51 protein-coding genes, 3 tRNA genes and 1 pseudogene (1 of these 55 running past the window's edge) are annotated in these 57,671 nt (G+C 42.7%); 34 read left to right on the forward strand and 21 right to left on the reverse strand.

From position 1 onward, the window contains the following. On the forward strand, positions 1 to 524 hold a 524-nt coding region (locus L8106_RS07890; protein WP_009783723.1), incomplete at its 5' end, for an ArsA-related P-loop ATPase. A gap of 19 nt (positions 525 to 543) precedes the next feature. On the opposite strand, the gene L8106_RS07895 is transcribed toward L8106_RS07890, so the two are convergent. Further along, a complete protein-coding gene (locus L8106_RS07895) occupies positions 544 to 1,347 on the reverse strand; it encodes an inositol monophosphatase family protein (RefSeq protein WP_009783724.1) in 804 nt (267 codons plus the stop codon). An 87-nt stretch (positions 1,348 to 1,434) separates the two neighbouring features. Between L8106_RS07895 and L8106_RS07900 the strand changes: the two genes are divergently transcribed. From L8106_RS07900 to L8106_RS07920, 5 genes are all read left to right on the forward strand, one after another. Beyond that, the gene (locus L8106_RS07900; protein WP_009783725.1) at positions 1,435 to 1,770 is read left to right on the forward strand and encodes an NAD(P)H-quinone oxidoreductase subunit M; all 336 of its coding nucleotides are present in this window, start codon (positions 1,435 to 1,437) and stop codon (positions 1,768 to 1,770) included. A gap of 388 nt (positions 1,771 to 2,158) precedes the next feature. Further along, the gene (locus tag L8106_RS07905; protein WP_009783726.1) at positions 2,159 to 4,459 is read left to right on the forward strand and encodes a PP2C family serine/threonine-protein phosphatase; all 2,301 of its coding nucleotides are present in this window, start codon (positions 2,159 to 2,161) and stop codon (positions 4,457 to 4,459) included. Positions 4,460 to 4,553: 94 nt separating this feature from the next. Continuing rightward, positions 4,554 to 5,075, forward strand: a complete 522-nt coding sequence (locus tag L8106_RS07910) for a hypothetical protein (protein ID WP_039895750.1) — start codon at positions 4,554 to 4,556, stop codon at positions 5,073 to 5,075. A gap of 91 nt (positions 5,076 to 5,166) precedes the next feature. Next, on the forward strand, positions 5,167 to 6,063 hold the full coding sequence (locus L8106_RS07915) for a GUN4 domain-containing protein (protein WP_009783728.1): 897 nt from the start codon (positions 5,167 to 5,169) through the stop codon (positions 6,061 to 6,063). Positions 6,064 to 6,294: 231 nt separating this feature from the next. Next, a complete protein-coding gene (locus L8106_RS07920; RefSeq protein ID WP_009783729.1) occupies positions 6,295 to 7,716 on the forward strand; it encodes an NAD(P)/FAD-dependent oxidoreductase in 1,422 nt (473 codons plus the stop codon). Positions 7,717 to 7,739: 23 nt separating this feature from the next. Here the strand turns inward: L8106_RS07920 and L8106_RS07925 are convergent, their stop codons facing one another. From L8106_RS07925 to psbA, 4 genes are all read right to left on the reverse strand, one after another. Continuing rightward, entirely contained in the window at positions 7,740 to 8,339 is a 600-nt protein-coding gene (locus L8106_RS07925; protein WP_009783730.1) for a DUF2059 domain-containing protein, read from the reverse strand. Then, a complete protein-coding gene (locus L8106_RS32840; protein WP_198012912.1) occupies positions 8,333 to 8,545 on the reverse strand; it encodes a hypothetical protein in 213 nt (70 codons plus the stop codon). The genes L8106_RS07925 and L8106_RS32840 overlap by 7 nt, the downstream gene beginning before the upstream one ends. Positions 8,546 to 8,707: 162 nt before the next feature. Continuing rightward, positions 8,708 to 8,935 (reverse strand): hypothetical protein, encoded by a 228-nt coding sequence (locus L8106_RS32845; RefSeq protein WP_009783732.1) that lies wholly within the window; start codon positions 8,933 to 8,935, stop codon positions 8,708 to 8,710. 165 nt (positions 8,936 to 9,100) lie between these two features. Further along, on the reverse strand, positions 9,101 to 10,165 hold the full coding sequence (gene psbA, locus L8106_RS07940; protein ID WP_009783733.1) for a photosystem II q(b) protein: 1,065 nt from the start codon (positions 10,163 to 10,165) through the stop codon (positions 9,101 to 9,103). A gap of 218 nt (positions 10,166 to 10,383) precedes the next feature. Here psbA and cofG point away from each other — a divergent pair, with 218 nt between their 5' ends. Beyond that, on the forward strand, positions 10,384 to 11,355 hold the full coding sequence (gene cofG / locus L8106_RS07945) for a 7,8-didemethyl-8-hydroxy-5-deazariboflavin synthase subunit CofG (protein WP_009783734.1): 972 nt from the start codon (positions 10,384 to 10,386) through the stop codon (positions 11,353 to 11,355). Positions 11,356 to 11,369: 14 nt separating this feature from the next. Then, positions 11,370 to 11,440 (forward strand) — tRNA-Cys (locus L8106_RS07950). 178 nt (positions 11,441 to 11,618) lie between these two features. Here the strand turns inward: L8106_RS07950 and L8106_RS07955 are convergent. Further along, a complete protein-coding gene (locus tag L8106_RS07955; RefSeq protein ID WP_009783735.1) occupies positions 11,619 to 12,260 on the reverse strand; it encodes a transaldolase family protein in 642 nt (213 codons plus the stop codon). Positions 12,261 to 12,359: 99 nt separating this feature from the next. Beyond that, a complete protein-coding gene (locus tag L8106_RS07960) occupies positions 12,360 to 13,076 on the reverse strand; it encodes a vancomycin high temperature exclusion protein (protein ID WP_009783736.1) in 717 nt (238 codons plus the stop codon). 1,356 nt (positions 13,077 to 14,432) lie between these two features. Here L8106_RS07960 and L8106_RS07965 point away from each other — a divergent pair. From L8106_RS07965 to L8106_RS08015, 12 genes and pseudogenes are all read left to right on the forward strand, one after another. Continuing rightward, positions 14,433 to 15,671 carry a sedoheptulose 7-phosphate cyclase gene (locus tag L8106_RS07965; RefSeq protein ID WP_009783737.1) on the forward strand — a complete coding sequence of 413 codons (1,239 nt, stop codon included), beginning with the start codon at positions 14,433 to 14,435 and terminating at the stop codon, positions 15,669 to 15,671. Positions 15,672 to 15,857: 186 nt separating this feature from the next. Next, the gene (locus L8106_RS07970) at positions 15,858 to 16,688 is read left to right on the forward strand and encodes an O-methyltransferase (protein ID WP_009783738.1); all 831 of its coding nucleotides are present in this window, start codon (positions 15,858 to 15,860) and stop codon (positions 16,686 to 16,688) included. A gap of 64 nt (positions 16,689 to 16,752) precedes the next feature. Next, entirely contained in the window at positions 16,753 to 18,120 is a 1,368-nt protein-coding gene (locus L8106_RS07975; RefSeq protein ID WP_009783739.1) for an ATP-grasp domain-containing protein, read from the forward strand. A 32-nt stretch (positions 18,121 to 18,152) separates the two neighbouring features. After that, positions 18,153 to 19,130 carry a DMT family transporter gene (locus tag L8106_RS07980; RefSeq protein WP_009783740.1) on the forward strand — a complete coding sequence of 326 codons (978 nt, stop codon included), beginning with the start codon at positions 18,153 to 18,155 and terminating at the stop codon, positions 19,128 to 19,130. 301 nt (positions 19,131 to 19,431) lie between these two features. Beyond that, positions 19,432 to 20,859, forward strand: coding sequence for a sodium/proline symporter (locus tag L8106_RS07985; protein ID WP_009783741.1), 1,428 nt, complete (start codon positions 19,432 to 19,434; stop codon positions 20,857 to 20,859). A 262-nt stretch (positions 20,860 to 21,121) separates the two neighbouring features. Further along, positions 21,122 to 22,225, forward strand: coding sequence for a D-alanine--D-alanine ligase (locus L8106_RS07990; RefSeq protein WP_039895752.1), 1,104 nt, complete (start codon positions 21,122 to 21,124; stop codon positions 22,223 to 22,225). A 119-nt stretch (positions 22,226 to 22,344) separates the two neighbouring features. Beyond that, positions 22,345 to 23,460 (forward strand): NAD(P)-dependent oxidoreductase, encoded by a 1,116-nt coding sequence (locus L8106_RS07995; protein ID WP_009783743.1) that lies wholly within the window; start codon positions 22,345 to 22,347, stop codon positions 23,458 to 23,460. Positions 23,461 to 23,603: 143 nt separating this feature from the next. Further along, positions 23,604 to 24,786: pseudogene (locus L8106_RS08000) on the forward strand (RNA-guided endonuclease InsQ/TnpB family protein). 114 nt (positions 24,787 to 24,900) lie between these two features. Next, positions 24,901 to 25,197: a hypothetical protein gene (locus tag L8106_RS32040; protein ID WP_156803615.1), complete on the forward strand. Its 297-nt coding sequence runs from the start codon at positions 24,901 to 24,903 to the stop codon at positions 25,195 to 25,197. Positions 25,198 to 25,622: 425 nt separating this feature from the next. After that, the gene (locus L8106_RS08005) at positions 25,623 to 25,967 is read left to right on the forward strand and encodes a YtxH domain-containing protein (protein WP_009783747.1); all 345 of its coding nucleotides are present in this window, start codon (positions 25,623 to 25,625) and stop codon (positions 25,965 to 25,967) included. 241 nt (positions 25,968 to 26,208) lie between these two features. Then, on the forward strand, positions 26,209 to 27,456 hold the full coding sequence (locus L8106_RS08010; protein ID WP_255348878.1) for a transposase: 1,248 nt from the start codon (positions 26,209 to 26,211) through the stop codon (positions 27,454 to 27,456). A gap of 210 nt (positions 27,457 to 27,666) precedes the next feature. After that, complete coding sequence (locus tag L8106_RS08015; protein WP_009783749.1) at positions 27,667 to 28,230, forward strand: hypothetical protein; 564 nt, start codon at positions 27,667 to 27,669, stop codon at positions 28,228 to 28,230. A 6-nt stretch (positions 28,231 to 28,236) separates the two neighbouring features. On the opposite strand, the gene argB is transcribed toward L8106_RS08015, so the two are convergent. From argB to L8106_RS08035, 4 genes are all read right to left on the reverse strand, one after another. Then, complete coding sequence (gene argB, locus L8106_RS08020; RefSeq protein ID WP_009783750.1) at positions 28,237 to 29,130, reverse strand: acetylglutamate kinase; 894 nt, start codon at positions 29,128 to 29,130, stop codon at positions 28,237 to 28,239. 177 nt (positions 29,131 to 29,307) lie between these two features. After that, positions 29,308 to 29,847: a rod shape-determining protein MreD gene (gene mreD, locus L8106_RS08025; RefSeq protein WP_009783751.1), complete on the reverse strand. Its 540-nt coding sequence runs from the start codon at positions 29,845 to 29,847 to the stop codon at positions 29,308 to 29,310. Between the two features lie 73 nt (positions 29,848 to 29,920). Then, the gene (gene mreC, locus L8106_RS08030) at positions 29,921 to 30,700 is read right to left on the reverse strand and encodes a rod shape-determining protein MreC (protein WP_009783752.1); all 780 of its coding nucleotides are present in this window, start codon (positions 30,698 to 30,700) and stop codon (positions 29,921 to 29,923) included. A gap of 261 nt (positions 30,701 to 30,961) precedes the next feature. Further along, complete coding sequence (locus tag L8106_RS08035; RefSeq protein ID WP_009783753.1) at positions 30,962 to 31,969, reverse strand: rod shape-determining protein; 1,008 nt, start codon at positions 31,967 to 31,969, stop codon at positions 30,962 to 30,964. Positions 31,970 to 32,526: 557 nt separating this feature from the next. Between L8106_RS08035 and L8106_RS08040 the strand changes: the two genes are divergently transcribed. The 6 genes from L8106_RS08040 (at position 32,527) to L8106_RS08065 (ending at position 38,125) form a co-directional block, all read left to right on the forward strand. Then, positions 32,527 to 32,889, forward strand: coding sequence for a single-stranded DNA-binding protein (locus L8106_RS08040; RefSeq protein WP_009783754.1), 363 nt, complete (start codon positions 32,527 to 32,529; stop codon positions 32,887 to 32,889). Positions 32,890 to 32,955: 66 nt separating this feature from the next. After that, positions 32,956 to 33,483 (forward strand): tetratricopeptide repeat protein, encoded by a 528-nt coding sequence (locus tag L8106_RS08045; protein WP_039895767.1) that lies wholly within the window; start codon positions 32,956 to 32,958, stop codon positions 33,481 to 33,483. A gap of 73 nt (positions 33,484 to 33,556) precedes the next feature. Beyond that, complete coding sequence (locus L8106_RS08050) at positions 33,557 to 34,510, forward strand: response regulator (RefSeq protein ID WP_009783756.1); 954 nt, start codon at positions 33,557 to 33,559, stop codon at positions 34,508 to 34,510. A 432-nt stretch (positions 34,511 to 34,942) separates the two neighbouring features. Continuing rightward, positions 34,943 to 36,919 (forward strand): CapA family protein, encoded by a 1,977-nt coding sequence (locus tag L8106_RS08055; protein WP_009783757.1) that lies wholly within the window; start codon positions 34,943 to 34,945, stop codon positions 36,917 to 36,919. A gap of 177 nt (positions 36,920 to 37,096) precedes the next feature. After that, positions 37,097 to 37,987, forward strand: coding sequence for an aldose 1-epimerase (locus L8106_RS08060; protein ID WP_009783758.1), 891 nt, complete (start codon positions 37,097 to 37,099; stop codon positions 37,985 to 37,987). Between the two features lie 66 nt (positions 37,988 to 38,053). Then, a tRNA-Lys gene (locus tag L8106_RS08065) sits at positions 38,054 to 38,125 on the forward strand. A 367-nt stretch (positions 38,126 to 38,492) separates the two neighbouring features. Here L8106_RS08065 and L8106_RS08070 read toward each other — a convergent pair. The 5 genes from L8106_RS08070 to L8106_RS08090 form a co-directional block, all read right to left on the reverse strand. After that, positions 38,493 to 38,576 (reverse strand) — tRNA-Leu (locus L8106_RS08070). Positions 38,577 to 38,662: 86 nt separating this feature from the next. After that, a complete protein-coding gene (locus L8106_RS08075) occupies positions 38,663 to 40,087 on the reverse strand; it encodes an ABC transporter substrate-binding protein (protein WP_009783759.1) in 1,425 nt (474 codons plus the stop codon). 275 nt (positions 40,088 to 40,362) lie between these two features. After that, the gene (locus L8106_RS08080; RefSeq protein ID WP_009783760.1) at positions 40,363 to 41,799 is read right to left on the reverse strand and encodes a serine/threonine-protein kinase; all 1,437 of its coding nucleotides are present in this window, start codon (positions 41,797 to 41,799) and stop codon (positions 40,363 to 40,365) included. 221 nt (positions 41,800 to 42,020) lie between these two features. Continuing rightward, on the reverse strand, positions 42,021 to 42,983 hold the full coding sequence (locus L8106_RS08085; protein WP_009783761.1) for a LysR family transcriptional regulator: 963 nt from the start codon (positions 42,981 to 42,983) through the stop codon (positions 42,021 to 42,023). A 176-nt stretch (positions 42,984 to 43,159) separates the two neighbouring features. Then, on the reverse strand, positions 43,160 to 44,182 hold the full coding sequence (locus L8106_RS08090) for a LysR family transcriptional regulator (RefSeq protein ID WP_009783762.1): 1,023 nt from the start codon (positions 44,180 to 44,182) through the stop codon (positions 43,160 to 43,162). 123 nt (positions 44,183 to 44,305) lie between these two features. On the opposite strand from L8106_RS08090, the gene L8106_RS08095 reads away from it, so the two are divergent. Together L8106_RS08095 and L8106_RS08100 are read left to right on the forward strand one after the other, a co-directional pair. Further along, positions 44,306 to 45,019 carry an NnrU family protein gene (locus L8106_RS08095; protein WP_198012915.1) on the forward strand — a complete coding sequence of 238 codons (714 nt, stop codon included), beginning with the start codon at positions 44,306 to 44,308 and terminating at the stop codon, positions 45,017 to 45,019. A 49-nt stretch (positions 45,020 to 45,068) separates the two neighbouring features. After that, positions 45,069 to 45,452, forward strand: a complete 384-nt coding sequence (locus L8106_RS08100) for a co-chaperone YbbN (protein ID WP_009783764.1) — start codon at positions 45,069 to 45,071, stop codon at positions 45,450 to 45,452. A 260-nt stretch (positions 45,453 to 45,712) separates the two neighbouring features. On the opposite strand, the gene L8106_RS08105 is transcribed toward L8106_RS08100, so the two are convergent. The 4 genes from L8106_RS08105 to L8106_RS32850 form a co-directional block, all read right to left on the reverse strand. Next, positions 45,713 to 45,970, reverse strand: coding sequence for a TIGR03643 family protein (locus L8106_RS08105; protein ID WP_009783765.1), 258 nt, complete (start codon positions 45,968 to 45,970; stop codon positions 45,713 to 45,715). 464 nt (positions 45,971 to 46,434) lie between these two features. Then, positions 46,435 to 48,300: a mechanosensitive ion channel domain-containing protein gene (locus L8106_RS08110; protein WP_198012913.1), complete on the reverse strand. Its 1,866-nt coding sequence runs from the start codon at positions 48,298 to 48,300 to the stop codon at positions 46,435 to 46,437. Positions 48,301 to 48,569: 269 nt separating this feature from the next. After that, positions 48,570 to 48,686, reverse strand: coding sequence for a transposase (locus L8106_RS30395; RefSeq protein WP_083798385.1), 117 nt, complete (start codon positions 48,684 to 48,686; stop codon positions 48,570 to 48,572). Beyond that, a complete protein-coding gene (locus L8106_RS32850; RefSeq protein WP_009783767.1) occupies positions 48,661 to 48,813 on the reverse strand; it encodes a hypothetical protein in 153 nt (50 codons plus the stop codon). Before L8106_RS32850 ends, L8106_RS30395 begins: the two co-directional genes overlap by 26 nt. A gap of 260 nt (positions 48,814 to 49,073) precedes the next feature. On the opposite strand from L8106_RS32850, the gene L8106_RS08115 reads away from it, so the two are divergent. From L8106_RS08115 to L8106_RS29460, 4 genes are all read left to right on the forward strand, one after another. After that, a complete protein-coding gene (locus tag L8106_RS08115; RefSeq protein WP_009783768.1) occupies positions 49,074 to 51,152 on the forward strand; it encodes an NAD(P)H-quinone oxidoreductase subunit 5 in 2,079 nt (692 codons plus the stop codon). A 97-nt stretch (positions 51,153 to 51,249) separates the two neighbouring features. Next, complete coding sequence (locus L8106_RS29455) at positions 51,250 to 52,053, forward strand: GIY-YIG nuclease family protein (RefSeq protein ID WP_050779087.1); 804 nt, start codon at positions 51,250 to 51,252, stop codon at positions 52,051 to 52,053. A gap of 66 nt (positions 52,054 to 52,119) precedes the next feature. Next, a complete protein-coding gene (locus tag L8106_RS08125) occupies positions 52,120 to 53,712 on the forward strand; it encodes an NAD(P)H-quinone oxidoreductase subunit 4 (RefSeq protein ID WP_009783770.1) in 1,593 nt (530 codons plus the stop codon). A 250-nt stretch (positions 53,713 to 53,962) separates the two neighbouring features. After that, positions 53,963 to 55,486: a DUF4394 domain-containing protein gene (locus tag L8106_RS29460; protein WP_009783771.1), complete on the forward strand. Its 1,524-nt coding sequence runs from the start codon at positions 53,963 to 53,965 to the stop codon at positions 55,484 to 55,486. Positions 55,487 to 55,634: 148 nt separating this feature from the next. Here L8106_RS29460 and L8106_RS08135 read toward each other — a convergent pair whose 3' ends face one another. Then, entirely contained in the window at positions 55,635 to 56,186 is a 552-nt protein-coding gene (locus tag L8106_RS08135; protein WP_009783772.1) for a transposase, read from the reverse strand. A gap of 108 nt (positions 56,187 to 56,294) precedes the next feature. On the opposite strand from L8106_RS08135, the gene L8106_RS08140 reads away from it, so the two are divergent. Both L8106_RS08140 and L8106_RS33525 read left to right on the forward strand, forming a co-directional pair. Next, on the forward strand, positions 56,295 to 56,732 hold the full coding sequence (locus L8106_RS08140; protein ID WP_009783773.1) for a hypothetical protein: 438 nt from the start codon (positions 56,295 to 56,297) through the stop codon (positions 56,730 to 56,732). 123 nt (positions 56,733 to 56,855) lie between these two features. Further along, positions 56,856 to 57,671: the start of a tetratricopeptide repeat protein gene (locus tag L8106_RS33525; protein ID WP_083798382.1), read on the forward strand. 1,836 nt of this gene lie beyond the right edge of the window; only the first 816 of its 2,652 coding nucleotides appear in the window; its start codon is at positions 56,856 to 56,858; the stop codon falls past the right edge of the window.

Below are 57,671 nucleotides of genomic sequence, written 5' to 3' on the forward strand. Positions count from 1 at the left end.
TGGTCATCAAAGAATCTCTCCGCGCCCATGCTTATTTAAGTTTGTATAATGTCGCAACAGATTTAGTCGTTGCTAATCGGATTATTCCCGCCGAAGTGACTGATCCATTTTTCCAACGCTGGAAAGAAAATCAACAACAATATCGTCAAGAAATTCACGATAACTTCCGGCCTTTACCCGTCAAAGAAGTGCCACTCTATACAGAAGAAATGTGTGGGCTACAAGCATTAAATCGACTCAAAGATACTTTGTATAAAGACGAAGACCCAACCCAAGTTTACTATGCAGAAAGCACAATTAGAATTCGTCAGGAGAAAGATTCTTACAGCTTAGAATTGTATCTTCCCGGAATTCCTAAAGATCAAATTCAACTGAATAAAAGTGGAGATGAGTTAAATATTCGGATCGGTAATCATCGCCGGAATTTAGTTTTACCCCAAGCGTTAGCCGCGTTGCAACCAACGGGCGCGAAAATGGAAGAAGATTATCTCAAAATTCGCTTTGCAGAAGCCGCAAAAGTTTAAACTCAGAGGACAACTAAGTTCACAGTAAAGACTGGACTAACGGCTGAAACTGGGAAACCCATTGTTCTTGGCTAGCCACTAATATCGGATAGGAACGATGACCATAATCTTGTCCGGGTTGGAGGGGAAAAATCGGTTCAGGGTTTAGCGGTGTCCAAACCGCCCCCGCAGCCTTCAGAATCGGCCAGAGAGGGGCAATATCCCAAACTTTGGGTGTCGCTTCTACCCCACCAATAGCAACACCAGAAGCCACCATCAGGAAGTTGTAACCCGCCATCCCCATCAGCCGAATTTTGCAGGGAATATTCGGGATAATCGCGGTACTGCGGGTACAAACATTAAAAAAATGATCAGAACAGGGAGTCTCTAAACTCGAGTGAATCGGTTGTTGGTTACGAAAGGCACCACTCGGGCCAGTTAAACCCGTATTTTCCAGCCAGAAACCATGAAAAGACTGATTTAAGGGGGGGAGATGAACATAACCAAAGACAGGGGTTCCTCGGTACAACAAGCCCATGAGAATCCCCCAAATGGGAAGTCCCCGAGCGAAGTTGGTTGTCCCATCGATTGGGTCAATAATCCAACACCAGTCTGTGGTGGGGAAAAGATGTTCTCCTTCTTCAGAAAGAAGACCATGTTCGGGAAATGTATGATTGATCCGACGACGAATTTCTTGATCAGCCCAATGATCCGATTGAGTCACTAAACTGCCATCAGACTTTTCATCGGCTTGGACAGAACCCCAGTCAAGCCTTAAGCGCTGTCCGACTTCAGTCGTCGTGGTTTGGGCAAAATTGAAGACAGTCTTCCAAAAGTTAGTCATTGGATAAAGATTATCTATAGATTTATTGAAATTGAAACTCGTTTACAATGAGAATGCAAAGATCGAAATTTTAAGATTGCAGACGCTATGTTGCTCAAATCAACAACTCGGCATATTCAGATTTACACTGCTGAAATCAAGAATGATGAACTGGTTGACAATGACCAAGTTTTAACGATAGATGTTGATCCCGATAACGAGTTTAACTGGAATGAGGCGGCACTAAAAAAGGTTTATCAAAAATTTGATGAATTAGTAGAAGCCGCCAATGGAGAAGACCTTACTGAGTATAATATGCGTCGCATTGGTTCTGATCTTGAACATTTTGTGCGATCGCTCTTGCAAGCCGGAGAGATTAGTTACAATCTCAATAGCCGAGTTCTCAACTACAGTATGGGATTGCCTCGCGTTGCCTCCCAATAAGTTGAGATCGATACTGAGCAAGGTATCCGTCGATAATATAGGAAGCCAATGCCATAGCGAGTGTCTTGGCGTTGGCTAAATTCCCCGTCTGGCAACTCAACCGGAAACGCTACAATGATTCAGAGAAGTTTTTGCTAATTTACTGATTCTAGGAAACCCTTCGCTTCTAAATGCTTAGACTCCATGACAAATGATCTGTGCTTTTGGGATGAGTCGAATTAGAGATCAACCGTGCGATCTCGATCATTTATCCTGTAGCATGGAGAGGAAACTTCGTACCGGATAGGTGGGGAGGAACCTACCCAACTTGAAAGTTAACAAGCTTGGAGACAACAATTTTAACTCTCAACTCTAAAATTGAGTGGCAACAGAGGCGTGAGGAACCTCTATGCAAAATCATATGCCAAAACACTATTTGTTAGCGGTAGGTGAAGGGATGGATACTTTGCCTACAGGAACGCTAATTGCCGATCGCTACTTAGTCAGACAAAATTGCATTGTGGTCGATACTCGACCCGAACAGTTTCCTGAAATGCCTGAAGGCATTCCAGAGGTAATTGCTGCCTATCTACGGCTATTTCCCTATCGACTGCATCTTCCCCTCGTTTACGGATTTATCCCCCCCGATCACAATCCCCTTCAAACCTCGATTTGGCTCTTAGAACAGGGGCCAGTTGATGAGACAAGGGAAACTTTAATGCCCAGTCTCTTAGAGTTGTGGGCGGGGACATCGGCTCTACGCCAGTTAAACTGGTTATGGCAAATTGCTCAACTGTGGCAACCTTTCCAACATCAACAGGTTGCTTCTAGTTTGCTCAATCCCCAATTCTTACGCATTGAAGGGCCACTGGTGCGATTGTCTCAGTTAGAGCCTGACTGGAAAGCAGCAACTCTGGCTCAACTCGGTCAACTTTGGCAATCTTGGATCGAGAATGCTCACCCCAAAATTCATTCATTTCTAGATCAGCTAACCCAGCAAATGATCGCCAAAGAAATTCGCCAGCCAGAACACTTGATCTATCAACTCGATCAAGCGATGGCAATTTGTGGGCGATCGCTGACTCGTCGGATTGAAATTATTACCGCAACGGATACCGGACCGACTCGCTCTCAAAATGAAGATGCTTGTTATCCTGAACAAGATACTCTCGTGAAAGTTCAAGCTAATTCTCAGGCTTTGAGTATTGTTTGTGATGGTATTGGGGGACAAGAAGGCGGAGAAGTCGCCTCAAACTTAGCCATTCGGGTTTTGCGCGAAGACTTGGAAAATATTCGATCTCATCCGGCGAATTGGAATTCAACTTCCCTGATGAATCAGTTAAAACGGGCGACGAATATTGCTAACGATGTGATCTGTCAACGCAACGACAGCGAAAATCGCCAGGGACGTGAACGCATGGGAACAACCTTGGTGATGGCATTGACTCGTGAACATGAAGTTTATATTACTCATGTCGGAGACAGTCGCGCCTACTGGATTACTCGCACAGGTTGTCATCAGGTGACGCTCGATGATGACGTTGCTTCCCGAGAAGTTCGTCTGGGTTATGCGTTGTATCGAGATGCGATTCAACCCCGATCTTCAGGCGCCCTGATTCAAGCTTTGGGAATTACTTCCTCCGCGACGCTTTACCCGACAGTCCAACGTTTCCCGATTGATGAAGATTGCATCTTTCTATTATGTTCTGATGGCCTCAGTGATAAAGATCGGATTGAGTCTTATTGGAAAAGTGAAATATTACCAATTATCAACGCAGAAACTGATCTGATCTCAGCTAAAAATCGATTAATTGAAATTGCCAATACTCTCAATGGTCACGATAATGTAACAATTTCTCTCCTTCACTTTCGAGTCTCGACAAAATCGGGGATTTACTCTCTACCTGATATTAAAGTTTCACCGTTTGTTCCAAATTTAGAGGTAGATTATGGGGAGGATTCCGATATTTCTCAAGCGGATGATTCTGATCTACCCAACACAGAGTTTGTCGATGTACCATCCTCAGCCAAGCTTCCTCAAATTTGGCTATTATCCCTGGGAATTGCCTTTTTATTAGGTTTAGGAGGAGTATTAGTTTATATTTTTTATCCCGAGAGATCTACTCAGTCTCAAGTTCCTGTTGTTCCCCCGACAAACACAACTCCCCCGACCCAGCCTCCTGAATTTCCTATCTCTCGCAATCCAACCGTAGGTTTAAAATCAATCATTCAACTCGGGGAAAATACCACTGCTTTAGGTGAAATTCCGGTCTCTTCTATTCAATTATTAAAAGAGTTTGGGAAACCTTGGATTAAAGGTAAAGTTCCTGAAGGAACAGTTTTTCAAGTGATGGAAAAACAATCCACTCCTCAATCCGGGACTTGGTTAGAATTAAAGGTTTGTTATTTGCCGAATCAAAAAGAGAACTTAACCTGGAAAAAGCGTTCTAAAGAGGAACAGTTAATTATTGAAAATCCGGACTTTATCCCTTCATCAGAATCCGTCGAAATACCCGATCAGATTGAAGCATCAGAAAACCCATATCAGCCCACTGAACCCTCAGAAAACTTAGAAGCAAGCAGTCAACTTATCCCACCTCTACAAGCGGGTGATATGGGATGGATACGGGCGACAGATGTTTTCGCCTTGATGGTTGATACTCCACTGTTTAGATCTCAACAAAAAGGAGTTTGTCAAGATGTCCCCTGATTGGTGTAAAAGACACAGATATTAACGTTTTTTTCCTTTAAAATTGGGTGTTAATCTGCTACGATCACGTCAATATTTGAGGAATGTGGGGATAATGATGAAGAAATATTGTCAAGCTTGGGCTGTGGCTTTCTCGATCACGGCGATCGCATCAGGGGTTTTTCCCAATCAGGCGAAGGCGGATGGTTATCCCGGTGGTAAAATTCCTCATCAACCTCCTCATCAATCTTCCTGCGAAGTCGATGACTGCAACTCCCCTCGCCGTGGATCTTTATATGATGAAATTTATTCCAAACATAAACCCTATTGTGGCTACTTAAAGAAAAATCGTCATCACTCTCATCATTGGAGTGAAAATTACAACCGAATTGGAACTTCAGAAGAATCCTCATCGGAAAAAACTTCATTCGAGCGAGAACCCGAAATCAGGGAAGATTTAATTGCTTCGACAGAGGGTTACTCTCATTTCAGCGCCTCTGAACCCACAAGTTCTCGGAACCGATATTCTCAAAGTAGTACAATGACGGGAGAGAATACGCTGGTATTATTTATTGTGATTTTATTATGGTTTCTACTCCGTCCTGTATTCTCACCTAAAGATTCCAAAAAATCCTAATCTATATCGAAACTTTTCTCGGAATTTTTGGGAAATTTTCAGTAAATTGTCAGTCCAAAGAATGCCAAAATTTCAATGGCTGTGATTGCTTATGTTTAAATGCCCAGTCTGTCAACAGGAATATCTACAATCACTTCCTGAGTTTTGTTCAGTTTGTCACTGGAATTTACAATCAGGATTATCAGAGCCAATAAAAATTGATCAAGAATCTGTTAGACTCGAATGGGCAAAACAACAGTGGCAACAGTTCCAACTCCTGAAACAAAAGCTTAAAGAAAAGCATTCAAATGAAGAAAATTATCCCTTAAATTCTGCTTCAAATTTATCTAATTTAGCAAATTTAACCCGACGCTTAGATAGAATTGAAACCCAACTGCAAAACGCAACCGTTGAACGAACAAACTTACATCATCAACTCGAATGGGTTTTGTATTATCTCGAATTACTCAACCCTGAACGTGTTTCTAATACTATCTCTCGTCTAGAAAGTTGGCTAGAGGGAAGTGTTGAAGAAACATCTTTAATGTCTGAAGTTGGGATGGATTATCAGCCCCTCAGTGAGTTACTCGCCGCAGGAGATTGGAAAAGTTCCGATCAATATACATGGCAAATTTTGCTCTATTTAGCGAGACAAGAACCCGACAGTTGGCTAAGAGTAGAAGATATTGAAACCTTTCCCTGTGTTGATTTGAAAACAATAGATTATCTCTGGAATTATTATAGTAACGGGTTATTTGGTTTAGGCGTTCAGCAGCAAATTTTTAACAGTTTAGCCGGGGATTATCCAGCATTCTGTGACGCGGTGGGATGGCGAGAAGGAGAAAATTGGAAATATTACGATGAACTAACATTTAACCCCAATGCACCCGTCGGACATCTGCCAGTCATTGTTTGGCGAAAACGCGCTTGTTATGGAATAGGTTCAGGCACCGCAGCCGAAAATCTTTCTTTATTTCTAAGTCGATTCGTTGATTGTCAGAATTGTTGATAAAATCACAACAGATCAATCAATCTACCGGGATAAATTTATTGAGCATAAATCGAGCAATTCTAGCCCAAAATGACGAGAAAAAATAGGTTAATTGATCAGATCTCCTTAGCTCCAGTTTTTCCAACTCAACAAATCTTAACCCCTACCCAGTGATTTCTCAGAGAGAATTCAGTTTGTTGGGATGAAATAATAAAGTATCAATCAAAATAATAAACTGGGACTAAAATTATGGCTGTTGAATACGATTTAGTCATTATTGGTGGAGGTTCAGGAGGGTTAGTTGTAGCGAGTGCAGCCGCCCAATTAAAAGCAAAAGTTGCACTCATTGAACGCGATCGCTTAGGAGGGGATTGTTTGTGGTTTGGTTGCGTTCCCAGTAAATCTTTAATTCACGCTTCCCGAGTCGCCTATGAAGTCAAAAACGCCGCTCGTTTTGGCATTCATACCGAACACCCAAAAATTGATTTTGCTCAAGCTGCTCGTCACGTTCAAACCGTGATTAAAACCATTGAACCTCACGACTCACCAGAACGGTTTCGGAGTTTAGGGGTTGAGGTCATATTTGGGGAAGGAAAATTTTGCGATCGCCAAACTTTTGAAGTCAACGGACGCCAACTTAAAGCCAGAGCATTTGTGATTTCTACAGGTTCTCGACCTGCTATTCCATCAATTCCAGGTTTAACAGAAGCAGGTTTTTTAACCAATGAAAAAGTCTTTTCTCTCCAAGAACGTCCTGATCATTTTGCAATTATAGGTGGAGGGCCTATTGGGTGTGAATTAGGACAAGCTTTTTCTCGGTTGGGATCAAATGTCACAATCATTGAAAGTGGTAATCATCTCTTACAAAAAGAAGATCCAGAAGCCGCTCAAGTTGTACAAGATCAACTCATGTCAGAAGGGATTAAAATATTAACTCAAACTCGCGCCGAACACGTCGAATTACGGGACGGAAAAAAACAAATTAAAGCCGGAGAAAATACTATTATTGCTGATGAAATCTTACTCGCCGTCGGACGAGTTCCCAATGTAGAATCCTTGAATTTGTCAGCAGCAGGTGTTGAGGTTGGTAAGCGAGGAATTCAAGTCAATGCTAAACTCCAAACCACCAACCCCCGAATTTATGCTTGTGGAGATGTAATTGGTGGGTATCAATTCACTCATGTTGCGGGTTATGAAGCAGTTGTGGTCTTAACAAATGCTTTGTTTTTTCCAGTTAGTAAAGCCAACTATCGAGTCATTCCTTGGGCGACATTTACTGACCCTGAGTTAGCGCGAGTTGGGTTAACTGAAAAACAAGCGATAGAACGCTACGATAAAGATGTTTATGTGTTAAAACAACCTTTTTCGGGTGTAGATCGCGCTCAAGCGGAAGGGAAAACATTAGGGTTTGCGAAGATTATTACCCGGGGAAATGGTGAGATTTTAGGCGCTCATTTAGTTGGGCCGTCAGCCGGAGAATTAATCCATGAAATTGTGTTAGCTATGTCGAATAATTTAAAGGTTTCTGCTTTAACCGGAATTCATATTTATCCGACATTATCAGAGGTTAATAGTAAAGCCGGATTACTCTTGAAAAAACAGAAGTTTGCTCAAAATCAATGGCAACAGAATTTCTTAGAAAAGTTCTTCAACTGGCGGCGATCACTTTAAGCTTTAGCTTTAATTGGATTTTGTTATCGGTTTAAACGTTTTAATTCTTCGGCGATAATCTCTTGCATAATGCTAGTAATAGTCGGCCCGATGACTTGAGTTGTCCGTTGAATCGATTCTTGTAGGAGTTGAGGCATGACTTCAATTGTTTTTTGTCCAGTCGGACTCTGATAAAAGTCAATTAATACCTGTAAATCTTCTTTTGAAAAGTATTTATCATAGAGAGGATAATAAACTTGTTCAACAATTTTCTGATAGTCAATTCTTTCGAGAAAAAGTCGATTATATTTCTGAGTAATACGGTTCATTTCTCGACTTAGATTAGCTGCCATTTGTTGACGTTCTTGGGGTGAGAGTTGTTGGCTTCCTAAGTCTGAATTTAACATCGCTCCAAATTGTTGTTCCATCTGAGATAACATGGCTTGACTCACTTGTTGAAACGTTCTTTCCCCTCCGGTGAGTTCCAGGAATTCTTCAATCAGTTGTCGTTTATCTTCTGGAATTTGTTGTGATACTTTTACACCAACTTCCGAAGAAACCAGGGAAGTTTGAGCATTGGAAACATCAGGACACAGAAAAAACAAAGATGAGGTTAATCCGATGAATAAAATTCGCTTTAACATGATAAGATGAAATAACTTTCAAATAGATTTCGCAAAAAATTCGAGTCGTCAGATTTGAGTGCTTTTTGAACGACGGGATCAAAGCTTAAAGGTTGCATCCAACCCGGGTATAAAGGAGAAGATGTAGTTAGCTCGTCGAGTTGTTCAATGTCTTGAGAAGATAATTTGAGGTTAACGGCTTCCAAGTTATCTTGAAGATGAGACATTTTATATGCCCCTAACATGATAGAGGTGACACAACGAGCGCCTTCAGGTTGAGGATCTTCGCTCGTCTATTTTCCACTTAAAAAGCCTCCCGACAAAGGACTCCAAACCAATACACCTAGCTTTGCATCCTCAACAAAAGGAACGATTTCATGTTCTAAATCTCATCCCAGCAAAGAATAGTACACCTGAGTAGTAATGAAGCCAGAAAAGCCAAGTTGTTCCTGAATGGTCAATATTATGGCAGCTTTCCAAGCGGGAAATGGGTCTGCAACAGTTTGATCAATGTTGTTTGTCACTCCTGGAACTAACTGTCCTTCTCCAAAAGTCATCGCCCCAAATGTCAGACGTGAAACAACTAAACCGCTACAACCGCCTGAAGTATACTGCATATTATTTTTTGTTCTGTCTTTCTGTTATTTTAAAATAGATGCAATCATTTGTTTTGAAGTGATGATGTGTAGCATGATTTTTTCGATTCAAATTCACCAAAAATCACCAATCAAAAACGCCCCCCCGAAGGAGAGCGTTTAAGGTTATTCAATTTAAGCTAGCAATTAGCCTTTGATGACGGGAGCAGACTCAACAGAAGCTAAGTCTAAGGGGAAGTTGTGAGCGTTGCGCTCGTGCATAACTTCCATACCCAGGTTAGCGCGGTTGATGACGTCAGCCCAAGTGTTGATAACACGTCCGCTAGAATCAATTACGGATTGGTTGAAGTTGAAACCGTTGAGGTTGAATGCCATGGTGGATACACCTAAAGCAGTAAACCAGATTCCGATTACCGGCCATGCACCTAACAAGAAGTGCAGTGCGCGAGAGTTGTTGAAGCTAGCGTATTGGAAGATTAAACGACCGAAGTAGCCGTGTGCTGCAACGATGTTGTAAGTTTCTTCTTCTTGACCGAACTTGTAACCGTAGTTTAAAGATTCAGTTTCAGTTGTTTCACGAACCAAAGAAGAAGTTACCAAAGAACCGTGCATTGCACTAAACAGTGCGCCACCGAATACACCTGCTACACCTAACATATGGAAGGGGTGCATCAAGATGTTGTGTTCAGCTTGGAAGACCAACATGAAGTTGAATGTTCCGCTGATACCCAGAGGCATACCATCAGAGAAGCTTCCTTGTCCAATCGGGTAGATTAAGAAAACTGCGCTTGCTGCTGCTACAGGTGCAGAGTATGCAACACAGATCCAAGGACGCATTCCTAAGCGGTAGGATAATTCCCACTCACGACCCATGTAGCAGAATACACCGATCAAGAAGTGGAAGATTACCAACTGGTAAGGGCCACCGTTGTACAGCCACTCATCTAAGGAAGCTGCTTCCCAGATGGGGTAGAAGTGCAGACCGATTGCGTTGGAAGAAGGAACAACTGCACCAGAGATGATGTTGTTTCCATACATTAATGAACCAGCTACGGGTTCACGGATTCCGTCGATGTCAACCGGAGGTGCTGCTACGAAGGCTACGATGTAGCAGATTGTTGCTGTCAACAAGGTCGGGATCATCAACACGCCGAACCAGCCGATATAAAGGCGGTTGTTTGTGGATGTGACCCAGTTGCAGAACTGCTGCCATAAGCTGGCGCTTTCGCGCTGCTGTAAGGTAGTTGTCATTGTATTTATAATTGCTATTTGTTTTTCGAGGTTCGTCGGTAGGTGTTTTCTACCATGACTTTAGTATTACACAGTCAATGAAGTTTTGTAAAGGGGTTTTCATAAATGATTTACTTAACTAAAGTATAAAGAAAACTAATGATTGTCTAACTAGAGCTTCCGACTCACTCTTTTCAGGTCTTGTACAGTAGATGAGGCCATGTATCTGTCATTGATTTATGTCTTTTGTGATCACCTACAGTCCCGCTTATACAGTTGTTCCAACCTATGAGTGTTTTAATCGTTGTCATTACTGTAATTTTCGAGATGAACCTGGAACCCGTCCTTGGCTGACTCTGGCGCAAGCTCAACAAATCTTAAAATCACTTTTAGATCGAGGGGTGATTGAAATTTTAATCTTAAGTGGAGAAGTTCATCCTCAGAGTTCTCAACGCCCCGCCTGGTTTGAACGAATTTATCAACTGTGTGAATTGGCATTATCGATGGGATTTTTACCCCACACCAACGTTGGCCCACTTTTATATGAAGAAATGGCACAACTAAAACAAGTTAACGTTTCAATGGGGTTGATGCTAGAACAACTGACTCCTAAATTACTGCAAACCGTTCATCGCCACGCCCCGAGTAAAGTTCCTCAACTGCGGTTACAACAGCTTGAATGGGCCGGAGAGTTGCAAATTCCCTTTACAACGGGTTTATTACTCGGAATTGGTGAACAAGAGTCAGACTGGCGAGAAACCTTAGAAGCGATCGCCACCGTTCATCAATCTTGGGGACATATTCAAGAAGTGATCTTACAACCTCACAGTCCCGGTCAACAGCAAAGTTGGGAGGGTGAAGCTTTTAATCTCCATCAACTTCCCCAAGTCGTTGCGATCGCCCGTTCTTTGCTTCCGGCAGAGATTACCTTACAAATCCCCCCAAATTTAGTCACTCATCCTGAGATCTTAATCGAATGTATCACAGCCGGAGCCAGGGATTTAGGCGGTATCAGCCCCCACGATGAAGTGAATCCTGATTATCCTCACCCGGATGCTCAAACTCTCGCAAATCTTCTTCAGCCTCAAGGTTGGGAGTTACAAAAACGCTTACCCGTCTATCCTCAGTATATTTCGGGGTTGCCTGCAAAATTAAAAACTGTAGTTGAGAATTTACAGCTTGCCACTCAAAGCACTTCTCTGGTACAATAAAGGTTCTTGTATGCGGCGGCATAGCCAAGCGGTAAGGCAGAGGTCTGCAAAATCTCCATCCCCGGTTCAAATCCGGGTGCCGCCTTCGTAGTAAAACAGCATAAAGCAATATTCGAGAGCTTGAGGTAAATCCGTTACCCAATGTTTTGCTCAGATTTCCCCCGAAAAGTCGATCTTTCTTTGATCATCGACAATGGGATAATTTTAAATTTGTCAAATCTTGAAACTAACCCAAAAATAGATATGGGATTAACCTGAGTTGATTATTCTACGTTTAAACCAATGCCCTTTTGGGTAAATTCTTCAACGGTTTTTTCCGAGAGTTCGTGAGTCGTGATCGCAGTTAAAATCTCTAACGGTAGAGTTAAATGAGTTGCTCCGGCTTTTAACGTTGCTGCGGCTTCTTCCGGGGATTTAATACTCGCGGCTAAAATGCTGGTATCCGTTCCCTTTAGTAAAGCAGACATCTCCTCTACTAATTTAATTCCATCCCCTAATAATCGAGTTGCTCGGTTAACATAAGCTATAGCATATTTTGCCCCTGCTTCCATTGCCACAACTGCTTGAGCGGGACTATAAATCGCTGTTACCGCACAGGAAATCTCTGGAGACAAACGAGCAACGGCTTGAAACCCAACGGCGGTAGCCGGAATTTTTAATACGGTTTGGGTTCCCAGAAGTGCATAAGCGGCTTTGGCTTCTGTTAGCATCCCATCTAAGTCAGAAGCAGTGAGTTGATAACAAATTTCTCCCGATGTTGTTTGTTTAAGCTGTTTGAGCGTATCTGAGGGCGAAAGGGTACTTTTGGCGAGTAACGTTGGGTTCGTGGTAATTCCTTTGACCCAACCCCATTGACTCACTTGTGTTGCTTCTTCGATAATCGCTGAATCGAGATAAAGTGCCATTGTTCGCCTTGTATAAATTCCCCTCTGATAGCATAAAGCAAATCACTGAAGTTTAGAAGTTTAGAAGTTCAGCAGTCAGAAGCCAGAAGGGAATAGAGGCTATGGGGAAGATTCATCATTCAGAATTGATCGCTCGTCACTGTTTCCCATTCCTTCAAATGGCCCCAAAAAGGTTGGTTTAGGACGTAAAATATGAAGTTCCAGCAACGCTTTGATGATGGCTAGCATCTCTCGCTGGGTATAAAATCGCATCGACTCATCTTGATATTTACCCCAGTCTGGTGTTCCATAACCCACTGCATTAATACCTAACTGATTGCAAGTGTACACCGCCCGAGACAAATGATATTGTTGCGTGATTAATACTGCTTGTTGAATTCCAAAGATTTCTCTAGCTCGATAGCAACTTTCATAGGTGCTAAACCCTGCATAGTCGAGTTTGATATCTTCTAGGGGAATTCCTTGCTCATAGGCGTAGTATTGCATGGCAATCACTTCATTGTATTCGGGTGTGGCGTTATCTCCAGTCATTAAGATTTTCCTGACTCGCCCCAGATGATAAAGGTCAATTGCACCTTGTATGCGATCGGCAAGCATCGGCATCGGTGTTCCATCCTCCCATACACCCGCTCCAAAAACAATGGCAACGGGTTTAGACGGAACTTGGTTGATATTCGTATAGCGACGAGTATAGGTACTCGCTTCAACGTAAGAACGGAGTGCTAATGGCGTTAACAACGCTCCCAACAAGATTAGAGGGAGAGAAAGAGAAATATGCCAGCGACGAGTTAACCCTTTGGGTAGCTTGGACAGCATTAACATCCCGAATGACTGTAGCAGTGGACAATTTTATCGCAAAATGCCTAGTTCAATAGTCTGTGTTGTGGCACTTCTGTGCATCTTGATTGCTTAAGCCTAACAGCTTCTTGGACTTTTACCGATTGGGGCAAGCAGATTCCGGAAATTTTAGTAGATACAAAAGAATAACTGTGTCATCGGACTTTGGGATGTTGACAAATTAATGAAGATATGGATGAAAGCAAAGGAATAGGTTTTTTCTCTATTTTGTATTGAGAAATGCCTATTTGTATCGTATTTTTTTAACCGTATTAAGACTTTATTTAAAAAAACTAATCTTTAAGAACGGAGCGCCGTTATAACTGTTATAATCGCTTTTTTTACAAAAATTAACAGTTATGACGTTAAATTATTTACAATAATTAACATTAATTTTGATTAAAAGTAATCATCAAGCGTTAAACTACTAACAAGCAAGATTAAATTCAGCAGGGGAGTAGATCCCGATCATAGGCTTGTGAGTAGAAACAAATCAGAATTGCTACTTAAGATTGCACTTGCTGGACGGCTTTTAAATCCCGATCAGCAGGTTAATCATGGGTGTAAACTGAAGTGGAAACTCGGGCAAGAGAAAAGCGAGCTGCTTTCTTCTCTAGTTCTTTTCTTAGGTCGAAGAAGTCCGAAACCGAGCTAATTATATTTACTCGGATTTAACGACCCAAGTTAGTTTACATTTCCACCAATTGCAACTTCAAGTGAGTGTTGCTAGTAGTAGCCAACAATAATATTCTTCTCAAATCTTAATTCTTGAGGTATCAAGTCGTGTCTGACAAAAGCCGAAGTAGTCGTGAGTCATCTCAGGCTACAGGCTAAAGTTTGAGATGAGGTAGAAGATGGAAAACATAATTTGATGCTTGGCGGATGAATCATTTAGAGTGGTTTGCTAATTAGCTAAACTCAGGTAATGGCTTGCCAAAACATCTATGTTAGAGTTCCACCTTCTCAATATTTTGAAGAAGAATCAAAGCTAAACTTCCACTAACATATTCAGTGGTTTCTTCAGCTTTTTAATTCTCCTGTTGTTGACAGACTAGCAATGCAAAAAAAATTCCCTAATCGAGTAGAGACTCAATTCGGGAAGGATTTAATTACTTAATTAAGCTGACAATCTTAGCACAGGTTGCTTAAATCTGACAATAGGAGGATGCTCGCGCGAGTCACTCTCCAGAAAATCTCTGCCGTTTTTTTCTGAGTCAGAAACCAACTTCTAGCAAAAGATTTAGGCGACAGAACTCATCCAACTTGAAGACGTGGCATTGGTGTGAAATGTTGCATCGTTTGACCAACCAACATATCTATATCAGGTAACATTCAATGAGTCACGTTCAAGCTAAATTTGAAGCAACCGACACTGCTTTTCACGTTGAAGGATACGAAAAAATCGAATTCAGTCTAACCTACGTTGACGGTGCCTTCGATATCAAAAACCCTCAACTCGCAGAAACCTACCAAAAATTCGGACGGTGTTTAGCCGTTGTCGATGCGAATATTAACCGTCTGTATGGCCAGCAAATGCAAGCCTACTTCCAACACTACAAAATCGATCTTCGCATCTTCCCGGTTTCCATTCCCGAACCCGCCAAAACCATACAAACCTTTGAAACCATTATCGACGCCTTTGCCGACTTTGGCTTAGTTCGTAAAGAACCCGTTTTAGTCATCGGTGGCGGTTTAACCACCGACGTTGCAGGTTTCGCCTGTTCAACTTATCGTCGGAGTACCAACTACATTCGCATCCCCACCAGCTTAATTGGCTTAATTGATGCCAGTGTCGCCATCAAAGTTGCAGTTAACCACAAAAAACTCAAAAACCGTCTGGGCGCCTACCACGCTTCCAAACAAGTTATCCTTGACTTCTCCTTCCTGCGTACCCTACCTGTCGCCCAAATTCGCAACGGAATGGCGGAACTCGTCAAAATAGCCGTGGTTTCCGAAGCCGAAGTGTTTAAAATGCTTGAAGATCACGGCGAACAACTGTTATACAGCCATTTTGGGTTTGCTGACGAGACACCCGAACTCCAAGAAGTCGGTCATCGCCTCAACTACAAAGCCATCAAGCGGATGCTAGAGTTGGAAGTTCCTAATTTACATGAACTCGATCTCGATCGCGTCATCGCCTACGGCCACACCTGGAGTCCAACACTAGAACTCTCCCCCGAAGTGCCTTTATATCATGGTCATGCCGTTAATATTGACATGGCATTCTCCGCAACCTTAGCCGCCAAACGGGGCTACATCAGTAACGCTGATCGCGATCGCATTCTCAGCCTGATGAGTCGTTTGGGACTGTCTCTCGATCATCCGTTGATGGAAGCAGACTTGATGTGGAAAGCCACCGAGTCTATCATTCAAACCCGTGACGGTAAACTGCGGGCGGCTGTACCTTGTCCCATCGGAACTTGCCACTTTATCAACGATCTCACCTACGACGAACTCGAAGATGCGATCGCCGATCATAAGCGCCTCTGTGTTGATTATCCTCGTTCGGGTGACGGTTTAGATGCTTACATTCCCGCAGAAACCGAAAAACCTGCATTAGCCGTTAGTCGTTAGTTTTTTTACACCTTTTTTTCATCCCCCCTTTTCGTAGGAGAGGGGTTGGGGAGAGGTCGAAAAACCCCCCTCAGTCCCCCCTAAAAGGAGGGAAGAATTATCCGTTTTCTGTCTCCCCTCGCCTCGTAGAAAAGGGGTTGGGGGAGAGGTTAGAACTTCTGTAAAATTTTCAAAACATCAATCAAAATGACCAGTATTATTAACCTTCCCAAAGCTAGACCCGTTACACCTCTCGGAATATTAGCGGAAAAACTGGAAAAAGCAGTTGAACTGATCGAAAAAGCAGATATTTCCCCTGAAATTGCTGAAACAATTCAACAAGCTTATCAACTCGCTTCGGGTTTAGATCCTTACTTAGAAAACTGCACAACTTCTGAGTCCGAAGCATTAGCCAAACTCGCAGAAAAAACCCAAAAAGAACCCTGGAATTTGCGGTTTTCTGATGGCGAAACTGTTCGTCACTTAGAACAGGAAATGTTATCGGGACACATCGAAGGACAAACGTTAAAACTGTTTGTTCATATGATGAATGCCAAACGCATTTTAGAAGTCGGAATGTTTACCGGATATTCGGCTTTAGCGATGGCAGAAGCCTTACCGGATGACGGAGAATTAATTGCTTGTGAAGTGGATGAATATGTGGCAAAATTTGCCCGAGATTGTTTTGATGCTTCCCCCGATGGTCAGAAAATAAAAATCGAAGTCGCCCCGGCTTTGGAAACGATGCAAAAATTGGCAGATGCGGGAAAGTCGTTTGAACTGGTTTTCATTGATGCCGATAAAAAAGAATATGTCGATTATTTTAATCTGCTTTTAGACCGAAATTTATTAGCAGAAAATGGGTTTATTTGTATTGACAACAGCTTGTTGCAAGGACAGCCTTATTTACCCGAAAATCAACGCACTGCTAACGGACAAGCCATTGCAGAGTTTAATCAAGTTGTCACCAACGATAGCCGGGTTGAACAGGTGTTGTTACCGCTGCGAGATGGTCTAACATTAATTCGACGTCGGTAAAATTTCAGTCAACATTTTTGAGTTTTGTATTAATCCCCCAGCTTCCAAAGGGGGAAGTAAAAAGATGACACAACTTTTGTTTATTCAACCCCAACGGGCATCTGCTTTGTTTCAAAATATCGGAACATTGTTGTTATTATTATTGGCTTTTCCCTTTAATTTAATACTTGTTCTCAGTGCGTGGGTTGTGAATTTATTTCGTAAACCCTTTCAGAAAAAAGTGATCGCTGAAAACCCGAAAAGGATTTTGATCACGGGTGGGAAAATGACGAAGGCTTTACAACTCGCCCGTTGTTTTCATGGGGCTGGACATACAGTTTTTTTAGTAGAAACCCAGAAATATTGGTTGTCTGGACATCGATTTTCTAACGCAGTTCAAGGGTTTTATACCGTTCCCGCCCCCAAAAAAGATCAAGAGGGTTTTTTTCATGGGTTACTAGATATTGTCAAACGGGAAAAGATTGATGTGTTTATTCCGGTGACAAGTCCAGTAGAAAGTTACTATTGTTCTCTGGCTAAACCCCTACTTTTACCCCATTGTGAGGTAATTCATTTTGAAGCCAATATTACCGAGATTTTGGATAATAAGTTTAGTTTTATTGATAAAGCTAGACAATTGGGGTTATCGGTTCCCAAGTCTTTTTTAATTACTAAACCTGAACAGGTGCTTGATTTTGACTTTGCAACCGATGGGAGTCAATATATCCTCAAAAGTATTCCCTATGATTCTGTTCATCGCTTAGATCTCACAAAATTGCCGATGAATTCTCAATCAGAATTAGAGGAGTTTGTCAAGGGATTACCCATCAGTGAAGATCAGCCCTGGATCATGCAGGAGTTTATTCGGGGACAAGAATACTGCACCCATAGCACCGTCAGAAAAGGTGAAATTAGACTGCATTGTTGTTCTCAATCTTCGCCGTTTCAGGTCAACTATGAACAAGTAGAAAACCCAGAAATATTAGCTTGGGTACAAACATTTGTTAAATCCTTAAATCTCACAGGACAAGTTTCTTTTGACTTTATTCAAGCCCCTGACGGTAAAGTTTATCCCCTAGAATGTAACCCGAGAATTCATTCAGCAATTACCATGTTTTACAATCATCCCGGTGTTGCGGATGCTTATCTAACCGATAGTCAAACCCAAGATGAACCTCCCATTACACCCTTAACCGAGAGTCGGCCGACTTATTGGCTATATCACGAACTTTGGCGGTTATCAGAGGTCAACTCTGGGGAAAAACTCCAAGCCTGGATCAAAAAAATATATCGGGGGACAGATGCCATTTTTCAAGTCACTGACCCGCTACCCTTTTTGATGGTACATCACTGGCAAATTCCCCTACTTTTGCTGGACAACTTACGCAAACTAAAAGGCTGGATTCGCATTGACTTTAATATTGGAAAATTGGTAGAATTAGGAGGAGATTAACATTTCTTCAAACAATCACCCAAACCCTTCAAATGTTTTACAGAGTTAGACTGCGCCAACAGTGGTCTGCACCAGTAGAGCTTAGAGTTATCCTCTCACTCGTTATTGGTCTAGTTGCCATATCTTTTTCTCCGATTTTCATCCGTCTCAGTGAGGGGGAAATCAGTCCCTACTCCACGATTTTTAATCGTTTTTGGATTGCCACAGTTGCTTTAGGGTTGTGGAATGGAATATCAGCCACTCGCCCTCCAAAGTCTCTCCCCTTATCCATCGAGAAGCCTGGCAATTCTATCCAAACAATCGGGTTATTATTTTTACTGGGAAGCCTGTTATCAACATCATTAATGTTGTGGGCTTGGTCTTTGACTCAAACCAGTGTCGCCAACTCAGCAATTATTCATAGTCTCACCCCGATATTTACCGCTTTATGGGGATGGTTATTCCTCAGACGGCAAATTGATCGTAAATTTATACTCGGAATGGCGATCGCAGTCGGTGGAACTTTGGTGATTGGATTCGACGATTTATCCCATTCTCAAAGCGGTTTTCAAGGTGATTTAGCGGCATTACTTTCAGCTTCATTACTGGGAGGATATCCCCTAATTATCGAACAGCTAAAAACTCGAATTTCCTCAAACGAAATTATTAAAGGTTGTTCAATTGTTGGGATGTTAGTCGCCTTACCTCTGGTGGTGATCAATGGTGATCAACTGTTTCCCCATTCACTTCATGGCTGGTTTGCTGTCATTTCCCTGGCTGTTGTTTGTCAAATTATCGGCTTGGGTTTAGAAGCAATATCCTTAAAGCGATTTTCAGCAGAATTTATCTCCACTTGCCATTTAGTCACTCCCATTTTGGGTTCAATAGCGGCTTGGGTAATTTTTGAGGAAGTCTTAACTGCGGATAACTGGATCGGCTTTACTTGTGTGTTAATCGGTATTTATGTCACCTTACAAAGTCACTCCGCAGTTAAACCGCAGGATACTATAAACTCACTCCCATTGGATTAAGAGTTTAGAGTCAGAGAAAATCCGCTTTTAACAGTGGCGATCGCTAAAAATAGGGTGCTTTATTAGAAGCGATCGCTATTCAATTATCAATATTATTGAGGTTTTAAACTGCCCAATCTACGATAAATAGGCTTAATCTTTTTTATAAGTCTATTTTTCAAAAGCCTGATTGTAGTTCTTTGATCGAATCGGTATACCCTGAGAAAGTTTGGTTAAAGTTGAACAGGCTGGTATACTCTTAAAAGCATTGGAATTAGAGTTTTTACTCAGTCCTCACAAGAATCATTAACTTTCTCAGTTTATGGCGGATCAAGTCTTAATTGCGATAACATTTGTTCTCTTCCTGTTATTCTTTACCGGGGTTGGCATCTACTCAGCCACTCAAAAACAAAGTACAACATCAGATTATTTGTTAGCGAGTCGTAGTGTTAACCCCTGGTTTACAGCACTTTCAGCGATGGCGACAGGTCAAAGCGGACTCTTATTTATCGGACAAGTCGGCTTTGCTTACACAGTCGGAATTTCTGCATTGTGGTTAACAGTGGGTTGGGCGGTAGGAGACTATATAGCTTGGTTATTCTTCTTCCGTAAACTTCGAGAAATGTCCGAGGAAAGCAACAACGAAACCGTCTCCGCATTCTTAGGTCAAAACACAAAAAATCGCGGAATTACAATTGCTTCTGCCTTAATTACTTTAGCATTTCTAGGTTCCTATGCTGCTGCCCAACTCGTCGCGGGAAGTAAAGCCCTCAACGCTGTATTTGGCTGGAATTACAACTTAGGAATTATTATCGGGGCTGTCGTTGTTGTGATCTACTGTTTTTCTGGGGGAATACGGGCTTCTATTTGGACAGACGCAGTACAAGCAACAATTATGATCGGTTCTCTGATTTTACTGTTTATCGTTGCAATTTTTACCTGTGGCGGTTTCGGTGAACTTTGGACAAAATTAGAGGCAATTGATCCGAATTTAGTCAGTTGGAGTCCATCTAATTTACAATTGGGTTTATTTCCTTTTGTATTGGGTTGGGTTGTCGCGGGATTTGGTGTTATTGGTCAGCCTCATATTCTAGTTCGGGCGATGGCTTTAAACTCCCCAAAAAACATGGGAAAAACCCGTAATATTAAGATTACTTGTGGTTTAACTAATTCTTGTTGTGCGATTGGGATTGGTTTGGCTGCAAGAGTTTTATTACCCAACTTACTCACAGAAGGTGATCCCGAATTAGCATTACCATTTTTGGCCTTGGAATTATTACCTGTTTTCTTAGTTGGGTTAATGTTAGCGGGATTATTTTCTGCAACAATTTCGACAGCAGACTCTCAAATTCTCTCTTGTTCGGCTGCATTAACCCAAGATTTGTTTCCCGCAGCAGCCAAGTCCTATCGTTGGGCAAAAGGAGGAACTTTAGCGGTAACAGCGATTATTTTAGCGATCGCATTGAGTGGAAATGATAGTGTATTTGCGTTAGTGACATTTTCTTGGTCTGCTTTAGCATCGGGTTTAGGGCCGTTATTTTTAGTGCGAATTTTCCAACGACCGATCACAACTCCCATTGCCATTACAATGATGATTGTCGGAATTCTAAGTGCTTTAATTTGGAATGTCGGACTGCAACTTTCCAGTGCGGTTTACGAAGTATTACCGGGAATGTTAGCCGGAATTTTAGTTTATCTCATTTCTCAATTTCTGATCTCAAAAGACCCAGAAAGCGACCAAAGTTTTTAAACTAATTCTCATTAATTTTGCAGAAAAATACAAACTTAATCAAAAGGTGTGTTTTAGTAAAAAATAATCAGCAATATCTTAAAATAAAACCTTGAAATAGGCAAAAAATATGATATCATTACAATGATATTCATCAATAAAGACTTCAATTTAATTTGAATTATAGGTATTTTTTTAATCCTGTTTTTCAAGTTAAGAATGGTCGCGCCCCACGCCTGCAAATTGAAGTTAAATCAGCAGATTAATACAGATCAATTCAATCATGAAATTAGAAACAATTCGACCAACTCAACCCCTATCCTCAGACACCCTACCCATATTGCGAGTCTTGCATCTAGCAGGGTCTTGTGTCTCAGATTTCTACTACAACCTATCAATCGTCTACGCCAAAGAAGTCGTGCAACCAGTTGGTGTCAGCAGCTACTATGCCGTCGTACATCCTAACGGTGATTGGCAGTTGGGGACATCCTTAGACTCCCTCTCCGAGAAAATGTCACTTCAGGAGATGATTGTTCAACTCCCTGAGATCGACGTCGTTGTTCCTCATCAGTTTTGTTTTCCAGGGATGACCAGTTTTCGGGCATTCTTCGAGGATCTCCTGGGCTTAAGCGTCGTCGGTTCGCCGTCCCATTGTACAGCCCTGGCAACCAACAAAGCCCAAACTCGAAGCGTTGTCGCCGCATCCGGGGTTCGTGTCGCCAAAGCCCAACAACTCCGCCCAGGAGACACCCTCACCATGCAACCTCCATTTATCGTCAAACCCAACTCAGAAGACAACTCTCTCGGAGTGACGTTAGTTCAGAACCCCGATCAAATCACCGAAGCATTACGAATTGGCTTTGAACTAGACGAGATATTGTTAGTCGAAGATTATATCCCCGGTCGAGAAATACGAGTCGCTGTTGTCGAACGGGAAGGAAAATTGTGTGTACTGCCGATGATAGAATACCTATTTACCGAAGAACACCCAATTAGAACAGTACAAGATAAACTGCACCTGCAATCTGATGGAATGCCCGAAAAGCAACCGGAAAAACCCGTCGCCAAGCCTGTATGTCCAGCGAATGTTGCACCAGAACTGTTTGAGAAACTGGCAAATGCGGCTAAAAATGCTCATATTGCTCTGGGCTGTCGGGATTATTCGTTGTATGATTTCAGAGTACACGCCGAAACCCACGAACCCTATATGTTAGAAGCAGGTTTGTTTTGGTCTTTTGGCAAAATTAGTATGATTTCGCGGATGCTGATCGTCGATGGACAAAATTTAGAGGATGTGGCGTTGGAGTTGTGGCGTGAGGCAGCCGGACGAACTCGGGTCGCTTGTCGATCCTTATTTAAGTATACAAAAGCAAACCAACTCGTATAGATCAATTCTCCAGCACCACCCTAATCCTGAGTATTGTCAACTTCCTAGCTATTTATCCCGTGCTACCTCAGCAGGATCATCTTTTCGGCTAGGACAGGATACCAGGAAATCAGCACTCTATGTTACTAAACAACAGCACTTCACAAACTGAATCTCCCCTCAATTATCCCACCCTTGGTATTATCGGTTGTGGCAATATTGGCAAACGACAAGCCGCTAATTTTCTCGCCCACGGCTACTCAGTATATGTCTACGATATCAATCCAGCGCGAATGGCTCAGTTGCAGTCTTTAGGCGCCCACATCACCCACAGTTGTGCTGAACTGGCGACCCACTGTGAAGTGATCTTTACCGCCCTACCCACTCCCTCTGACACGATCAAAGCGGTACTAGAAGGTGAACAAAACCTCAGTCAAGGATTGCGATCCGGCAGTATTTACATCGATATTACCACCAACTCTCCAGAAACCATACATAGACTTCATCAAGCGATCAGTCCTCTAGGCGTTGAGATGTTAGATGTCCCCTTTAATGATTGCTCTGAAGGGGCGACAAGCGAGGGCGGAATGGGTTTAGCCGTTTTAGCGAGCGGTTCGAGGGCAACTTTTGAGCGAGTTGAACCCCTTCTCCAACTCATGGCGGATCAGGTTCTCTACTGTGGTGAAATTGGCAGTGGAACTCGATGCAAACTGATCCATAATGCGGTGAATGCTGTTGCCGTGCAAGCAGTGAGTGAAGGAATTACCTTGGGTTTGGCTCAGGGAATTTCTCTAGAAACCATCTGGGATACTCTCCGTTTCGGATCATTTGGTCAAAATCCTGGGGACATTCACGGCTTGCCCTACTATTGGTTTTCACGACGCTGTGATCACCTCTCTAAACCCCCCGCTTTTACCGTCAAACTCTTACACAAAGATTTGCGGATCGCCTTGGATATGGCTATTAAGAACGATATTTCCGTTTCTCACCTCAACTTGACCATCAAAGACTACGAAGAAGCAGAGCGACGAGGTTGGTCTCCCTATGCCACCACCAAAGTTCGCTGTCTGCAAGAGGAACGAGCGGGAGTTATTGCTAAAGTGGATCAACCCATCCTCTCTACTCCATCCCCAACAAAAGCTTCTGGGACTAGCAAAAATAGATTCTCTCTGTACAGTGTGTTGATGCTCGTGTTAGTCAGCAACCTTTTTCAGTTAGGATTACAGTGGCTATTCCACAGCCATAATTTATTTTGAGATTTTTTGAGATCTTCTGAGTTGTTGTCCTCATTAACAACAAGCTCATCTGAAATTTCGGCGTGGAGCAGATCGGCTATGCCGACGAGAGGAAACGCCGTCTCCGTGAATTGGTTTACAAAAAGTGTGATAAAATGTAAGGTATGACAGAGAAAGCCTACCGTTACCGATTCTATCCAACTTCTGAACAGGAAAACTTGTTGAGGAGAACATTGGGGTGCGTGAGACTGGTGTACAACAAGGCACTAGCGGAACGCACTCAAGCGTGGTACGAACATCAAGAACGAGTAGGCTATTCTCAAACTTCTTCAATGTTGACGGAATGGAAGAAAGAGGAGGAATTAGACTTCTTGAACGAGGTCAGTTCAGTTCCACTTCAACAAGGATTGAGGCACTTACAAACCGCTTTTGCGAACTTCTTTGCGGGTCGAACAAAATACCCAAACTTCAAGAAAAAACGCAACGGTGGCAGTGCTGAATTCACGAGCGTCAGCATTTAAGTTTAAAGAGGGTCAAATCTATTTGGCTAAGAGCAAAGAACCTTTGCCGATCCGATGGAGTCGTCAACTTCCAACTGGTTGTACACCCTCAACAATAATGGTCAAGTTAGATCCCAGTGGTAGATGGTTTGTATCCCTTAAAATCAACGACCCAATCGACCACAAGCTGAAACCTCTCGATAAAAAGGTGGGGATAGATCTTGGCATCAGTAGTCTGTTTACTACATCTGATGGTGTTAAAGTTTCAAATCCCAGACACTTTAACAAAGTGTACAAAAAACTCAGACTTGCTCAAAAGTCTTTAAGCCGGAAAACTAAAGGTTCAAAGAACACAGAGAAAGCCAGAGTTAAAGTTGCTAAAATTCAAGCCAAAATTGCTGATTGCAGGCGCGACCATACCCACAAGCTAACCACTCAACTCATTCGTGAAAATCAAACAATCGTGGTTGAGGACTTAGCTGTAAAAAACATGGTCAAGAATCACCCTTACGGGTTAGCCAGAGCAATCAGCGACACCAATTGGGGAGAACTTGTCCAACAACTGACTTATAAAGCCGAGTGGTACGGGCGAGAATTAATCAAGATAGATAGATGGTTTCCCAGTTCAAAGCGATGCTCCAATTGTGGATATATCGCAGATAAAATGCCGTTGAACATTCGGGAATGGGATTGCCCTAAATGCAACTCTCACCATGACCGAGATCTCAACGCCAGTATAAACATTTTGGCGGCAGGGCTTGCCGTGTCAGTCTGTGGAGCGACCGTAAGACCGGAAGGGAGTAAATCTCTGAAGGCAGGTGCTAAGAAGCAGAAACCTAAATCGTGAGGTTTGGGAATCCCTCGCTTTTAGCGATGGGAGGATGTCAACTTAATCAATAAAAGCGACTCACTCCCAGATTATGAGTTGAACAAGGAAACGAACGTTTTAGGGTTGTTTTTTATGGTTGTTACCGTTATATGTATTAATGTATTAATCTCGCTTGTTTGTCTATATGTTGCTCGTCGAGTCTGGAAACTGCGTAGAGGATTAGCCCGAATAGACCGAGTTTTCGTCCGTCTCGAACATCGTGCTAATATGCTACTATGTCGAACACGAAACTTCGTCGAGCGGGGAAACTCAACCAGTTCTCAACTCAAACAGAAATATGATTCGCTGCAACAAAAATTGCAACATCTTGAGAAAATAGCCGCGATTGTCCGCTTGACTCAACTGTTACTGTTGCGAAAAAGATATTGAAAGAGAAATTGACCGAGAAATTGGGATACAAGCCCCGTTCTTTTAGGACGGCTTGTGCGATAATTTAAGTGGTTGAAATCCCCACCTAAGAGTGCAGCGATATATACTCATCAGATCAGAGTTGAAACCGGGACTGCTCCAGTAATAGGGAAAGACCTAAGGGCAATGGTTAAAAATCCAACCTGGAAGCAAAGCGAAAAGTATTGTTAATATTTCAAAAAAAAACGATACATATTAGTCGCCATAGGGCATTGGGAGACTCTAAACGGACATAGAGGGACTGTAAGACTACCTTGGTAGCAGGACTCGTTGAAGTGTCAAGAATCCCCGCTCGTTTACGACGGGGAGTATGTCAATCCAGATTTCAGGAAACGGTAAGTCCAAAGCTGTCTACAATTATTGTAAGGGATATTCGGTTCTAGTCTATGTCAAATAATCGATCTGGATCGTTTTTTGGGGGTTTGATACTCGGATCTGCTGTAGGAACAGTGGTGGGTTTATTAGTCGCACCCCGATCAGGAAAGGAAACGAGACAAGTCTTGAAAAAGTCTGCTCAAGCCCTTCCTGAGTTGGTCGATGATCTTTCAACCAGTGTACAACTGCAAGCAGATCGGCTCTCTGAGTCGGCTTTGCGAAACTGGGAAGATACTTTACTTCGACTCAAAGAAGCAGTAGCCGCTGGTATGGAAGCCAGTCAACAAGAACGTCAAGTTCTCTCTGATCAGGTACAGAATACAGACTCATCTTATCCCCTTCGCGATCGCAATTAGTTGATGGTTTGGGCAGGTGCGTCAGCAAAACTCATCTGAGAACTTGCCCTTTCCCTATCTCTCTCCTCAGAGTGAAGCAATCAAGGCTTGAAATTAACTTGTGGGGGGTTTGGGTGTCCATGTATCCCCAGCCAATTTAGACGAGCGACCCCGCGCTTCGGAGGGTTCGATGCCCCCAGAATTGGCATTTAAGTAATCGCATAGCTTCACTTAAGTATGATAGAATCAAGCTATGTTTACGATGAATTATCAGTACCGCGTTTACCCGTCGAAAAACCAAGAAGTCCGGATGATATCTTGGCTTGAGATGTGTCGTGGCGTATATAACTACGCTTTAAGAGAACGTAAGGACTGGATAAAATCTCGTAAATGTGACATCAATTGCTGCTCTCTTGAATCTGAATATATAATTCCGGCAGATGCAACTTATCCAGGTTATTACCAACAGCAAAATGCTCTGACAGCAATCAAGAATTCGTTGCCTCACCTCAAAGATGTTCAGTCTCAAGTTATTCAAGAACCGATTCGCCGGGTAGAGACTGCATTTGTCGCCATGAAACAAAGAGGGCATGGTTTTCCACGCTTCAAAAAGTTTGGGCAATACCGCTCTTTTTTGTTTCCACAATTCAAGACAAGCCCAATTAAAGGGAACAAAATTAAGCTTCCAAAAATTGGAGAGATACCGATTGTTTTGCATCGACCTATCCCAGATGGATTTGCGGTAAAGACAGTGCGGGTTACTCGCAAACATTCGGGTTGGTATATAACGCTTTGTCTTCAGATTGATGTCAATATTCCTGATGTAATGCCTCATGGTAATGCAATCGGAATTGATGTTGGGCTAAGTTATTTTCTGTCTACCAGTGAAGGCGAACAAGTTGCTAGACCTCGTTTCTTTGATAAACTTCAACGCCAGCTTAAATTGCTGCAACGGTGTTTAAAGCGGAAACAAAAACGGTCTAATGCTCGTGCCAAACTGATTCAAAAAATAGGTAGAATTCACGAACAAATTGCAGCATCTCGACTTGATTGGCAGTTCAAATTGGCTCATCATTTGTGTGACCAGTCTAAGATGATTTTTGTCGAAGACTTAGATTTCCGAATCATGGCAAAAGGGATGTTAGGTAAACATACTCTTGATGCGGGTTTGGGACAATTTATCAATCAAGTCTTGCCTTGGGTTTGCTTCAAGCGTGGGGTTTACTACGGCAAGGTTGACCCCAGTGGCACATCTCAAACTTGTCCTGACTGTGGAACTCGGGTAAAGAAAGATTTGAGTGTCAGAATTCATAAATGTCCTGAGTGTGGGTGTGTAAAGCCTAGAGACGTTGCTAGTGGTCAAGTCATAAAAGCCCGTGGTCTATCGGGTGTTGAAACTGCGTCTGGATGGGAACTGTCGGGGTGTCAGGGAACTGGTGCTAGACAAGACCGTGTGAAGGACGAAATACTCAAGAGCGATCTTGGGAAGCCCACGCTATATTGCTCTTAGCTATTAGCGTTGGGAGGAAGTCACGCATGATAGAATAATAACCGCCATCTGTGTTGCATTTTTGGCTTTTATTCTTGATTCTGGGGGTTCGCGATCGCAACCCGGAAAAGTGTAACAAATAACAGATTCGCCCGATGAACGCAGAGTTAGGTTGTTCTCAACCGCTCAACTCCGCTAGATTAACCTCTTTGCATCCTGGATGTTATTCCCGTGACCGACCCCGTTTTTTGGCTTGGCTTATCTATCCTACTGGTTGCTGCCAGTCTGAGTGCTGTGTTAATTGCGGCTTTGCCTGCCTTCCAAGCCCTAGCCCGAGCCGCTCGTAGTCTCGAAAAGCTCACCGATACATTGTCTCGAGAATTTCCGCCCACTCTAGAAGCCATTCGGATGACTGGATTAGAAATTAGCGAACTGACCGATGATGTCAGCGAAGGCGTTCAAAGTGCAGGTCAAGTGGTTAAACAAGTTGATCGCAGTATTGATAGTGCCAAAAAACAAGCTCAGAAGGTACAAAGCACAACAGGCAATGTTTTCACAGGGTTTAAAGTGGCGTGGAACACATTTCGCCGACCAAACCGTCGCCCCGTTGAGCGCCTTTCCCCCTCGACTCCCCCCATTTCTCCGATCAAAAAACATTCTAATCCAGACTTAGAAGCACCTTACAGTTATAGTAACCCAGAAGATTTTTATGAAGAATCGGGTAGGGAACCGGAAACACCACCCTACCCCAAATCTGAATATAAAACCCTCAACTCTAACCGTAATGAAGGGTAGAAAATTTTAGGATAAAAATTCCGAAGCCACTAACATTGTCCCAATACCCGCATCGGTAAAAATTTCTTGAAGTAGAGCATGAGGTGTACGACCATCAATAATATGAGCCGCCCGTACCCCTTGCGCTAAACTGCGAACACAACAGTTTACTTTGGGAATCATTCCGCCACCGACAATTCCCTTGTCAATCAAATCTCGGGCTTCTTGAATATCGAGTTTTGCAATCAATGTCTCTGGCCGATGATAATCTTCTAAAATACCCGGAGTATCCGTCATTAAAATCAGTTTTTCAGCCCCCAAAGCTGCCGCAATTTCCCCGGCTGCGGTATCTGCATTAATATTATAAGCCTGTCCGCTATCATCAGTCGCCACACTAGAAATCACCGGAATATAGCGATTATCGACTAACAATTCTATCAGCTTAGTATTAACACTGTTGACCTCTCCAACAAAACCAATTCCTTCTTCACCTTGAGGTCTAGCCACAACTAAGTTAGCATCCTTTCCACATAGCCCCACCCCTAAACCACCTGCTTGGTTAATCAAAGAAACAATCTCTTTGTTTACCCGTCCTACCAAAACCATTTCCACGACATCCATCGTCGCCGCATCTGTCACCCTTAAACCATTTTTAAATTGGGGTTCAATTCCCAATTTTCCTAACCAAGTATTAATCTCCGGGCCACCGCCATGCACCACAATAGGACGAATACCGACACAGGAAAGCAACACAATATCTCGGACCACCTGCTGCTTTAAGTGACTTTCCTTCATCGCTGCCCCGCCATACTTGACGACTATCGTCCGGTTGGCAAACTTTTGGATGTAAGGAAGGGCTTCACTAAGAACTTTTACCCGGCTCATTTCATCGGTGCTGTCAAAATCACTCTGTTTGAGCATAACTCTCTATTGTCTAAGCTTAAAGATCAAATTTTAGCAATGTCTGTCAACATTGACCGATTTTAAAGGGTATTTTAACGTCCACCGTTGGGGGTGAAGTTTCGCGGGCAATTTTCAGTGTTTTAAATTCACCTAAAAATCTTCCTTGGGCTTCCTGTCATTTATCTTCTGCCTTATTTAAGAGAAGTAATTCATAGAATCTGAAGGTTTCATTAATTCCCACCAACGATTGAGCGGAAAGTAAATAACTGGCGCCCACAAACTACTCAAAATGGCTGAACTCAGAGCCACCTGTTGTTGATATAACCATAAATCCACCAAAGTATGATCACCCATTTGACTAAATTGTAAAGCTCTAATAGTCTCCACTAAAATTGCCATTCCAAACACAATTAAAGCAACTGAAATAAAATCTTCCTGCATTTTCTTCATCAGATGCTTATAAATCAAAACAGTCAAAACTCCAACCAGCATAAACGAAAAAATATGACTCGGATCAGAAGCCGTCATTCCATCTAAAATCAATCCTAAAACCAACCCGGCAATTGCCGCAGAAAATAGCGATCGCTTCAAACTCCAAGCGACTAGCCAAATTAATAGCCAGTTCGGTTTAATCCCCAACAATTCCATACCCGGTATGGGAGCTAATACCGCCAAAACACAAAGAATTATAGAAAGAACAGTGACAGCATAATTAATAATTTGACGAGCCAACACAAGCACTACTCCAATACAATCAAGAATTAGACAATCTCTATAAAAAAGTTGAGAACAAATTTTTTAACAACTTTTAATTCCCCACTTTTTGAGTCGATTTCGGATTCGGATAAACAACAACCCATTCCAACGAACCCAAAGGCACAAAAAACTCAATCACCGCTTCCGGTGCAGGAGCTTTATTAATATCAACCGAAACCACCTTACCCACTGGCCAACCTGCCGGGAAAATTTGGCTAAACGCAGAAGTTACAACGACATCATCCGGCTTCACCTTCGGAACATTGTCAAAGAACTCCATCACCCCTTCGTTGCTCCCTTGACCTTTGAGATAACCCATTTGACGAGTGCGACTCACCGCCACCCCGACTCGGCTAGTGGGATCACTCAACAATAATACCTGACTGGTATGGGGCGTAACGCTGACAATTCGACCCACAAATCCTCCTGGCCCCATGACCAAATCATCAGCTTTGATGCCACTTTTGCTCCCTCGTCCCAAGGTCACTTGCTGCCACCAATGTTCAGCACTACGGGCAATAACTGGAGCGACAACTCCTTTATCATTAGGTTTAGACGAAACATAGCCCAATAATTTTTGCAGATTTTGATTTTGACTGTCTAGATCCTTAACTTTGGCTTCTAACTCCTCAATACGGGCATTTAACACCTTCGCCTGTTCCTGAACCGTCACGAGCTGTTCTGATGACTGCTGAAACGGGCGACTCACCCAATAATAGATTTCAAACAATGCCGCCCCCTGAGTTTGCCGTACCAGCCACGCTGTTGCCACCGCTAAACCCAAAAGTGTCAATTGCGATCCATGTCGATTCCACCAACTCCTTGTATTCATCAAACTTTCTCCTAAATCTGAGCCAGCATTCTCCAATATTAGAATTAGAAATCCATCTCTTTGAGGAAGAACATCTTCACCGTCAATAGTTTAGGTCTTAGGAATCGGATCTGGGGGGTTGAGGGTTTGTGACTCATTCCTCATTCCTAATCCCTAAAAAACGGGTCATGGGTTAGGGTTAACTGATGTTCATCCGTCACACTCATCGCTTGTTTGTCGGAGAGACACGACCTTGCGTATCTCAACCTCAGTCTTTATGAACTACACATTACGAGATCGCGCGGCAAACACCCGTTCAAGTTGCTTCGGATTTTCCAAAACCCGTCCCGTTCCCAAAACAACACAGGAAAGCGGATCAGCCGCAATATGAGTCACAATTCCCGTTTCGTGACTAATTAAAGTATCAATCCCTTTCATCAAAGCCCCCCCTCCAGCTAACATAATGCCTCGATCGACGATATCAGCAGCGAGTTCAGGGGGAGTTCGTTCGAGAGTGCGTTTAACCGCATCTAGAATAATAGACAGCGGTTCTGTCATACTTTCACGAACTTCCGGGGCTTTAATCGTTACAGTCCGAGGTAAACCCGATAATAAATGAATTCCCCGCACCTCCATGATGCTTTCCTCATCCTCATAGGTCGGATAAGCCGAACCCATGTTAATCTTGAGTTCTTCAGCCGTTTGTTCTCCAATGACTAAATTATGAACCTTTTTCATATAATGGATGATGGCTTGATTGAGTTCATCTCCAGCAATACGAACCGATTCACTGAGAACTGTGCCTTGTAAGCTGATAATCGCGACTTCTGTTGTGCCTCCACCGATGTCTACAATCATATTCCCCGTCGGATCAGTCACAGGCAGTCCCGCCCCAATAGCAGCCGCTATCGGTTCATCAATTAAGCGCACATCCCGAGCACCTGCTTGCAAAGCCGCTTCCATCACAGCCCGTCGTTCTACCCCTGTAACTCCACTCGGAATGCCAATGATAATTCGAGGTGCGATCAAAGTTTTGCCCTGATGCACTCGTCGAATAAAATACTTCAACATCTGTTCAGCATAGTCAAAGTCCGCAATCACACCATCCCGCAGGGGTCGTAATGCGATGACGTTATTGGGTGTTCGACCCAACATTTTTTTCGCATCTGTTCCGATCGCGAGGGGAATTTTATCCTCTTGATCGATAGCAACCACGGAGGGTTCTTGAAGAACAATACCCTGGCCGGAAACATAAATTAAAGTGTTTGCAGTCCCGAGATCAATACCCATATCTCGTGACAAGGAAAAGCGATTTAGAAGACCCACCGTTTTTTTGCCCCTCTAGTCAATATCAATAATTTTTTTTACAGTCCAACTCTATGACGATCTAGACCACATCGTACCCTAATGGCTGACTGAGTTTCTGATCTCAATCCCAACAGATGCCTTTAGCAGATTTTCATTTGGTCAAAAATAAACTCGCTCACCCCAAGTTTGTTCTGGAATTCCCTTAACTTGCAGAGTGCGATCGCTTTTTCTGCCATCTTTGCTTTCTACTTCTGAGGTCGCTTAAGTGATACCGGAAGCTACTCGCACAACTTGAGGGAATCGATGTGGATTGTATTATGTTTTGTAGCAAGAGTCTAGTCCCTGGGAAAGGTGGGGTAGTTTTATTCTCGATCTAAAATTTGATTGATGGGGAGCAGAGGGGGTGGATCTTAACTCGGGAAGCGAGTGATCGCAGGCATCGTCTTTTCAAGGCGGTGTACCGATGATCTCCCAACTTCTGCCTTACAATAGATATACAATCTCAAGTGTCGCAAAATTCAAGTCAAGATTGAAGTCAAATGAGTCTGAATATCGTTACTCTTGTGGGTCGTGTCGGTGGAGACCCTGATGTTAAATATTTTGAGTCGGGTAAAGTCGTTTGTAATCTGACCTTAGCGGTTAACCGTCGTACTCGTCGTACGGATGAACCCGACTGGTTTAATTTGGAAATGTGGGATAAAACCGCAGAAATCGCGGCTAACTATGTTCGTAAAGGAAGTTTAATCGGCGTTAAAGGTTCGCTGAAGTTTGACTATTGGGAAGATCGGGCGACCGGAGTACAACGTTCTAAGCCCGTGATTCGAGTTGAGCAACTTGAGTTATTGGGATCTAAGCGGGATAATAACGAGAACATGGCACAATCGAGCTATGAAGAATTTTAACTCGGCTTGAGTTGAGTTAGAAGTTGAATTGACGTGTTGTTTGTTACTCCATAATTGATTGTCAGCGTGAGTTTAGAGACTTTAGAACAAATTCAAACCGAGTACCGATGTGGAAAAAATGCCTTTGAACGAGGCCGCTATCGTCAGTCTGTAGAACATTTGGAGACGGCAAGAGATTTAGTCGAAAAAAATACTCGTTTGGGTGGAGAAGTTCAAATTTGGCTAGCAACGGCTTATCAAGCGATTGGTCAGCGCGAAAATGCGATCGCCCTCTGCCGAAAACTGATTCGTCATCCGAGTATGGAGACAAGCAAACAATCCCGTCGTTTACTCGAAATTTTGGAAGCCCCAGAATTGAACAGTAATCTGGAAGGATTGATTGAGATTCCCGACATGAGTGGGATTGAAGATAATGAGCGCCCGATCAAAATTCTCCAAAAAACTCGTTCCTCAACTTCCCGTTCATCCTCTACCCCAGAGCTATTTCCTGAACCCATTGATCTCAGTCAGGTGAATACTCGAGAAAATGGCTTTCTGGGGATCGCCTTAGTTGCTATCATCGCTGTTCTGAGTGGATTATTCTTTTTCTACTAATCTCGTTGTGATACAGAATAACGATTGAACTGGGATAGACTAAATTAGTATCCGAATCGTCACGTCAGTATAAATGGAACGTGAAACTCCAGACCTAGAGACTATCAAGCACCAGCTAATGAGTCTAAATCGACCGAAAAAGCCAAAAATGCTGGTCGTCGATGATGAGCCAGATAATCTTGATTTGCTCTATCGTACTTTTAGACGGAACTTTAACGTCTTTAAGGCAGAAAGCGGCATTCGCGCTCTAGAAATCTTAGAAGCTGAAGGAGAAGTCGCTGTGATTATCTCCGATCAACGAATGCCTGAAATGAAAGGAACAGAGTTTCTGAGCAAAACAGTGCGCTCGTTTCCCAACACGGTGCGAATTATCCTGACAGGCTTCACTGACATCGAAGATCTAGTGGATGCCATTAACTCTGGCCAAGTCTATAAATACATTACCAAGCCTTGGGATCCCAATGAACTCAAAACGGTTGTCCAACGGGCTGCCGAAACCTATGAACTCTTAAACCAACGAACGGCTGAATTACAATACGCCCAAAAACAAACTCGACTCTTAGGGACGATTATGCAAGTGGCTCAAGAGTCTCAACCTCTAGGGGTGAGTTTCCAGGCGATGGCAACAGCTATTGGTGAGAATTTTCAAACAGATGTGTGTATTCTTCAGCAAGTGAGCGAAAATACCTTAACAACAGTTGAGGGTATCTATAGCAGTAGTGGGACAGCGGAAAATTGGTTGTCAGATGATCCTCTAGCTCAAGCCGCGTTGTCTAGCGGAAACATACAAGCCTCAATTAATATTCCTAGAGATGGGGCGCTCTCCGAGGTACAACATTACCAAACTTCTGAAATTCAATCACACATTACGATTCCGGTGAGTTTTCGAGAGAAAAATGTCGCCCTCCTCTCCCTTCAGTGGAAACAACCTTGTCAACTGACTCCAGAAGAACTTGATCCTTTGCAGTGGGTTGCTCAAGCGATCGCATTGGTACTGATCAGTGTCAACTCGGATGTCTCTGCTTAATATCCAAATCAAGGGTAAAGGAATAATCCTTGTTCTCAGGATGTGAATCTGTTTTGGGGATCACATCCTCTGGACTCAGCCGAGTGCTAGGAAAAGCGGGCTTTCTGGGTCACATTGAATGGAGAGTATCGAGGGTTTGATTGTCCCGACATCAGCCACTTGACGAGGAGAGTCGGTTAGCTGATATTTTGGGAATAAACATCTGTTTAGAGATAGATAAAACCTGTATTGTAGATCAAAACCGAATTTAGCTTGGGAATGATCAGTCCAGCAATTGGGGCTTGAGAATCCCGATTCAATCGGTAACAATGACTCAAAGACTGCCCAGAAAGAGTTTTTGGTGTTTAAATATCATCTCTGTGTTGATCAACCCGATAGCAAGAGATTTCTGGCTCCATTCAGTTTAATGCTGGTGTTAGGGAATGCGTGTATATGGTGTATGCAGAACATTTATCTCAACCGTCTATTTTTGATTTAGCTCGCTCTGGTGATTTTCAAGCGATCAACTACCTGATCAACAGTTATCTCAGACCTCAAGGGATTTATGCTCAGGTTGGTCGAGAACGACAAGGACGCTTGCAGGTCTTAATCGAGTTTCAAACTGAACCCGTCGCTGAACGTATTATTAAATTTATTTGTCATCTTCTCTGGAAGCTGAACTCTCCGACTGTCGAAGGTGTGCAAATTGTGGGCCGCTATACGGGTGATCCGGCTGTTTTATGGAAGCAGTCGGTTCGGATTGTTACCCCGGCTAACCAGGTGCGGCGAAGCCCTCGCAGTCGAACGATTGAGTCCCTCAAATTCAGAACATTCCGTACTCTACTGATGATGGGTTCGGCTCTGAGCGCCTTTATCTTGGGATGTTGGGTGAGCTATTATGAAGTATCGGCTCAACTTCCTCAAGTTCCTACACCAGCTCAAGAAAACGTCGTTTCCCCGACACTACCTCCGAAGCGTCCGGAGCAAGTTCAAGCGGCTTTGGAAGTTGTTCCAGTGGTTCAGCAGACCACGATTCAAAAACCCCATGACCCTACCGTGACCTTAATGTTTGGGGGAGATGTGACTCTTTCTGACCATTTTGAAACTGTTGTCGGTGATGATCATACTTGGGCTTTTGAAAAACTGGATGAATACCGTGAGGTCGATGTGGCTATGGTGAATTTAGAAAATCCCTTAACCCGTTCAACGCTACGCCGTCCGAATAAGCAGTTTAATTTTAAAGCCGACCCAGAGGCTGTGCAAGTGCTGACCAGTGGGGGAGTTGATCTGGTTAACCTTGCCAATAACCATGCGATGGATTATGAAGCCGAGGGATTGATTGAAACTCTAGAAACCCTAGAAAACTCTGGCATTCATGCGATTGGGGCAGGTCGGGATCTCAAAGAAGCACGACGTCCGGAGATTCTTGAGGTTAAAGGTCAGCGAATTGCCTACTTTGGCTATTATGATGCTGATTTTCATGCGGCGGGTGAAGACAGTCCCGGCACAAATCCTCGTTATGATGAGCGAGTTGCAGCTGATATTCAAGCGGTTCGAGATCAGGTAGATTGGATTATTGTGAACTATCATTGGGGAGTGGAATTGGCGAACTATCCCGGTGACTGGCAAATCGAACTGGCTCGATTTACGATTGACCAGGGAGCCGATTTGGTTGTTGGACATCATCCCCATGTCTTGCAGGGTGCGGAAATTTATAAAGGTCGGCCGATTGTTTATTCTTTGGGAAACTTTATTTTTGGGGGGAATAGTCGCAACGATTATGATACCGCCGTACTGAAAGTTTCCTTGAAAGCTGATCAGAAGATGAAAGTGGAATTTTTACCTGTAGAAGTTCGGCAATATCAGGCGAAAATTGTCAGAGGTAAAAAGGGAGATGAGATTTTACAAAACGTTGAGCGTCTATCTCGCATTTTTGACCAACCGATGAATTCTCCGATGGTATTGGATGCTCCTCGATCAGGGTTACGTACAGTGGAGAGAAAACCTGTTACTCCTGTTGCACCTCAGCTGCCGAATTTGTCTGAGTCCACTGAACAATTGGTGACACCGGAAGCTCTAGAGGATGTTGGAGATGAAGTTGAGGCTCAATCGGATCAACCTGAAACGGTGAATTTACCGCCTCGGTTAGATGCAGCTTCTTCTAGTTCTGATTCTCTTAAACCCTATATTCACGACCCTTTTATTAAAGATCCGTTTATCTCCATTCCCCCAAAAACTCCCCAACCTCCATCAACTTCTCACCGTTACAATGATTCTATCAGTCCGATCTCGTTTGCTCTGTTCAAGTCAGATCTTGAGACTGATGATCAGCTTTCGGTATCAACTCAAATCACGGCCGCCTCTGACAAGGTTCGGGTTGATTTACCTCCAATGGTTCGACGGGTTCAAAACTCGGCTTTTTACGATTGAGGAGTAGACATCATCGCCTTAGTTCTATTTCTACGATGATTCGAGAACTAAGCTAAGGTGAGAGCATAGGCCTAGAATGTTAAGGTTTACTCTCAACGGACTGGCTTTGTGCGACAATAGCTAGGCATTCTTCTGTTGAACAACTTTGGCTCAGTTTTATACTACTGACAAATCACTGTGTTTGCGATCGCTCTAGAACAAAAACAATACAAAACCTACTGCTTGTCTGATCATCACTATCAGTCTCGCTTAGAGGTAGTACCCGAACGAGGGGGGATGATTACGCGCTGGCAAGTCAAAGGTCAGGAATTACTCTACCTGGATACAGAACGGTTTGCACATCCTAACTTGACTGTACGGGGAGGAATTCCGATTTTGTTTCCGATTTGTGGGAACTTGCCGGAGGATACTTACCAATACAATGGTCAGCAGTACAAACTCAAACAGCATGGTTTCGCTCGGAATCTACCCTGGACTGTGACGAACCAAACGGCTACTGATTATGCGGCTATTACACTGACCCTGACCAGTAACGGGGAAACTCGCTCTGTTTATCCGTTTGATTTTGAGCTGGAGTTTACCTACAAGTTGAAAGGGTCGGAGTTGATCATCTTTCAGCGCTTTACGAACCTCTCGGGTACGATTGAGGGCTTACCTGCACAAGTGATGCCGTTTTCGACAGGGTTGCATCCCTATTTTTCGGTTTCGGACAAAACTCAACTGCATTTTGAGATTCCGGCGATGCAATATCGGGATCAGATTACCCGAGAACTACACGATTTTACGGGTTGCTTTGACCCGACGATTGATGAAATTGATGGGATTTTTGGGCCTTTGACCGGGTTGGCCGCGATTGCAACTGATTCGAGTCGTAAGTTGCGAATTGCCTTGGGTTATAATTTCGCTTACTCGAATTTGGTGTTTTGGACGCTTAAGGGCAAAAACTACTATTGTCTTGAACCCTGGACGGCTCCCCGTAATGCCATGAATACGGGCAAGTTACTGACTTATCTCCAGCCTGGAGCCAGTTATGAGACGCTCGTTCACCTGAATGCCACATTTTTTTGAAAATCTCTTTTCATTTCACAAAAAGTTGTGTTATAATCGTATATGATTGACTGACAGTTAATTAACGGGTCGCTAGCTCAGCGGTAGAGCACTCGGCTTTTAACCGATTGGTCCTGGGTTCAAATCCCAGGCGACCCATAATTTATAAAATTTAACCGGATGTTATTGCCTCCTATTAACTACTCTGTAGTTTTAGGTGGTGTCTTCAAATATTTACTCAATGAACCTTTTAATATGGATTTAATTGAGTAAAAACAGTGCTTGTCCTTGACAGAACGAACGACGTTAGTAGGATAGAGAGTTCAGGTTAGGGGGTCTATTTATGTGTTTGACAGTTTTTTAAAAATACCCTTATTGATGAGTGAGTCAATATAACAGAGTTGATTGTCAGTTACCCATTGTTCCAGATAGACTTTAGTGGATTGGGTAATTATTGGGTAAAAAGTTAATAACTTTGATTGAGTTAGAGACTTAAAACAACGTAAATATAAGGGTTTAAGTTAAATGCGGAACCCGGGACTTGAACCCGGAAGTCCTTGCGAACACTAGAACCTGAATCTAGCGCGTCTACCAATTCCGCCAGTTCCGCTTTCTGTATTTAATTGCACAAGATTCTATTGTCGGGGAATTTTTTAGTTTTGTCAACCCTCCTTCCAGAAGAATTTCACCAACTCCTTAAGGCAGAGGTATGAAGTCATAACCAACCCCTGAACGATTTCCCGGTTGAATCTCCACCAATTGTACAGCTTGATTGCGATCGCCAGAGGGTAAAAACTTAATAACACTCGTTGCTCCCTCAGCCGAAAAATTAGACTCGGAAAGCACCTGTTGAACTCCGCTTCGGGAAGGTTGCTCTTGGATACCTGCAATTAACGCTTGTGTCGCATCATAAGCCATTGTAGTTCGCCAGTTAATATCCCCTCTCCAAAGTTCATATGCTTCTTGTGTAAATCGAGAATCGAGATAGGCGAGAATATGCCAAGGAACCGCAACCACGACTCCTTCACTATCGCCCCCAACTTTCAAGGTGTCAACTGCATAAAAATCATCTCCCGCTAAAATTGGTAGCTGTTTGCGGTTGACTCGCACAACTTGTAACGCTTTTTCCACGGTAGAAGAATCGGGAAAGAGTACAATAACTTCTACTCCCTGCTGAAAAGCTGCATCCAGACTTTTGAACGCATTAAAGTGAGAATAAGATAGGTCAAACACATCCACAACTTCTCCGCCATCGCCATAAAGAGCCGTGATAAATTCATCTTTGAGCGACTGACTGTAGGCGCTCTGGCTATTATAAAAAATAACCGCTTTTTGTTGGTAGAGTTCCCCGATCATATATTTGACGAGTTGATTGGCGGCAAAGCGATCGCTCGGTACGGTACGAAATATATAATCTCCCGCAGTTGAGAGTTTAACCGAGGTACTGATCGGCGAAATTGCTACTAAATTTCCCCCTTCATAAATCGGTGCGGCTGCCAAGGAAACACCGCTGGAATAGTGACCCACCACGCCTAAAATCTCATTATTCTTTACCAAAGTTTCGGCGACTTTTTGGGCGATTTCGGAGTTATTTTTATCATCTGCAATCACAACTTTTAGAGGAATTCCCGCGATTCCACCCGCCCGATTAATTTCATTTTGGGCTTGGGCTACTCCCCGTAACATTGCTTCCCCAGTTCCCAAAGACTTGGGGTCTCCTATCGGAACGGTTACCGCAATGCTGTAGGCTTTTTTGTTTCCAATGCGGGCGTTATTGAGATAAATTAATGCTTCGGGATCATTAGGATTTGTTTGCAGTGAAGCCTCAAAATTCCTAACAGCTTCTTGATAATTTCCAGATGCTAAAGCGGTTAACCCGGCTTGTTTTTCGGGAATGCTAGGTTTAGGAATTAAACTCTTTTCTCCCTGACTGATTAAATTCTCAAGTGAGGGAATAGCCGTAGAAGCTGGAGAGGAAGATGAACCTTCAACAGCAGTTGGAGAAAGATTGATATTGTTTGAACGAGTAAAAAACCAATACCCCACTCCGAGTACACTTCCGGTAATTAACAAGGCTAAGGCGAGAGTCGTTAGTTCTTTTTGATTGGAGATTTTAGACATAAGCCGAAAACTATAACGACAAATTTTAACTGTCTAATTCGAGTATATCCTATTTTTTAAATTAAATCCTGTTTTTGTCAAATTAAAAGTCAACTTGCATAAGCTTATACCATCGCGAACTATATGTTTAAATGGAGAATAAAATTAATCCTTCACAACAGTATAGACCTACTCCAAGCCCTCCCAGAGTAATCATTAATGCCAAAACTAAAATCGTGGTTTCGTTTTTCTGAGACATAAGATTAAAACCAAAATTGAGTTTTTCCGAAAATCGTTTACAAGAAGCGATAAAGAATTAAATAGATTAAACGAAATAAAGTAGTAATAGCAACACAACCCAAAGCACCTAAAATGGGAAAAATTATCACACCCGACAACGGAATACCTTGTCCGAATGTGGAAATAAAGATTACTATTGCTAGAGAAATTAAAGCTAAAATAATTTGTTCTTTTGTTTCGATCCAGCGGCGATATTGAGCAAAAATCAATCCTCCGAACGTACCGCCAACAATTAAAGCCAAAAGCGGAAGTGAACCTCCCAATAAACCATTGACTGCAATCCGTAATAAAGCAATTTCAAAACCCGTAAATGCGGCTCCTTTTAACAAATTTATTGTCGAAAAAGAAGGCGAAGAAGTGGGGGGAGCGGGGGGAGCGGGAGAAGGAGAGGGAGCGGGGGACGGAATTTGAATTTGAGGTTGAACAGAAACCGATGAAATGGGTTGTGCTTTCGGCGTCGATAAAGGAACCTGTGGGGGTGAAGGGAGAGGATTTAAAAGCTTAAGAACTTGTTCGGCTGAACCAAAGCGATCGCTCGGTCTAGACTGAAGCATTTTATCTAAAATATAAGCGAGGGAATCGGAAACTTGGGTTTTATCTTTCCAATTCCAGCGACCATTATGACTATCATAAAGTTCTTTAGGATATTTTCCCGTTAACAGCACAATACAGGTTACAGCTAAAGCATATAAGTCCGTCGAAGGGAAAACACTATGACCCTGCATTTGTTCAGGGGGAGCGAATCCCATCGAAAAAATTCCGGTCGATGTCCCCAATTTATTCGCCTGTTGAGTCACCTGTTTAACGGCACCAAAATCGAGTAAATAAAGACGACCTTTGCGATCGCGCATAATATTAGACGGTTTGATATCGCGATGAATCACATCTTCATCGTGAACAAATTGGAGAACATTGAGGATTTCTTCTAAAACTTCTCGCACCCCGTCTTCAGAAAATTGACCTTGAGTGTCAAGTTCGGCTTCTAAATCTTGACCGTCAATATAGTCTTGAACGATATAAAAAAATTGCTGAGTTTGTGAAGATTGCCAGCCGGAAGATTCTAGGGGAAAATAGGCGAGAAGATTGGGAATTTGCGGGTGTTGATTTCCCAAACGATCCAAAACAACGGCTTCTCGTTCAAAGAGTTGTAGCGCGAGTTCTAACTCAGAGGGACTCAGATCGTTAGCGGGTTGAAACAGTTTCACCACACATTTTCGCAAAGCTGGAGATCGGCGATCGCAAGCTAAAAAAGCCGCTCCAAACCCCCCTTGACCGAGTAAGCGTTCGGGTAGATAACGACCATCTAAAATTAGAGGCATCCCACAAGTTGTACAATACTTTTGCTGTACTGTTTTGAGGATGGTCTTGTCATCGAGGTCAGCAAACAGATTTTCGGGACGGGGACACCCTGGACGAGTACAATGAATTTTCATAGAGATAATCAGTGGCTAGTCAAGCGTCACTCCTTGTCATTTGGTTGTTATTATTATCTCACCCTAACATCTACATTTTATGTCGATCTGAGCCAAAAAAGGGCAACTGTAGATTTAAAGTCTTGAATTTTCGGCTACTTTTCCGGGTTAATTTCTCAGCCATTTTAACAAAAATTTAACTTTATTTATGTTCTAAAAAATTTGAGGGAATGAATGGAGACTTACTCAGTTGAAACAGGTTCTTCACGAGTTAAGTTCAGTTTTTGAGTTGAAAATCGAGGTAAGACATCTCGACTAAAAGCTTCTGCGGCTTTTGATTGATAGCGGTTAGGATTGACAATCACAGATAACATTCGTCGAACTGTTACCCCTTCTATTTTCGTTTGATGAAGCACACCCATTTGCAATTCCTTTTCAATCGCAGAAGTCGAGACAAACGCGGCTCCTAAACCCGCTTGAACTGTATTTTTAATCGCTTCAATGGAGTTGAGTTCCATCTCAATTTGTAGACGACGAGGATCAATATTAGAGCGACTGAGAACTTGATCAATCACTTTGCGAATGGTAGATTGAGAATCGAGGGCGATAAACTGTAACTTATACAAGTCTTCTTTTTGAATACTGTCTTGTTTAGCAAAGCGATGAAAAACAGGTAAAATCAAAGCCAATTCATCTTCAATATAAGGCTGAATGGTAATTGATTCATGGAGTTCTGGAGGAACCTCACCGCCAATAATTGCCAAATCAATTTGACCATTGGCAACACTCCAAGCCGTGCGTCGAGTGGAATGAACGTGTAACTGCACAGCGACATCAGGATATTTTTGCCGAAATAATCCAATCATTCTCGGGAGTAGATAAGTCCCTGTTGTTTGAGACGCTCCCACAATCAGAGTACCCCCTTGTAAGTTTTGGAGATCTTCAATCGCGCGACAAGTTTCTTGACATAATGAGAGGATTTTTTCACCATAACTCAAGAGGAGATGTCCGGCTTCCGTCAATTTTGCCCGACGCCCTCCGCGATCAAATAGAGGTACATTAAGCTGTCGTTCTAGGTTTTGAACTTGTAAACTGATAGCAGGTTGTGAAACATACAAACTATCAGCCGCCCGCTTAAAGCTCCCCTCAGCCGCGATCGCTTTGAGAATGCGTAATTGGTCTAAGGTGAACGGAACATCTGACATAGTTTTTTCTAGCTAATGGTTTAATATTCAATATTCAACAATACCCAAATTACTGATCCAACACAACGGCAAATCAAACCGGGTGAGTTTAGATTGAGAATGAAAAATTTCCCCCTTTCATGTCAACCACTTGTTAACTGTTGTGGATCGAATCAATAATTAGGATTGTGGAAAACCTAGACTTTTTTTTCACTCAACTCCGACTGCACCCGAGAGGAATCGGGTAATACCTCTACCCCTTCAGAGGGTTGATAATCTAGGTCATATTTACCCAAACCGGGTGTAGAAAACCGAGGTAAAATCTCTTTTGTAAAAGCTTCAGCCGCTTTCGATTGATAGCGATGGGGATTAGAAATCGCCGAGAGAATGCGAGTAATGATCACCCGCTCAATCTTGAGAGTTTGCAACACCCCCATGCTTAATTCCTTTTCAATTGCTGAGGTGGAGACAAATGCGACACCCAAACCCGACTGAACGGCATTTTTGATCGCTTCAATAGAGCTTAACTCCATCTCAATTTTCAGACGAGTCGTGTCAATACCCGCACGAGTTAGAACTTGATCAATAACGCGACGAATTGTAGACTGAGTATCCAAACTGATGAATTGGAGGTGATATAAATCTTCTTGGGCAATAATCTCCTGTTGGGCAAAAGGATGAGAAACCGGGACAATTAATGCCAATTCATCGCGAGCATAAGGCACAATTTCGAGAGATTGTGCAAGTTCAGCAGAAATTTCTCCACCGACAATGGCTAAATCAACTTGTCCATTGACCACACTCCAAGCCGTGCGGCGAGTGGAATGAACGTGTAACTGCACCGCAACACTGGGATATTTTTGCCGAAATAATCCAATCATTCTCGGGAGTAGATAAGTCCCTGTAGTTTGAGATGCTCCGACAATGAGTGTACCCCCCTTCAGATTTTGTAAATCTTCAATGGCGAGGCAAGTTTCCTGACACAATGAGAGGACTTTCTCACCGTAACTGAGGAGGAGATAACCCGCTTCAGTCAGTTGAGCGCGACGTCCTGCCCGGTCAAACAACGGTACATCTAGCTGTCGTTCTAAGTTTTGGATTTGAAGACTGATGGCCGGTTGTGAGACATATAGGCTATCGGCCGCCCGCTTGAAGCTTCCTTCAGCCGCGATCGCTTTGAGAATGCGTAATTGGTCTAGAGTGAATGGCAGGTCAGACATAAGACTTCACCTCAACAGGCCAGAGAAGCTTTAAGGGAAAATAGGAGGAGATCAAGTTCTTTCAGCATACTGCGGTTCGGATTTGTATTGAAGTTAACTTTATTATCGACTGAAGAGGTGACAATCGTGGATCAATGGCTAACATCGAGCCATATTGTGATGTTGGGGTTGCTGTTTGGCTTTGCGATCGCTCATAGTGGTCTAGCAGCATTGCGCCCTTGGGGTGAACAAAAAATCGGCCCTCGACTTTATCGAATTGTATTTGCGCTGGTGAGTTTACCGTTGGCGGTGGTGTTGATTATTTATTTTTTCAATCACCGTTATGATGGAGTACAACTTTGGCAAGTTAAACAGTATCCTTTTGTTATACCCCTGGTGTGGGGATTATCGGCTGTCTCGTTTGTGTTTCTTTATCCGGCAACATTTAACCTGCTGGAAATCGCGGCAATTGAAAAGCCGCAAGTTCATCTCTACGAAACTGGGATCATTCGTATTACTCGTCATCCTCAGATGGTGGGACAGGTGATTTGGTGCATCGCTCACACGCTCTGGCTCGGTACAAGCTTCACGTTGGTGACTTCGATCGGTTTGGTTGCTCATCACCTATTTGCGGTTTGGCACGGCGACAAGCGCATGAGAGCGCGTTATGGTGAAGCATTTGATGCCGTTCGGGATCGCACTTCTGTTATACCCTTTTTGGCAATTCTTCAGGGTCGTCAAACTTTACAGTGGCAGGAGTTTGTCCGCTGGTCTTATCTGGGTGTTGCTATTTTCATCATTCTCTTGTGGCAAGCTCATCCATTGTTGATAGGTGCCACAAGTAACGTAGCCTGGTAGCATGATCCCAGTGATATTAAACGTTCATTAATAAAAAATTTCCAAGATGATGCTGCTTTCAATTCGTGAGCAAAATTTTACAAAAGAGGTCTTGGGTGCCTCTACTCCAGTTCTTGTTCATTTCTGGGCGCCCTGGTGTGGGTTGTGTCGGCTGATTGTTCCTCAGTTACACCAATTTCAAGACAACTGGCAAGATCAGGTCAAAGTGGTTGGGGTGAATGCGGATCAAAGTCTTAAATTGGCAAGCACCTACCGTCTTCAGACTTTACCCACGGTCATTTTATTCGATAATGGTCAAGAATTACATCGACTCGAACATTTTCATGGACGGGAAGATTTGCGACGGACTCTTGATGAGTTTATGCAAAATCACCAAAATCGATGTTCTTCTGTGTCTCTCTCAACCCATGAATATCTCTCTTTAGAAGCCTAGTTCCTTCAATAGGGAACAGGGAACAGGGAACAGGGAAAAGGCAAAAGGCAAAAGGCAAAAGGCAAAAGGGAAAAGGCAGTTATCAGTAACTTCTAAGTTCTGACTTCTGACTTTTCCCAACTGCGGGGCGGGTTTAACTCAATCTTGGAGTGGTTGTCAAGATTGTAGGCTTAACCTGCCCCTACATGAAGCTTATTGATTAGTCGGATATCATATAACTTCTAAGGAGATGGGGAAATTCATAATTTATAATTCATTGATCATGTTTTCTGATTGGATGATTTAAAGCGACCTTTCTCAAAGTCACGTTTTTGTCTATGTTTTGTACTGCGTCCACTCACTCGTTTTCGCCACATCCTAAAACTAGAGGGTTTCATTTCTCGCCGCATTAACGCAATTACATCTTTTTCTTGCAAACCAAATTGGATCTCAATCGCATCAAAGGGAGTTCGATCTTCCCAAGCCATTTCGACAATGCGATCGATGGTTTCTACATCAAGATTAATCTCTTTCTTCATTGAAGGTTTCTCCGGTTAACTTTATTCTGAGATTCTCCGATCTTACAACAGTTTGAAAAACCGTGCTTTTCACAAATTCACAGTTTCTCACGTTGGCGATCGCTTCATTGAGGAGATTCAAGCATCAAGGTTTTCTCTACATCTGGATTTTTTAAATATCTAGATCTCTAAAACAAAGAGTTATCATCACAGCTTAATTGCTTTGGAAATTGAAATATTGTTTTGAAATCTAATATATAGCACTACGCAAATTGGTTAGGACATTTCTAAATTCTGAAACCCTCTCAGGCGTGTGCATTCCTTGGCGGCTTACAAAGCCGCAGGGTCACACCGCTTTCATAGTCTGCTGTTCCCTGATCCGGTGTTCCCTATTCCCTAGCGCGCAGCGCTATACAATTGAAACTTTTGATCACAACTTGATCAAAATACAATCAGTTATTTATTCTGATGAACTGAAGGAACAATCAGCTATCACTAATATCAGATTCCATTCCAGATTTATCCCCCTCAAAATTTTGCTGATGTCGCTGTTGAGATGACTGGATTGATTCATCGATATAAAATCGGTAAAATAGAGGTTCATCCTTAAAATCATGTTCATCTAAGACATGATGAATGATGCCCTTTTGTACCATCAACTGTCCAATTAAAATTGCCTCTTGTCGAGTGGAATTTTCAAACTTCATTAACCAGTTGACTGCATCTGTTCCTAAAAACACTTTCGGAAATGATTTTAGCTGAAATCTCCGCTCTTTTATTTCAATTCCATTTTCTCCTCGCATTCTAGTAACAATTTGATCCCAATTATATTCATCTTGAATGATGGGTTCTTCAATAATATTTTTTTCTGTGACAGCATCAAGTTGAGGAAAATCCATACCATTAGATTGAACCCAACTTTGAATGATCGGATTCAGATTAGGCGTTTTAATGTGTAAATCTCTTTGTGGGAAAGGAATTTCAATGCCATATTTCCGTAAGTGTTTCTCGATTTGATTATATAAATGAGTTCTCACTTTCGGTTCTTTCAGAGGATCTCGAATAAATGCGACAACTCGAAATCGTAACCCACTTTCACCAAATTCTCTAAATTTGACTTTTGGGGGTGGATGACGCAGAATATCAGGATGTTCAACTTGTGAAGCGGCTTGCAATACTTTGTAGATAAAATCAATATCAGAATTGTAGGAAACCTCAACATATGTTTTCACGCGCGTGAGTTCACTACGATTCCAATTGATAACTTCTCCTTCAATAAACCGAGAATTAGGTAAAGTAATGATATATCGATCAATATGAGAGATTTCGGTTGTTCGTACCCCAATTCGTTGCACCAATCCTTGAAATTCTCCTACCTGAACCAATTCTCCAATTTTAATCGGACGGGTAACAATTAAAATTAAACCACAAATAAAATCTTTAGCAATGTTTTGTAAACCAAACCCAATCCCAACTCCAATTACACTCAGGATAATCGCTAAAGCTTGAAAATCCACACCCCCCGCATTCAGAATCAACAAAAATCCCAGAAAGATCATGGCATACTGGGTTAAAAAGGTGATCGCATCTTGTGAACTTTGATCAACACCCGCTAAAGGTAAGATGCGTTTTTTGAGAAATTGCGCGAATAGATTAACCACAAACAACAGAATAATCGTTGAAATTCCGAGTAATATAATTCGGTTGAGGGAAATAGGAACTGTCCCTAATTTGAACATCCGAGCGGTAAATGTATTTTCAATTAAATAAATAACTTTATAGAATTGACTCCGAGAAGCTGGAAATAGGTTGATAGTATAACAAATAAAGCCAATCCCAACGAAAATTTGTACCAAAAATAAACCCAGTAATCTCAGTGATCCAGATTGTCGATTTGATTGTTTCAGTTGTTGGCGTTGATAATAACGATACAACCGGAATAGTCCGGCTAGAATTAGCGAAGTGATGACGAAGCCAATTACTGTCATTTTGAACGCCCAATTTCGATAGGCAGGTGTTCGTTCTTTTAAGCTTCGTTCGAGGGCTAATTGAACTTTTTCTTGCCAAATTTCTGCTTGTTCTTGTGGTGTCATACCGGGAATGAGATCTGATGCTATGATGGAAACAAGATATCTGTTATTAACTTTAAGAACTGTTTCTCCCACCTGTTGATCAATAGTGACTTTGACAGGTTCTCCTTGAAGTAGATTTTTATTGAGTTTTTCTTGCAGCAGAGCGTTAATCATATTTGCTCGTTCATCAGCAGTAAAATTACCAGAAGCTCCCACTTTATAGAGTTTTCGTCCATCTAGTACAACGGGAACTTTTGGGGTGATTACCTCAGTGTCCACCGATTCTGCGTTGACAGCAGAGAGAGCAAAAAGGGACAATAGACAAGCACAGCAGGCAATTAGCAGTTGTTTAGCCCATTTGCGATTTGGGTAGAACAGATTAGGAGTCATGTTGATTGGCATCATCTACGTGAAACGAAGTCATACTTTCACAGAATACTATGCTGGCTCTAAAAGTTGCTCAAATTGTTAAAAATGAAGGCTCTCTTAGACTGAGTATGAGAAATTAATCGCAAAAATGCCAATTTAATAAGACTCTTATTCTAAAGTTATCGCCCATTAGTTAACCCATAAGCTTTTCTCTTAATGAGTTTAATTGTTGGATTTATACCTTCTACGGCTCCTGGGGCTGTTCGATTCTCAAAGTAAGCTAAAATCTCGTTTATCCATCTTTTTTGGGTTGAACAGCTTTTCTTTCTTTTTTAGGAACGGATACTTACCGTTTTTTGGTCTTTCTAATTTATCCTCTTTTTCTCGATTATTTTTCGATTTTTCAGCCTGTCTATTCTCCATTTTTCTAAGGAAAATAATACTTCTGAACTCTCAAATCAAGGCAATAATTTTAAAAATTTAGTCAGATTGATGGTCAGGTTGCGTAGAGACGGCACCCGTTGACGGGGACTTCAAAACACCGAAAAATTAACCCAATCGCCGCTATCCGTCTGTAAAAAGTCTGTAAAAAGGTTGATCATTGCCCTCAAACCCCGAAGTCTATGTCAAAATTATCAACAGTTTTGACAACTTCGTGAAGAACGATTAAGTCCCTAGATATTATGGAACTGCTTTATCAATACGCCTGGTTGATTCCAGTATTGCCCTTACTCGGGGCGATGTTTGTTGGAATTGGCTTGATTTCATTTAGTCGAGCCACCAACAGCCTCAGAAAAGCAAGCGCAGTCTTCATCGTCTCCCTACTCGGAGGCGCAATGGTGCTGTCCTTTGCCATACTTTGGAGTCAAATCAACGGCCACGAACCCTATACCCACATGATCGAATGGGCAGCCGCAGGAGATTTTACCCTGCGTATGGGCTATACCATTGACCATCTCGCCTCGGTCATGTTAGCGATTGTTACCACTGTAGCCTTTTTGGTGATGGTCTACACCGATGGTTACATGGCTCACGATCCGGGATATGTGCGTTTTTATGCGTACTTGAGCCTATTTAGCTCCTCAATGCTGGGCCTCGTCATCTGTCCGAACTTAGTACAGGTTTACATCTTCTGGGAACTGGTGGGGATGTGTTCCTACCTGTTAATCGGATTTTGGTATGATCGCAAACCCGCCGCCGATGCTTGCCAAAAAGCCTTTGTAACCAACCGTGTCGGTGACTTTGGCTTGTTATTGGGGATGTTAGGGTTGTTTTGGGCAACTAACACCTTTGACTTTGACTTGATGGGTGAACGTTTAGAAACCCTCGTCGAAACAGGCGGTTTAAGCGTTGCCTTAGCGAGTCTATTTGCAATTTTGGTATTTTTAGGCCCGGTTGCCAAATCCGCCCAATTCCCCCTTCATGTCTGGCTACCGGATGCAATGGAAGGCCCGACCCCGATTTCGGCTTTAATTCATGCGGCGACAATGGTTGCAGCAGGTGTATTCCTAATTGCCCGGATGTATCCGGTGTTTGAAGGTTTACCCATCGTGATGAATGTGATCGCCTGGACGGGCTGTTTTACGGCGTTTCTGGGGGCTACCATCGCCCTAACCCAAAACGACATCAAAAAAGGTCTGGCTTATTCCACTGTCTCCCAACTGGGTTACATGGTGATGGCGATGGGTGTCGGCGCCTACAGCGCTGGAATGTTTCACCTGATGACTCACGCTTATTTTAAAGCGATGCTGTTCCTGTGTTCGGGTTCGGTTATTCACGGCATGGAAGTCGTCGTCGGACATGACCCCGTTTTAGCCCAGGATATGCGGTTAATGGGTGGACTGCGGAAATATATGCCGATTACGTCCGCTTGTTTTTTAATTGGTACCCTGGCAATTTGTGGAATTCCACCCTTTGCAGGATTCTGGTCCAAAGACGAAATCTTGGGTAATGCGTTTGAGGCAAATCCCGCCTTATGGGTGGTTGGTTGGTTAACGGCGGGTATGACGGCGTTTTATATGTTCCGGATGTACTTCAGCACGTTTGAAGGCGGTTTCCGGGGCAATGATGCCACAATCAAACAACAACTGTTAGCCGAAGCCAACGGCCCTAATTATGCTTTTGGCCCGGGTGCAATGAATCCTCAAGAGTTGGTCGCAGAAGCAGAGGAACACGGCCACGATGATCACGGTCACGGTCATCATAGTGATTCCCCCCATGAGTCGCCCTGGGCGATGACCATTCCATTGATGACGTTGGCGATACCGTCGATGTTGATTGGGTTGTTGGGGACTCCGTTTGCGAACTATTTTGAGGAGTTTATTCACGCCCCCAGTGAAACGGAAGCGCAAATTCTCGAAAAAGCGGCAGAATTCGATTTAACTGAATTTCTGATTATGGCGGGAAATTCGGTGGGAATTGCTTTAATTGGGATTACACTTGCTTCGTTGATGTATCTCAGTCATAAAATTGATCCGGCTGCGATCGCTGAGAAAATCAAGCCATTGTATCTGTTTTCTCTCAATAAATGGTATCTTGACGACTTGAATGATTTCTTGTTTGTGCAAGGTCTACGTCGTCTCGCCCGTCAGGTCATGGAAATTGATTTCCGTGTGGTTGATGGTGCGGTTAACCTGACCGGGTTAATGACGCTTTTATCCGGTGAAGGGTTGAAATATTTTGAGAATGGTCGCGCCCAATTTTATGCCTTAATTGTGTTTGGGGCTGTATTGGGATTTGTAGTGTTCTCCGGCGTGAGTTAGGTTGAGCAATTTGAAAGGGAATAGGCAATGATTTAGAGTTTTTCTAAACACCTATTTCCCTTTTAAAAAATAAACCTTTCATGCTTTCAAGTTCACAATGTATCCTGAAATTAATCTATCTTCTCTCCCTTCTGTCTCTCTTTTAAACAAAGATAAACTTCCACATTGTTCGGCTATTTACTTCCTATTAGACTGCGAAAATCGAGTTTTGTATGTGGGAAAAGCAAGGAACTTGTGTGCGAGATGGAAAGATCATCATCGGTTTGAACAACTCAAAAAACTAAACCGAAAAAGTAATATTAAAATATCTTGGTTAGTTTCCAAAAACGATCAAGAGTTACTGGATCAAACGGAACGATATTTCATAGATTTGTACCAACCTCTACTCAATCAAACCCCTGTACCTGCGAAAAAAATTATTCCAGCAGAAATCGCTTTAAATAAAACACTCATTAGACTATCCAAGTCAAATGTTATTATCTTGGGAATAGCTTCATCTGATAATTCTTCTCAGCCAACAGTTTATCTCAAGTATCCAGTTTACGGTCGTCGAGGTTTGTCAGGAACAGTCAGCAGTATTTTAAAATCGGATAATAAGAGAGCAACTTGCTTAAGGTGGAAGAAATATGCAACTCGTAAGAAATTTAATTTTTGGAAAACTAGCTGCAATGGTATTTTTATAGACGTTTCACCTTCCTATCCATTATTACCCTTACCAGCAATAACGAAATTCCAGACATTATTGGGAGTTGAAATGATCTATATACAAGAGCCAGAATTTACAACGATTTTGGAAGTATGCCCGTTTATTGAACAACAGCATCCTGGAGTATCAGTATTTACAGAAGATCCGATTCCTCGACTTTGGACAAATTCCGTTGAAAGTCTGAAGAAAAGGTGAAGTATAGGCGGTATTACTCAAATTTTGCGGATCTATAATAACTAAGCACTGATTCTATCACTAGAAATGGATCTCGAACAATTTCCCTGGTTAACCACTACAATTCTATTTCCCATTGTCGCCGCGTTGTTGCTGCCGTTTATTCCCGACAAAGACGGGCGCACAGTACGCTGGTATGCTTTGGTCATTGGGCTGATAGACTTTGCTATTATTGTCTACGCTTTTTGTACCCAGTACGATTTCAACAAACCCGGCTTACAACTGTTTGAAAGCTACGCCTGGATACCGCAACTGGATTTAAACTGGTCTGTGGGGGCGGATGGTTTGGCAATGCCTCTGATTTTGCTGACTGGGTTTATTACCACCCTAGCGATATTAGCAGCTTGGCCTGTCACCTTCAAACCCAAGCTGTTTTATTTCCTGATGTTAGCGATGTACGGTGGCCAAATTGCCGTATTTGCGGTTCAGGATATGTTGCTGTTTTTCCTGGCTTGGGAACTGGAACTGGTTCCGGTTTACATGATTTTAGCCATTTGGGGCGGTAAAAAGCGCCAGTACGCCGCGACAAAGTTTATTTTGTATACCGCAGGGGGTTCGCTGTTTATCCTGGTTGGCGCCCTAACGATGGCCTTCTACGGCGATACAGTGACATTTGATATGTCGGCGATCGCTGCCAAGGATTTTCCGATTAAACTAGAACTCTTATTGTATAGTGGTTTTCTGATTGCTTATGGCGTGAAATTGCCGATTTTTCCCCTTCACACTTGGCTACCCGATGCCCACGGAGAAGCCACCGCCCCGGCGCATATGTTACTGGCGGGTATTTTGCTGAAAATGGGCGGTTATGCGTTGCTGCGGATGAACGTGGGAATGTTACCGGATGCTCACGCGACTTTTGCTCCCATTTTAATCATTTTGGGGGTTGTAAATATTATCTACGCTGCTTTAACTTCTTTCGCCCAACGAAACCTCAAGCGGAAAATTGCCTATTCTTCAATTTCTCACATGGGATTTGTTTTAATTGGGATGGCATCTTTTACCGAAATTGGGTTAAGTGGTGCCGTGCTACAAATGATTTCTCATGGGTTGATTGGGGCGAGTTTGTTCTTCCTTGTCGGTTGTACTTATGACCGCACCCATACATTGATGTTAGATGAAATGGGCGGTGTTGGGTCGAAGATGAAGAAAGTCTTCGCCATGTGGACGACTTGTGCGATGGCGTCGTTGGCGTTACCAGGAATGAGTGGGTTTGTGGCGGAATTGATGATCTTTATTGGGATTTCTACCAGTGATGCTTATAGCCCGACTTTTAAAGTTTTGGTTGTCTTCCTCGCAGCAGTTGGGGTGATTTTAACGCCGATTTACCTACTTTCAATGTTGCGTGAACTCCTTTATGGCCCGGAAAATAAAGCGTTAACGTCTCACGAAAAACTGGTCGATGCTGAACCTCGGGAAGTGTTTGTAATTACTTGTTTGTTGATACCCATTATTGGGATTGGGTTGTATCCGAAGATTGTCACTCAAATCTATGATTCAACTACAACACAATTAACGGCTTTGATTCGTCAGTCGGTGCCAACGTTGGGAGATAATCCTCCGATTGCTCAACAAAAGCAAAACTTGTTGTCATTCACGGCACCACATATTCCTCAGAAATAGTCTGAATATTCTGTAGAGTCCCCCTCCCATAAAACAGGGGGATTTTTTTATTGATGACCGCTTACTTGATGAGTGAATATAGAATCCCATTTTACTATTACAACAAAAAGTACAGTTTGTCAAGTAATATCTATCTCAAGTAATAAAATCAAGTTAAACGATACAAAACTTAAGCTAGACTATACAAAACTTAAACAGCTTCACATTCAAACCAGGGATGTACTACACCAAAATTCGATAAAGGATTAAAATGGAAAATTTAGCAGCCTTAACTGATAACAATACACTCTTGACTTTTAATTCAAGTAACCCTGGACAGGTAACACCCATAGCCGTTACAGGAATTGAGGGAACCTTACTGGGAATTGATACCCGACCTGCGAATGGTCTAATTTATGGCTTGACAACCGCCAACAATCTCTACACAATTGACCCGAACAGTTTTGATGATGGTACGTTTACAGGTACCTTTACGCTGACTGATGAAGAAGAAACCCAGTTGCGGAATAACGCCCTTTACGTTAACCTGCATACCCAAAACTTCAACGGGGGTGAACTCCGAGGACAAATTAACGTTCCGACAGCAGGTAACATTTCAGTTAGCGGAATTCCTATTCAAGAGTCTCAAGAAGTCGGTAATGTTGTTCCTCCCGATAGTCCGGCGACAGGTTCCTTTGACGTCACTTACGATGATGCCACAAATCGTTTAACCATTTCTGGAACTTTTGACAATCTGACTAGCTCTTTATTCCCTGTAGGCCCGGCGGCGGACGTTGAAGGGAATTCTCGTAGCGCCATTCATATTCATAATGGTGTTGCAGGTCAAAATGGGCCGATTCTTCGTTCTTTGACGGCTTCTGATGGGGTGGCTACCTTGGCGAGTACCCTGTCTCAACCCTTTGAAGGCGGTACTATTTCTGGTTTTGACTTCAACCCAGCCGCTGACCGTTTGCGGTTAGTGGGAGACAACGACCAAGATTTTCGGATAAATGTTGATACAGGTGCCGTGATTGTTGACGGGACTTTAGCATTCGCCCCTGGTGATATTAATGCAGGTGTTAATCCTAATGTGACCGCCTCTGCTTATACCAATTCCTTTGCGGGAACGACTTCTACACAGCTTTATAACATCGATACGCTGCTGAATACGCTCGTTTTGCAAAATCCACCCAACGACGGCATTTTAGTCACGGTGGGGGAATTAGGGCTTGATTTTGATACTTTGGGCGGTTTTGATATTGCTTCTTCTCCGAATGGGAGTAATACCGCTTTTGCTGTTTCTAATTCAATGTTGTACACGGTTGACTTGGCAACAGGTACCGCAACAAACGTGGGAATGATTGGCGATGATGCTAATCTGAATTTACAAGGTCTTGCGGTTGTAGACCCGTTAACAGGAGATTTTGTATTTGACCCCGCTCAATATTTAGCGTCTAATCTGGATTTAGCGGGTGTATTTGGGTTTGATTTGGCGGCGGCGAATCAACATTATTTACAGTTTGGGATTAATGAAAATCGACCTGTAGATACGTTTGATGAGGTGAGATATTTGGCTTCAAATCAGGATTTGATTGGGGTATTTGGTTTTAATCCTGAATTTGCAACGGAACATTATGTTCGTTTTGGTGCAGCAGAAGGTCGTTCAACCAATTCTTTTAATCCAGTTAGTTATCTCAATAATAATGCTGACTTACAGGCTTTCTTTGGCAATGATTTAGATGCCGCGACTCAACATTATGTTCAGTTTGGATTTTCTGAAGGACGTATCGTTTAACGGTTTTTAAATGTAGGGTGGGTGAAGATTATCGGAGTTAAATTTAACTTTTTGCGAATTTTTTTCACCCATCCAACGGGTATTAAATGTAGGGTGGGTAAGAATTTGGGCAACAATTCAACAATAATCTTTAAATACCTCACCCACCCTACTCGTTTCCAATATTGTTGGAAATTTGAGGATCGGTATTTGCACTCCAATCGGTTGGATAAATCCCCCGGGCAACAAATCGATGAAAACTCGAAAATTCCCAATCGGCGGGGGAGTGACATAAACCATGTTTTACGGGATTATAATGGATATAATTACAGTGATTTTCATAGTCCTGTTCGTTTCTAATTAAATGTTCCCAAAATCGCTTTTGCCAGAGGTGAGTTTCTTGTTTTTTGATTCGAGATTCACTGAGTTCAAACGGAATCTTTAAGAAGTTTGCATAACGCTTGCTAACATAAGTTTTTATTAATCTCCACCGAATTGAATAATTATCATCCCCTTCTGGCAGAGTCCAAATACAGTGAATATGATCGGGCAAAAGAACAATAGCATCCAAGGTAAAAGGATATAATTTCATTACACGATTAATCCCATTTCGGATCGTCAATCGGGCTTTTTCTTCGCAAAGCCAAGGAATTATCTTGTAGGTAACTTGAGTAAAAAAATAGGTTCCTCCGGGTTGGCGCAATCTGCGATAATTTGACATGGGTAGGGTGGGTGAGTTTTTTTAACTATTATCGCTGCATTTTCGCCCCAATTCTCACCCACCCTACTATAATAAAAACCATCTATCAACCTTTTTCTACAACAACCAATGGAACCCATAGAACTTACCGTCGCTGCCTTAGCTGCCCTAATCATTACCAAAGCAACCGGAAAAGTAGGTGACAAATTAGGGGATAAAATAGTTGAACAAGGGGGAGTTTTGCTGGAACAACTTTACCATAAATCTCCCCAAACCGCATCCGCGATCGAACAAGTGAATGAAAGGCCTTTAGATTGGGGTCAAGCGGTGATTGATGTCAAAGCAACGGCAAAAACCGATCCAGAAGTTGCCCAAATCGTTGAGGATTTAGAAGTAACTATCAGCGAAGATGCAGACCTCAGAAAGAGGTTAGAAGAAATTGCGGCAACTATTAAATCTCAACAAGCCAGCACTCAAAACTATCACAACACGATTGAAAAAGTCGTTAACCTAGCTCAAGGAGAAGGCGCTTCTATCAATATTAAAGAACAGAATATCACAATATGACTACGCCCCCAAACCCCCAATACTGGGGGCTTTCAAGAAGGTTCCCCCCAAAGTTGGGGGGCTAGGGGGGCAAAACCCTATGAAAACTTAGGTCAACGTGGCATTACTGAACGCGAGAATTTTATTGGACGAGATACACAACTCGCAGAACTTCACCAACTCCTACAAAAAAATACCCAAGTTGCGATCGCCGCAGCAGTTGTGGGAATGGGAGGAGTGGGCAAAACTGAACTCGCCATCCAATACGCCCGACAACATCTCAATGAGATTTACAAAGGCGGTGTTTGCTTCATTTCTGGGGGGAGTTTCATCTTCGAGGTGATGCAATTTGCCCGTCCTCGGTTCTTCCCCAAGATGGATTTTACAGGCTTTTCGGAAGCTGAACAATTAACCTATTGCTGGCAACATTGGGCAGAGGGTGAGGTGTTGTTAATAGTTGATGATGTCACCGCCTACAAACAACAGGTTAAACCTTATTTACCCGGAAATCCTCGGTTTAAAGTATTAGTCACCACGCGAGAACAGATTCCTGCTGTTACTCCCCTAAATTTAGAAGTTCTTCATCCCAATGATGCTTTAAAATTACTTGAGTCTATTATTGGCGATCGCATTAAAGCCGAACCGGAAACCGCCGAAGAACTGTGTAAATGGTTAGGTTATTTACCTTTGGGGTTAGAATTAGTGGGGCGATATTTAGCAGATGAAGAAGATCTCTCTTTAGCCAAGATGCTGCAACGCCTGCAACGTAAACGCCTCAAACATTCTTCTCTCCAAAATGAAGACAACACAGCAGAAACCGCAGAATTAGGAGTCGCCGCCGCCTTTGAGTTGAGTTGGGAACGGTTGCAAAAACAGCCCGAAACGCAACAGTTGGGGTGTTTGTTGTCTTTGTTTTCTCCCGATGCTATTTTGTGGGACTTAGTTGAAACGGTGTATCAA

Origin of the sequence: Lyngbya sp. PCC 8106, assembly GCF_000169095.1 — a bacterium.
Taxonomy (GTDB): domain Bacteria; phylum Cyanobacteriota; class Cyanobacteriia; order Cyanobacteriales; family Microcoleaceae; genus Capilliphycus.

Bases quoted from the DNA above. Each gene is read 5' to 3' on its own strand.
- L8106_RS32040 (WP_156803615.1), top strand. From the start codon at position 24,901: ATGGTTGTTACCGTTATATGTATTAATGTATTAATCTCGCTTGTTTGT.
- L8106_RS08090 (WP_009783762.1), bottom strand. From the start codon at position 44,182: ATGTCTGACCTGCCATTCACTCTAGACCAATTACGCATTCTCAAAGCG.
- L8106_RS07980 (WP_009783740.1), top strand. From the start codon at position 18,153: ATGTTTTACAGAGTTAGACTGCGCCAACAGTGGTCTGCACCAGTAGAG.
- L8106_RS07990 (WP_039895752.1), top strand. From the start codon at position 21,122: ATGAAATTAGAAACAATTCGACCAACTCAACCCCTATCCTCAGACACC.
- L8106_RS08105 (WP_009783765.1), bottom strand. From the start codon at position 45,970: ATGAAGAAAGAGATTAATCTTGATGTAGAAACCATCGATCGCATTGTC.
- L8106_RS08055 (WP_009783757.1), top strand. From the start codon at position 34,943: ATGGTGTATGCAGAACATTTATCTCAACCGTCTATTTTTGATTTAGCT.
- L8106_RS08035 (WP_009783753.1), bottom strand. From the start codon at position 31,969: ATGGGTATTGATCTCGGGACTGCAAACACTTTAATTTATGTTTCCGGC.
- L8106_RS08135 (WP_009783772.1), bottom strand. From the start codon at position 56,186: ATGTCAAATTATCGCAGATTGCGCCAACCCGGAGGAACCTATTTTTTT.
- L8106_RS07900 (WP_009783725.1), top strand. From the start codon at position 1,435: ATGTTGCTCAAATCAACAACTCGGCATATTCAGATTTACACTGCTGAA.
- psbA (WP_009783733.1), bottom strand. From the start codon at position 10,165: ATGACAACTACCTTACAGCAGCGCGAAAGCGCCAGCTTATGGCAGCAG.
- L8106_RS07960 (WP_009783736.1), bottom strand. From the start codon at position 13,076: ATGCTGTCCAAGCTACCCAAAGGGTTAACTCGTCGCTGGCATATTTCT.
- L8106_RS07915 (WP_009783728.1), top strand. From the start codon at position 5,167: ATGTTTAAATGCCCAGTCTGTCAACAGGAATATCTACAATCACTTCCT.
- L8106_RS08140 (WP_009783773.1), top strand. From the start codon at position 56,295: ATGGAACCCATAGAACTTACCGTCGCTGCCTTAGCTGCCCTAATCATT.
- L8106_RS29460 (WP_009783771.1), top strand. From the start codon at position 53,963: ATGGAAAATTTAGCAGCCTTAACTGATAACAATACACTCTTGACTTTT.
- L8106_RS07920 (WP_009783729.1), top strand. From the start codon at position 6,295: ATGGCTGTTGAATACGATTTAGTCATTATTGGTGGAGGTTCAGGAGGG.
- L8106_RS32845 (WP_009783732.1), bottom strand. From the start codon at position 8,935: ATGCAGTATACTTCAGGCGGTTGTAGCGGTTTAGTTGTTTCACGTCTG.
- L8106_RS08100 (WP_009783764.1), top strand. From the start codon at position 45,069: ATGCTGCTTTCAATTCGTGAGCAAAATTTTACAAAAGAGGTCTTGGGT.
- L8106_RS08010 (WP_255348878.1), top strand. From the start codon at position 26,209: ATGAATTATCAGTACCGCGTTTACCCGTCGAAAAACCAAGAAGTCCGG.
- L8106_RS08075 (WP_009783759.1), bottom strand. From the start codon at position 40,087: ATGTCTAAAATCTCCAATCAAAAAGAACTAACGACTCTCGCCTTAGCC.
- L8106_RS07925 (WP_009783730.1), bottom strand. From the start codon at position 8,339: ATGTTAAAGCGAATTTTATTCATCGGATTAACCTCATCTTTGTTTTTT.
- argB (WP_009783750.1), bottom strand. From the start codon at position 29,130: ATGCTCAAACAGAGTGATTTTGACAGCACCGATGAAATGAGCCGGGTA.
- L8106_RS08085 (WP_009783761.1), bottom strand. From the start codon at position 42,983: ATGTCAGATGTTCCGTTCACCTTAGACCAATTACGCATTCTCAAAGCG.
- L8106_RS08115 (WP_009783768.1), top strand. From the start codon at position 49,074: ATGGAACTGCTTTATCAATACGCCTGGTTGATTCCAGTATTGCCCTTA.
- mreC (WP_009783752.1), bottom strand. From the start codon at position 30,700: ATGAATACAAGGAGTTGGTGGAATCGACATGGATCGCAATTGACACTT.
- L8106_RS07970 (WP_009783738.1), top strand. From the start codon at position 15,858: ATGACCAGTATTATTAACCTTCCCAAAGCTAGACCCGTTACACCTCTC.
- L8106_RS07955 (WP_009783735.1), bottom strand. From the start codon at position 12,260: ATGGCACTTTATCTCGATTCAGCGATTATCGAAGAAGCAACACAAGTG.
- L8106_RS07985 (WP_009783741.1), top strand. From the start codon at position 19,432: ATGGCGGATCAAGTCTTAATTGCGATAACATTTGTTCTCTTCCTGTTA.
- L8106_RS07965 (WP_009783737.1), top strand. From the start codon at position 14,433: ATGAGTCACGTTCAAGCTAAATTTGAAGCAACCGACACTGCTTTTCAC.
- L8106_RS08125 (WP_009783770.1), top strand. From the start codon at position 52,120: ATGGATCTCGAACAATTTCCCTGGTTAACCACTACAATTCTATTTCCC.
- L8106_RS08040 (WP_009783754.1), top strand. From the start codon at position 32,527: ATGAGTCTGAATATCGTTACTCTTGTGGGTCGTGTCGGTGGAGACCCT.
- L8106_RS07995 (WP_009783743.1), top strand. From the start codon at position 22,345: ATGTTACTAAACAACAGCACTTCACAAACTGAATCTCCCCTCAATTAT.
- cofG (WP_009783734.1), top strand. From the start codon at position 10,384: ATGTCTTTTGTGATCACCTACAGTCCCGCTTATACAGTTGTTCCAACC.
- L8106_RS07975 (WP_009783739.1), top strand. From the start codon at position 16,753: ATGACACAACTTTTGTTTATTCAACCCCAACGGGCATCTGCTTTGTTT.
- L8106_RS07905 (WP_009783726.1), top strand. From the start codon at position 2,159: ATGCAAAATCATATGCCAAAACACTATTTGTTAGCGGTAGGTGAAGGG.
- L8106_RS08080 (WP_009783760.1), bottom strand. From the start codon at position 41,799: ATGAAAATTCATTGTACTCGTCCAGGGTGTCCCCGTCCCGAAAATCTG.
- L8106_RS08005 (WP_009783747.1), top strand. From the start codon at position 25,623: ATGTCAAATAATCGATCTGGATCGTTTTTTGGGGGTTTGATACTCGGA.
- L8106_RS07910 (WP_039895750.1), top strand. From the start codon at position 4,554: ATGATGAAGAAATATTGTCAAGCTTGGGCTGTGGCTTTCTCGATCACG.
- L8106_RS32850 (WP_009783767.1), bottom strand. From the start codon at position 48,813: ATGGAGAATAGACAGGCTGAAAAATCGAAAAATAATCGAGAAAAAGAG.
- L8106_RS32840 (WP_198012912.1), bottom strand. From the start codon at position 8,545: ATGTCTCATCTTCAAGATAACTTGGAAGCCGTTAACCTCAAATTATCT.
- L8106_RS08050 (WP_009783756.1), top strand. From the start codon at position 33,557: ATGGAACGTGAAACTCCAGACCTAGAGACTATCAAGCACCAGCTAATG.
- L8106_RS29455 (WP_050779087.1), top strand. From the start codon at position 51,250: ATGTATCCTGAAATTAATCTATCTTCTCTCCCTTCTGTCTCTCTTTTA.
- L8106_RS07895 (WP_009783724.1), bottom strand. From the start codon at position 1,347: ATGACTAACTTTTGGAAGACTGTCTTCAATTTTGCCCAAACCACGACG.